This is a genomic window from Pseudoalteromonas fuliginea, assembly GCF_000690055.1.
In the GTDB taxonomy this organism is placed as follows: domain Bacteria; phylum Pseudomonadota; class Gammaproteobacteria; order Enterobacterales; family Alteromonadaceae; genus Pseudoalteromonas; species Pseudoalteromonas fuliginea.
Genome location: NZ_JJNZ01000008.1, coordinates 1 through 57,671, shown reverse-complemented (window position 1 = coordinate 57,671; position 57,671 = coordinate 1). Strand labels below are relative to the sequence as shown.

54 protein-coding genes, 1 tRNA gene and 1 pseudogene (1 of these 56 running past the window's edge) are annotated in these 57,671 nt (G+C 39.0%); 35 read left to right on the top strand and 21 right to left on the bottom strand.

Annotated elements, in window-relative coordinates; genetic code table 11:
* On the top strand, positions 1–1,596 hold the 3' portion of the coding sequence (locus tag DC53_RS17595) for a P-loop NTPase family protein (protein ID WP_033028538.1). The gene continues 795 nt to the left of window position 1, outside the view; only the last 1,596 of its 2,391 coding nucleotides appear in the window; its start codon lies off the left edge, out of view; the stop codon is at positions 1,594–1,596.
* Positions 1,597–2,246: 650 nt separating this feature from the next.
* Here DC53_RS17595 and DC53_RS17600 read toward each other — a convergent pair.
* Positions 2,247–2,708: a carboxymuconolactone decarboxylase family protein gene (locus DC53_RS17600; RefSeq protein ID WP_045984446.1), complete on the bottom strand. Its 462-nt coding sequence runs from the start codon at positions 2,706–2,708 to the stop codon at positions 2,247–2,249.
* 111 nt (positions 2,709–2,819) lie between these two features.
* Between DC53_RS17600 and DC53_RS17605 the strand changes: the two genes are divergently transcribed.
* The 5 genes and pseudogenes from DC53_RS17605 (at position 2,820) to DC53_RS17625 (ending at position 6,681) form a co-directional block, all read left to right on the top strand.
* On the top strand, positions 2,820–3,734 hold the full coding sequence (locus DC53_RS17605) for a LysR family transcriptional regulator (RefSeq protein WP_033028537.1): 915 nt from the start codon (positions 2,820–2,822) through the stop codon (positions 3,732–3,734).
* Between the two features lie 167 nt (positions 3,735–3,901).
* Positions 3,902–4,099, top strand: a pseudogene (locus DC53_RS22935) (transposase); the annotation flags it as partial.
* Positions 4,100–4,522: 423 nt separating this feature from the next.
* On the top strand, positions 4,523–4,876 hold the full coding sequence (locus tag DC53_RS17610) for a hypothetical protein (RefSeq protein WP_033028536.1): 354 nt from the start codon (positions 4,523–4,525) through the stop codon (positions 4,874–4,876).
* Between the two features lie 599 nt (positions 4,877–5,475).
* Positions 5,476–6,003: a redoxin domain-containing protein gene (locus DC53_RS17620; RefSeq protein ID WP_033028534.1), complete on the top strand. Its 528-nt coding sequence runs from the start codon at positions 5,476–5,478 to the stop codon at positions 6,001–6,003.
* A gap of 231 nt (positions 6,004–6,234) precedes the next feature.
* On the top strand, positions 6,235–6,681 hold the full coding sequence (locus tag DC53_RS17625) for an Hsp20 family protein (protein ID WP_007378511.1): 447 nt from the start codon (positions 6,235–6,237) through the stop codon (positions 6,679–6,681).
* 295 nt (positions 6,682–6,976) lie between these two features.
* Here DC53_RS17625 and DC53_RS17630 read toward each other — a convergent pair whose 3' ends face one another.
* The 5 genes from DC53_RS17630 to DC53_RS17655 form a co-directional block, all read right to left on the bottom strand.
* Positions 6,977–7,291 (bottom strand): hypothetical protein, encoded by a 315-nt coding sequence (locus DC53_RS17630; protein WP_239462854.1) that lies wholly within the window; start codon positions 7,289–7,291, stop codon positions 6,977–6,979.
* 192 nt (positions 7,292–7,483) lie between these two features.
* Positions 7,484–8,647 (bottom strand): peptidylprolyl isomerase, encoded by a 1,164-nt coding sequence (locus tag DC53_RS17640; protein WP_007378509.1) that lies wholly within the window; start codon positions 8,645–8,647, stop codon positions 7,484–7,486.
* Positions 8,648–8,676: 29 nt separating this feature from the next.
* A complete protein-coding gene (locus DC53_RS17645) occupies positions 8,677–9,690 on the bottom strand; it encodes a phospholipase C/P1 nuclease family protein (RefSeq protein WP_007378508.1) in 1,014 nt (337 codons plus the stop codon).
* Between the two features lie 110 nt (positions 9,691–9,800).
* Entirely contained in the window at positions 9,801–11,354 is a 1,554-nt protein-coding gene (locus DC53_RS17650; RefSeq protein ID WP_033028532.1) for a cryptochrome/photolyase family protein, read from the bottom strand.
* 300 nt (positions 11,355–11,654) lie between these two features.
* Positions 11,655–12,116 carry a globin gene (locus DC53_RS17655; RefSeq protein ID WP_007378506.1) on the bottom strand — a complete coding sequence of 154 codons (462 nt, stop codon included), beginning with the start codon at positions 12,114–12,116 and terminating at the stop codon, positions 11,655–11,657.
* A 568-nt stretch (positions 12,117–12,684) separates the two neighbouring features.
* On the opposite strand from DC53_RS17655, the gene DC53_RS17660 reads away from it, so the two are divergent.
* The 25 genes from DC53_RS17660 (at position 12,685) to DC53_RS17780 (ending at position 37,437) form a co-directional block, all read left to right on the top strand.
* Positions 12,685–12,761: transfer RNA gene (locus DC53_RS17660), tRNA-Met, on the top strand.
* A gap of 280 nt (positions 12,762–13,041) precedes the next feature.
* Positions 13,042–13,497: a ribosome maturation factor RimP gene (gene rimP / locus DC53_RS17665; RefSeq protein ID WP_007378505.1), complete on the top strand. Its 456-nt coding sequence runs from the start codon at positions 13,042–13,044 to the stop codon at positions 13,495–13,497.
* Positions 13,498–13,536: 39 nt separating this feature from the next.
* Positions 13,537–15,036, top strand: a complete 1,500-nt coding sequence (gene nusA / locus DC53_RS17670) for a transcription termination factor NusA (RefSeq protein ID WP_007378504.1) — start codon at positions 13,537–13,539, stop codon at positions 15,034–15,036.
* Positions 15,037–15,061: 25 nt separating this feature from the next.
* Positions 15,062–17,722, top strand: coding sequence for a translation initiation factor IF-2 (gene infB / locus DC53_RS17675; RefSeq protein WP_007378503.1), 2,661 nt, complete (start codon positions 15,062–15,064; stop codon positions 17,720–17,722).
* 158 nt (positions 17,723–17,880) lie between these two features.
* On the top strand, positions 17,881–18,366 hold the full coding sequence (rbfA, locus tag DC53_RS17680; RefSeq protein WP_007378502.1) for a 30S ribosome-binding factor RbfA: 486 nt from the start codon (positions 17,881–17,883) through the stop codon (positions 18,364–18,366).
* Positions 18,350–19,309, top strand: coding sequence for a tRNA pseudouridine(55) synthase TruB (gene truB / locus DC53_RS17685; protein WP_033028531.1), 960 nt, complete (start codon positions 18,350–18,352; stop codon positions 19,307–19,309). The genes rbfA and truB overlap by 17 nt, the downstream gene beginning before the upstream one ends.
* 153 nt (positions 19,310–19,462) lie before the next feature.
* Positions 19,463–19,732, top strand: a complete 270-nt coding sequence (gene rpsO / locus DC53_RS17690; RefSeq protein WP_002958490.1) for a 30S ribosomal protein S15 — start codon at positions 19,463–19,465, stop codon at positions 19,730–19,732.
* A 396-nt stretch (positions 19,733–20,128) separates the two neighbouring features.
* On the top strand, positions 20,129–22,255 hold the full coding sequence (gene pnp, locus DC53_RS17695) for a polyribonucleotide nucleotidyltransferase (protein WP_008134625.1): 2,127 nt from the start codon (positions 20,129–20,131) through the stop codon (positions 22,253–22,255).
* A gap of 281 nt (positions 22,256–22,536) precedes the next feature.
* Positions 22,537–23,415, top strand: coding sequence for a lipoprotein NlpI (nlpI, locus tag DC53_RS17700; protein WP_007378499.1), 879 nt, complete (start codon positions 22,537–22,539; stop codon positions 23,413–23,415).
* Positions 23,416–23,425: 10 nt separating this feature from the next.
* A complete protein-coding gene (locus tag DC53_RS17705; RefSeq protein WP_033028588.1) occupies positions 23,426–24,577 on the top strand; it encodes a hypothetical protein in 1,152 nt (383 codons plus the stop codon).
* Between the two features lie 216 nt (positions 24,578–24,793).
* Positions 24,794–27,586, top strand: coding sequence for a monovalent cation/H+ antiporter subunit A (locus DC53_RS17710; protein ID WP_033028530.1), 2,793 nt, complete (start codon positions 24,794–24,796; stop codon positions 27,584–27,586).
* The gene (locus tag DC53_RS17715) at positions 27,586–27,939 is read left to right on the top strand and encodes a Na+/H+ antiporter subunit C (protein WP_010554685.1); all 354 of its coding nucleotides are present in this window, start codon (positions 27,586–27,588) and stop codon (positions 27,937–27,939) included. The genes DC53_RS17710 and DC53_RS17715 overlap by 1 nt, the downstream gene beginning before the upstream one ends.
* The gene (locus DC53_RS17720) at positions 27,936–29,453 is read left to right on the top strand and encodes a monovalent cation/H+ antiporter subunit D (protein ID WP_033028529.1); all 1,518 of its coding nucleotides are present in this window, start codon (positions 27,936–27,938) and stop codon (positions 29,451–29,453) included. The genes DC53_RS17715 and DC53_RS17720 overlap by 4 nt, the downstream gene beginning before the upstream one ends.
* Positions 29,453–29,989: a Na+/H+ antiporter subunit E gene (locus DC53_RS17725; RefSeq protein WP_033028528.1), complete on the top strand. Its 537-nt coding sequence runs from the start codon at positions 29,453–29,455 to the stop codon at positions 29,987–29,989. Before DC53_RS17720 ends, DC53_RS17725 begins: the two co-directional genes overlap by 1 nt.
* Complete coding sequence (locus tag DC53_RS17730; protein WP_007378493.1) at positions 29,983–30,252, top strand: K+/H+ antiporter subunit F; 270 nt, start codon at positions 29,983–29,985, stop codon at positions 30,250–30,252. Before DC53_RS17725 ends, DC53_RS17730 begins: the two co-directional genes overlap by 7 nt.
* Before the next feature lie 9 nt (positions 30,253–30,261).
* The gene (locus tag DC53_RS17735; RefSeq protein ID WP_007378492.1) at positions 30,262–30,594 is read left to right on the top strand and encodes a Na+/H+ antiporter subunit G; all 333 of its coding nucleotides are present in this window, start codon (positions 30,262–30,264) and stop codon (positions 30,592–30,594) included.
* 130 nt (positions 30,595–30,724) lie between these two features.
* The gene (locus DC53_RS17740) at positions 30,725–31,222 is read left to right on the top strand and encodes a DUF2059 domain-containing protein (RefSeq protein ID WP_007378491.1); all 498 of its coding nucleotides are present in this window, start codon (positions 30,725–30,727) and stop codon (positions 31,220–31,222) included.
* 215 nt (positions 31,223–31,437) lie between these two features.
* Positions 31,438–31,881, top strand: a complete 444-nt coding sequence (locus DC53_RS17745; protein ID WP_007378490.1) for a MerR family transcriptional regulator — start codon at positions 31,438–31,440, stop codon at positions 31,879–31,881.
* Positions 31,871–34,117: a heavy metal translocating P-type ATPase gene (locus DC53_RS17750; protein ID WP_033028527.1), complete on the top strand. Its 2,247-nt coding sequence runs from the start codon at positions 31,871–31,873 to the stop codon at positions 34,115–34,117. The genes DC53_RS17745 and DC53_RS17750 overlap by 11 nt, the downstream gene beginning before the upstream one ends.
* A gap of 20 nt (positions 34,118–34,137) precedes the next feature.
* On the top strand, positions 34,138–34,491 hold the full coding sequence (locus DC53_RS17755; protein ID WP_033028526.1) for a cupredoxin domain-containing protein: 354 nt from the start codon (positions 34,138–34,140) through the stop codon (positions 34,489–34,491).
* An 80-nt stretch (positions 34,492–34,571) separates the two neighbouring features.
* On the top strand, positions 34,572–34,787 hold the full coding sequence (locus DC53_RS17760; RefSeq protein ID WP_002958506.1) for a TIGR02450 family Trp-rich protein: 216 nt from the start codon (positions 34,572–34,574) through the stop codon (positions 34,785–34,787).
* Between the two features lie 597 nt (positions 34,788–35,384).
* Positions 35,385–35,597 (top strand): EF-hand domain-containing protein, encoded by a 213-nt coding sequence (locus DC53_RS17765; RefSeq protein WP_002958507.1) that lies wholly within the window; start codon positions 35,385–35,387, stop codon positions 35,595–35,597.
* Positions 35,598–35,766: 169 nt separating this feature from the next.
* Complete coding sequence (locus DC53_RS17770; RefSeq protein ID WP_033028525.1) at positions 35,767–35,973, top strand: hypothetical protein; 207 nt, start codon at positions 35,767–35,769, stop codon at positions 35,971–35,973.
* An 80-nt stretch (positions 35,974–36,053) separates the two neighbouring features.
* Positions 36,054–36,269: an EF-hand domain-containing protein gene (locus DC53_RS17775; protein WP_033028524.1), complete on the top strand. Its 216-nt coding sequence runs from the start codon at positions 36,054–36,056 to the stop codon at positions 36,267–36,269.
* A gap of 220 nt (positions 36,270–36,489) precedes the next feature.
* The gene (locus tag DC53_RS17780) at positions 36,490–37,437 is read left to right on the top strand and encodes a PDC sensor domain-containing protein (protein WP_033015247.1); all 948 of its coding nucleotides are present in this window, start codon (positions 36,490–36,492) and stop codon (positions 37,435–37,437) included.
* 38 nt (positions 37,438–37,475) lie between these two features.
* Here DC53_RS17780 and DC53_RS17785 read toward each other — a convergent pair whose 3' ends face one another.
* Complete coding sequence (locus DC53_RS17785) at positions 37,476–39,095, bottom strand: M28 family metallopeptidase (RefSeq protein ID WP_007378247.1); 1,620 nt, start codon at positions 39,093–39,095, stop codon at positions 37,476–37,478.
* A 163-nt stretch (positions 39,096–39,258) separates the two neighbouring features.
* Positions 39,259–39,498: an RNA recognition motif domain-containing protein gene (locus DC53_RS17790; protein ID WP_002958513.1), complete on the bottom strand. Its 240-nt coding sequence runs from the start codon at positions 39,496–39,498 to the stop codon at positions 39,259–39,261.
* Positions 39,499–39,753: 255 nt separating this feature from the next.
* On the opposite strand from DC53_RS17790, the gene DC53_RS17795 reads away from it, so the two are divergent.
* Positions 39,754–41,040, top strand: coding sequence for a VCBS domain-containing protein (locus DC53_RS17795; protein WP_033028523.1), 1,287 nt, complete (start codon positions 39,754–39,756; stop codon positions 41,038–41,040).
* A 79-nt stretch (positions 41,041–41,119) separates the two neighbouring features.
* Here DC53_RS17795 and lipA read toward each other — a convergent pair whose 3' ends face one another.
* The 13 genes from lipA to leuS all read right to left on the bottom strand — a co-directional run bounded on the left by lipA (position 41,120) and on the right by leuS (position 53,938).
* Positions 41,120–42,085, bottom strand: coding sequence for a lipoyl synthase (gene lipA, locus DC53_RS17800; protein ID WP_002958515.1), 966 nt, complete (start codon positions 42,083–42,085; stop codon positions 41,120–41,122).
* Positions 42,082–42,735, bottom strand: coding sequence for a lipoyl(octanoyl) transferase LipB (gene lipB, locus DC53_RS17805; protein WP_033028522.1), 654 nt, complete (start codon positions 42,733–42,735; stop codon positions 42,082–42,084). The genes lipA and lipB overlap by 4 nt, the downstream gene beginning before the upstream one ends.
* Before the next feature lie 19 nt (positions 42,736–42,754).
* A complete protein-coding gene (gene ybeD, locus DC53_RS17810; RefSeq protein WP_002958517.1) occupies positions 42,755–43,033 on the bottom strand; it encodes a DUF493 family protein YbeD in 279 nt (92 codons plus the stop codon).
* Positions 43,034–43,267: 234 nt separating this feature from the next.
* Positions 43,268–44,428: a serine hydrolase gene (locus DC53_RS17815; protein WP_007378250.1), complete on the bottom strand. Its 1,161-nt coding sequence runs from the start codon at positions 44,426–44,428 to the stop codon at positions 43,268–43,270.
* A gap of 99 nt (positions 44,429–44,527) precedes the next feature.
* Positions 44,528–45,289 carry a septal ring lytic transglycosylase RlpA family protein gene (locus tag DC53_RS17820; protein WP_033028521.1) on the bottom strand — a complete coding sequence of 254 codons (762 nt, stop codon included), beginning with the start codon at positions 45,287–45,289 and terminating at the stop codon, positions 44,528–44,530.
* Positions 45,289–46,395, bottom strand: a complete 1,107-nt coding sequence (gene rodA / locus DC53_RS17825; RefSeq protein WP_033015254.1) for a rod shape-determining protein RodA — start codon at positions 46,393–46,395, stop codon at positions 45,289–45,291. The genes DC53_RS17820 and rodA overlap by 1 nt, the downstream gene beginning before the upstream one ends.
* Complete coding sequence (gene mrdA / locus DC53_RS17830) at positions 46,395–48,272, bottom strand: penicillin-binding protein 2 (RefSeq protein WP_033028520.1); 1,878 nt, start codon at positions 48,270–48,272, stop codon at positions 46,395–46,397. The genes rodA and mrdA overlap by 1 nt, the downstream gene beginning before the upstream one ends.
* 9 nt (positions 48,273–48,281) lie before the next feature.
* Positions 48,282–48,752 (bottom strand): 23S rRNA (pseudouridine(1915)-N(3))-methyltransferase RlmH, encoded by a 471-nt coding sequence (gene rlmH, locus DC53_RS17835; RefSeq protein WP_002958522.1) that lies wholly within the window; start codon positions 48,750–48,752, stop codon positions 48,282–48,284.
* Positions 48,753–48,789: 37 nt separating this feature from the next.
* Positions 48,790–49,107: a ribosome silencing factor gene (gene rsfS, locus DC53_RS17840; RefSeq protein WP_007378254.1), complete on the bottom strand. Its 318-nt coding sequence runs from the start codon at positions 49,105–49,107 to the stop codon at positions 48,790–48,792.
* 55 nt (positions 49,108–49,162) lie between these two features.
* Positions 49,163–49,798 carry a nicotinate-nucleotide adenylyltransferase gene (nadD, locus tag DC53_RS17845; protein ID WP_033028519.1) on the bottom strand — a complete coding sequence of 212 codons (636 nt, stop codon included), beginning with the start codon at positions 49,796–49,798 and terminating at the stop codon, positions 49,163–49,165.
* Positions 49,799–49,819: 21 nt separating this feature from the next.
* The gene (holA, locus tag DC53_RS17850) at positions 49,820–50,857 is read right to left on the bottom strand and encodes a DNA polymerase III subunit delta (RefSeq protein WP_033028518.1); all 1,038 of its coding nucleotides are present in this window, start codon (positions 50,855–50,857) and stop codon (positions 49,820–49,822) included.
* Positions 50,857–51,348 carry an LPS-assembly lipoprotein LptE gene (locus DC53_RS17855; RefSeq protein WP_033028517.1) on the bottom strand — a complete coding sequence of 164 codons (492 nt, stop codon included), beginning with the start codon at positions 51,346–51,348 and terminating at the stop codon, positions 50,857–50,859. The genes holA and DC53_RS17855 overlap by 1 nt, the downstream gene beginning before the upstream one ends.
* Before the next feature lies 1 nt (position 51,349).
* Entirely contained in the window at positions 51,350–53,938 is a 2,589-nt protein-coding gene (gene leuS, locus DC53_RS17860; protein WP_033028516.1) for a leucine--tRNA ligase, read from the bottom strand.
* 196 nt (positions 53,939–54,134) lie between these two features.
* On the opposite strand from leuS, the gene DC53_RS17865 reads away from it, so the two are divergent.
* From DC53_RS17865 to bamJ, 3 genes are all read left to right on the top strand, one after another.
* Positions 54,135–54,593: a zinc ribbon-containing protein gene (locus tag DC53_RS17865; RefSeq protein ID WP_007378259.1), complete on the top strand. Its 459-nt coding sequence runs from the start codon at positions 54,135–54,137 to the stop codon at positions 54,591–54,593.
* Positions 54,594–54,670: 77 nt separating this feature from the next.
* Positions 54,671–57,094 (top strand): Lon protease family protein, encoded by a 2,424-nt coding sequence (locus tag DC53_RS17870; RefSeq protein WP_239462855.1) that lies wholly within the window; start codon positions 54,671–54,673, stop codon positions 57,092–57,094.
* 2 nt (positions 57,095–57,096) lie between these two features.
* Positions 57,097–57,573, top strand: a complete 477-nt coding sequence (gene bamJ, locus DC53_RS17875; protein WP_033028514.1) for a BamJ family beta-barrel-assembly machinery protein — start codon at positions 57,097–57,099, stop codon at positions 57,571–57,573.
* The last annotated feature ends 98 nt before the right edge of the window (positions 57,574–57,671 follow it).

Here is a 57,671-nt window from a genome sequence, read left to right as displayed (position 1 = left end):
CAACTTGATTTTTACCCGCCTGCATTAATAGGCGTAATGGCCGAAAACGCCGATCTTTTAGCTTCTTTTAATGAAGTGAATGATATATTTAAACTCTTAGTTCATTACATTTTTGACAGACTCAACCTGAATTCCGCTGACCGTGGAAAAATACTATCTTCCATAAAACAGTTAGAATTTTTCAGCGAAGAGCGTGAGGGTTTTCATTTAACCCTTGATTTTTTAGGAAGTTTAAACGCAGAAAAAGCTGCACGTGAAACTTCGATTAACCAGCTAATTAACACTAGGCTCATATTAGTTTCTGAATCTAATGCGGCACCGGTTTACAAAATAAATATTCCTTTACTATGGGCTTATTTTTTCGCGGTGAGAGCAATAGAAGAAAGTTTTGATATCGAGAAATTCAGTGAGCACTTTGGCACAAACAGCTCACTAGAAAGCCATTTTAAGATCATATATCAATACTATTCCTTTAGAAGTGGCACACCTTTGCATATTGAGCAGTTGTGCAAGGGTTATGGTAGTTTGGAAGGAGCTATTTTTCTTCTAAATTATAGTGGAAGAGACTATGGTTTAGAGTTTTTGAATGCAACCTACAAAGTATTAAGTAATGGGTTGTCTAAAGGCTCTCGGCTTTTGAATGAAGGCGTTTATCATGAAAATTTGTTAACATATGCATTATATAGATGTTTGGCGTCTACAGCTAACAGCGGCTACGATAGCAACTTAATTGAACAAATTACTCTTTATATTGGTGCCATTTTTAAGCTCTTGACTAAAAATGAAAGCAAAAAGTTTCTGTTATCTACAGTAGAAGTGTTTCTTGATGATTTGCATGAATCTGAAGCAAAGCAATTAATACCGTATTCGATACTCAAGCTAACTGAATACCTTCGCGTTAGCGAATCAGAATATTTTGAGGTTCATGACTCTTTTCTATTCTTGTTAAGCAAATACTTATTCAAACGATATCCTTTCGGTTATCAGACTTTTTTTGATTTTATATTTGACAAAGAATACAAAAAAAGTGCATACAGCGGCTTTTATAGGTTTTCAACTAAGTTTTTAGATGCAGGATTTACTCACTTTCTTGCCAGCTCGGGCGTTGTGTATAAGTCTGTTGAAGACTCTGACAGCGAGATTATATTTGAATTTTTGGCAATACTAATTAGAAAAAAAGCGTATAGAAATGGAACTGACCAAAGCAACTTTGATAAATTAGAAAAAATTAGGTTTTTGGCGAGAAGCTCCTTTCACAAAGCAATAGGAAATCGCATTCGAAAAACTTTCACAATGCACGTTCCTGATGCAAAATTACTTATAGAAAGAATTGCGAAAGAGTACTCTAGCTATAAATTGAGCGTTCAATCTGCTTCGGAAAGAAAAAACTTAACCGAGGGATTACTACGTATTTTTAAACATATAGACATAGCAAATAAAAGTCGAAAATCAAATTTACCGACTTCTCTTCAACCCATAATTGTTAAATACATCAATAAAAACGACATAACAAGATACTTTAATTTTGTTGAAGACGTTGATTTTATCGAGTCTGTATACTCATTAGGGGGGAAATTATATGAAACGTTTAGATGACTGGTTTCTCTATAATAAAGCCAGTTAGTGGTGGCTAAGCAATATATTCTACCTGAGTTATACCGGAAGTCTCAAGGTTCGCAATATGTACATAGCAGCTAACAAAAAACTAGTAAGTATTCTTATGAGTTCGGCTTTTTAAAGCCTGTATTTGGTAACTTTATGCCATTATAAGCTTCAATTTTATGCCAACTTACACTTCACTTGTCCCGTTGTAGCTTAATGAAATCGAATGTGGTTATGTCAACTTATACTTCGAACAACATTGGGTGTTAAACCTCCAATATAATTTAACCTAAAGCACATTAATAAAAATTTATTTTTTATTTCATTACCCATGCCATCACACACTTTAAAATAAACTCAGCAAGTTCTACTTAAATAACATACTGTAAAAGCAATTAAGCGTAGCAAGTTAGCATTCAATACAATCAGTGTCTTTGTATAGTAATTAATGGTCGATTTAGAGCGATTACCCCTGTCATTCAAGAGAGTTGTGAACTAAGCCGCTACGCGGAGATCCTACTCTGACACACCGAGCAGGTAGCGCCTCAGCCCAACAAGCGATTATGCAACACAAACTGCGTGTTGCATAAATACTAAAGTGTTATTTGTCCGGCAGCGATTAATGACGCCGAATAGTGAATCTACTAATGTTGTCCAACTTGATAATTTCCGGCCTCAAAGCCAAAAGGTTTTGCCAAACGATTCCAAGAATTAATTTGTACGATTGATAAGGTTAAATTTGAAATATCATCTTGGCTGAAATATTTTTTCAAGTTAGTAAACGATTGTTGCCTTTGGTCTGTAGAGTCATTGAGCTTTGTGACAGACTCAGTCCATTCCAGTAATGCTTGCTCTGATTCGTTATAAAAGTTCGTTTCTTTCCATGCCGACGATGAGTAAATACGCAATTCACTTTCACCCGCAGCAATAGCTTCTTTAAAGTGCATTTCAATGCAGTAAGCGCACTGGTTTATCACTGAGACCCTGTATCTCAACACCTCCATAAAAGACTCATCAATAATGTTTAAGCTCTTGATGTATTTCTCTGTTTGCATCATGCAGTTCATTAAATTCTCGGGTATATTTTCAAAAGGTACTCTCGGCATATTTTTTCTCGCTTGTGTAAATGAGTGACGCGATACATTGTATGCCTATCAAATAATGATTAGAATATATGCTACAAGCCAAACAATCTTGCATAAAACGCAAAGGTTATTATGTTAAAGTCTGTTCGTATATTTTTAAAGGTCGTTGAGTTGGGTAGCTTTTCTAAAGCTGCCAAAGTATTAAATATGGCTCCGTCATCAGTTACTCGTGCCATTGATAATCTTGAATATGAGCTGAAATCCGAGCTATTTAAACGTAGCACACGCCAATTATTACTGACAGATAAGGGCTATATTTTTTTAGAGGGAGCCTCTAATCTGGTCTCTAATTGTGATTCTATACTTATGTCTATGACTGACAGTCATAAAGAGCCTGAAGGAAATTTGAGAGTTTCAGTGTTTGAGAGTTTTGGTCGGTTAAGTGTTTGTCCCATAATCCCTGAATTCTTGAAAAAATACCCAAAGATAGCAATTGAAATTGAGCTAGAGAATAAGGTGGTTGATCTAGCAGGGGAAAATATTGATTTGGCAATTCGTATAGGAACACCGAAAGATTCGAGTTTAAAATTTTGTAACATTATCCCAAATCACACCTTTGTTTGTGCGTCACCAGATTACTTGTCAAAAAATGACAATATTGAAAAACCTGAAGATTTGTCATTACATAATTGCTTATTACTTAATCAAGAGAGGCAAAGAACTTACTGGCATTTTAAAAAAAATCGTCGTAATACTAAGGTCTTAGTTAGTGGTAATCTTAGATCAAAAGGCGGCACACCATTATTAGAGGCAGCCTTGTGTGGTCTTGGTGTCGTTCAGCTTTCAAACTGGGTACTATCTGACTATGTGAAAAGTGGGCAGCTTGTGGTTTGCTTACGAGATTGGGAGCCGCTTCTTAATGAGCAGTCTAGTGGTAGCGTTTATGCTGTATATAAACAAGGTATATATAAAAATCCAATTATAAGGCTATTTCTTGACTATCTAGTTGAAAAAACACATAACAAGTTACTGCATCGGACGTGGTAGAGTTACTCTTTTGAGGAACGTATACCACTATTTTTAATTGAATGTTTTTTAACCTTTAATCCCTCTGTTCGCTGTGATCTAATAGGCATTATTCACCCATGGTAAACTGTTGTGGCACTTTTTTTAGGTTATAAGTCAAGCCTGACTTATCCTGTCAAAACAAATTCATTCCTATCAATTTCGCTGAGCAAATTTTGCCTGGCACATTTGAATATGCCCTTTGTTATATCGTCGAGAATAAACTCGATTTATCGGGATTTGACGCGTTGTATAACAATGACAAAACGGGCGCTGCTGCGTATCCGCCCACGGTAATGCTAAAGATTATTTTACTGGGCTATGCACATGCTTTTATCAGTAGTCGCTGAATTGCCAAAGCGTGTGAGACGAACATTTTATTTATAAATGTGTCGGGGGAATTAACCCTGTACAAAAAGAAACAGACTCTGAACCTAAAAATAAATTTAGTGGCATATTTTTGTTAGTTTGTTTGTTAAATTAAAGTGGCTGTTTAGTTTGTTCGTCGCATAAATACTAAAATGTTAGGGTACTAGGAGAGTTCAGTTGAAATATTCATTATTATTTGTTGCTATTTTATCATTTGACGCTTTTGCCGATCTCAATGTCGAATTAGAAACAAATCCGAAAAAGAGCAACTTAAATATTCTCAATTAAAAAGAGTAGAAAAGACTTATGACCTTGGAAAATGGCAATTTACAGACAGTGTTGTAATAGATGAGTTTGCTAAAAGACCGCATAGTCACCCTAAGCTTACCTTGACAGTTAGTATGCCTAAAAACGATGGTGCATTCTTATCACAATATTTGCACGAGCAGATACATTGGTTTGAAGATTCTCGAAAAACAGAAGTCCAAAATGTCATAAATGACCTAAAAATAAAATACCCTGATGCACCAAAAAAAGGGCCTGAAGGTGCAAGAAGTGAACTTTCAACGTACTTACATTTAGCTGTTTGTTTATTAGAGTATGATGCTCTTACAGAAATTTTAGGTGAAGAAGAAGCACATAAAATCATTTCTACAAATTCAAAGTATTTTTATAAATGGATATATCAAAAAACACTCACAGAGCCTGATTCAATTAGAGATATTTTGGTCAAGCATAATTTATATATAAAGTAAATTTACTCTAACAAGCAATTAACATTGCCAACGTCCTCTCATGGTGCATAGCGCAGTCCGTACCAGTCGATTGTGCTTTCAGGAATCTAACTTTATAAAGCTTTGTTTGTAACTTTATGCCGGCATATACTTCACTTGATTAGCTGTAGCCCAATTAATCCGAATAAGCTGACATAAAGTTACAGTTTACCCAAATTTCAATCGTTAATTTTAGCGTACAAAATAAAATGACATATTGCGCATTAAAAATCGTCATAAATTTGTTACCAAAAATAAATCTGCTTACCAATAAAACGACCTTTGGGTCTAATACCAACCTTTCTTTTAGCTTTACCATTAATGGCTATATTTGAAGCTTTATAAAGCGTGCCATAAGCATAATTAATTACACGATGCAGAAAATGTTTTGAATTAGCTGCAAAGCTTCAGAGGTATTTTTATAATGCGTTTAGCTAAGTTTATTTAAATAGATTATGTATGTATTGATGTTATTAGAGTCGATAATTCAATCTTGGTTACAATTTATCCTCTTGAAAATTAGTTATCTGCCCTAAGCTCTATTTGGTAAATGGTTTATAACATTTCTTAAGGAGAACATTATGAGTAATAACACAGTAAAACCCGCATCAAAACTCTCTGAGCTGATTGTAAGTAATACAGAGCGAGAACAGGTTGATATTACGCAGCGTATAACAGATGCTCCATGGAAAATGATAGTTGTTTATCGAGGTCAGCATTGCCCTATGTGTACGAAGCAATTAAATGCTTTGGCTAAAATGACTCAAGATTTTAAAGATATTGGTGTTGAAGTTGTTGCTGTAAGTGGTGATAGCCATGCTCAGTTGGAAGCGCACTTTGAAAAGCTAGACGTTAATTTTCCTCTTTATTATAATTTAACGCTTGAGCAAATGACTGAATTAGGTTTGTATATCAGTGAGCCAAGAAGTAACACTGAGACAGATCATCCGTTTGCAGAGCCTGCAATTATTGTCCTAAACGAGCAAAATCAAGTGCAAGTTTTAGATAAATCAAACAGCCCGTTTTCACGCCCTGATATGCAGCAGTTACTTTCAGGTATTCAATATACACGCGAAAATGATTACCCTATTAGAGGAACATTTTCTTAAGTTGTTATGCATAAATTTAGGCGTGTTTAATAGCGCGCTTAAATTTATATTTTATTTTTTAATAAATTTACTTGAAAACAATTTTACCGTCCATATATAGTTAAGTAGGACGCCTGATGGGTCCTAAATTAAACTTAAACAATTGAAATTTATATTATTAATTATACTTTGCTTGAGCTTGTTCAATAGAAAAGCACATGCAAAATATCGCTTAAATATGAGGATATTATTATGCGTACAGTAGATTTATCACCACTTTATCGTTCATTTATCGGCTTCGAACATTTAGCATCACTTATGGATGCGGCAGCAAGTACAGACAAGCAGCCAAGTTTTCCTCCTTATAACATTGAAGCGCTCGATAAAGACAAATACAGAATTACTATGGCCGTTGCTGGTTTTAGTGATAACGAGTTGACCATTGAGTCAGAAAACAACACGTTGAAAGTCGCCGGTACTAAGGCTAATAAAGATGAGAATAATGAACGTAAGTTTATTCATCAAGGTATAGCGGAGCGTAACTTTGAGCGTAAATTTCAGCTTGGCGACCATGTAAAAGTACTTGGTGCAGATTTAGCTAACGGCTTATTGAGCATAGAGCTTCAGCGTGAAATCCCAGAAGCACTTAAACCTCGTAAAATCCAGATAGGGCAAGGTCATTTAATCGAAGACAAATAAACCCTGTTTAACCTTAGTTTCCCCTGATTGTTTAGCCGTCTCGCTTGAGGCGGCTTTTTTATGCAATAGAGTTTTAAATGGTCTTGAATCTAGAACGTTCTCTTAATCTTGGCTAATTAACCTGAACTCTGGTCAGGATATTTACTAACGTATTGAATAATCGTGATATTTAAATTTATTTTCTCTAGCCAACGATTTTCAGTGAAAACAAGGCGAATTTACGCGTCAATAGCTAGCCTATTGCCAGTAAATTCAACGTAGTTAGCGCTGAAAATAGCTGCTTGAGATAGATTTATTATCCAGAGTTCAGGCTAATTAAGTGCTTTTGTGTTTTTTTCAGCAGAGCAATTTTATCAATCGCTTCTTGAAGCTGCTCTTGCTTCATTCCTTGTTTACGCCCTTTAGCAAGTAAGTTTTCTAGCGTTGCTACTTTGCTATTAACAGCACTTACAAAGCTACTTTCTAGTGCGCGCCGCTTCTCTTGTTGAAATTGTTCGTAGGCTTTATGGTCGTCTAAATCCCCTTTGTATTGAACACTGCTTAGTTTACTTTTATTTAGTGGGGGTAAGTAATTCGGTTCGGTAATTGCCAGTTGAGCATACTCATTCAAGGTACTTTTTTTAATATTTGAAGAATGTACATCTTCAATTTTTTTACGGTGTGTACTGTTTGCTTTATTGTAGGACGCTCATCTGTTGGTTGTTTAGTCGCTAGTGCCATTTTTTCTGCTCGGTGGAGCCAGATAAGTAGTATATGAGGGTGATGCCTAAAGACATTATAATGAGTGCCGAGAGCTTTATTTTCATAACTTAATCTCATTTTGTGTGTGCCACGCAGCCCACTTTTGCTGGTATTGCTGATGCGCATTTTGTAACGCCACAGACTTAATCGCTTGATAGCGAACTGTTTGGCCCGTTGCTGCAAAATATTTATATTCATAGTCACTAGTTAACACCACAACCCATAATCCCGTTGGCGAACGAATGACTTCAGAAAGCTCATTCTCATTTTGAGTAAATGCAAGTTGTACTACCCACTCCTTTTTATGCTCTCGATTGATATTATTATTAAATTTACTATAAATATCATTCATATTAGCCGCTTTTAAAGCAACTTTGAAAGTACTCTTTGCTACCTCATTTTTAAATTTAACCGCGTCATTTCTGTTTTTAAATTCAGCACCTTGGGCTGTTATTTGGTATAAATATTTGAAGCGACTTTTATTCTTTTGGTAATACTGATTTATTTGTTGTTCGGAAACTTGTTTTTCTAATTGTTCGAGTATCGGGCTTTGTCCATGCATCATGTCTTTTACGCCAAGCCAGCTTTGAATCGAAGGGCGTAAGATGTCACCTTGAGCAATGCTTATTAAATTATCAATGTTGATATCTTTTGCTTTAAACGCGTTGGTCGCTTTTTCTAAATTTATAAAATATTGATGCTTTTTAGCTATTTCTGTATGAAATAACTGGTTATCGCCTTGATGCAATCTAAACCGTATTTGCATAGAAAGTGGTTTAATGAAGTCATAAACAGACATTGCAGGAAACGCAAAATTTTCAAGTTTTACTAAATTTAATGTGTTTTTTTGCGTTTCAGAATATTGTCCATTCGCAGGATATTCACCTAATGTGTTCGTAAGCCAGCTGGCCGTAAAATGTTTAACATTATTAGAAGCTTCGATGCTCGGTGGCAAATGTAGTTGATTTATAAAAAGGTTATTTAGGTAGCGCTCTACATGGTAACCGGTGGTAAAACCGACATCAGACAAACGCGCTACCTTGTTGGGCATTAGGCGTTTTGCTTCACTTAGTAAAAATTGGTTCTCGTATAAACGATAGCGTGTTTGCGAAAGACTAATGTCACTATTTTGCTGTTGATATATTTGATGCATCAACTGTATTTCAGCGGGTGTGTACTTTTCAACACTCGTAAATGCTTGGCTGCTGTAAAGCAGCCCAAACATTACTACACATAGGTAGACTAAATACCTCATTAGCGGGCAACCATGGCATGATTTAATAAATGTACAACCATTGCAATAGCATGAGGGATAACTTGTTTTGCGGTATCAACACGGTCGTAATGATCTTCCGAATTAAGCACAATACCTCCTTGAGCGTACGAAAAAGAGCCGCCTTGGGTTAGCAATGGACGTACATCCGTTGAGGCTTTATCTAACGGTGAAAAGGTATTTATTGCTTGACGTATTAAGCTAGGATCATTGAGTTGTTCTTGATCATAATAATCCTTTATCCAGCCTTCCCAGCTAGAGTGATTTAAATCTGAAGTTGTCCATGTGTGATGCGGCTGAAGTAAATCAGTTGTATGAAATACAAAGCCCAGTACCTGTGGATTACCACTGTCTAAATAGCTTTGAAACCAGTATTGGCCTAAGTTATCGATTGGTTGAAAAGGGATTTTTTCAAAATCATTATACATACTATAGTTTGATTGACTATCAATTCGGTAATGAGCTTCGGTAATGTCATAACTATTATATTTTGAAGAGTCAGCATTAAACCAGCCCGTTTCTCTTCCCTTTCCATCATCTAAATAGTCTCCTTTTAACCAAGCCGCAGCTAAGCTATCAATGGTGCCCCATACAGTGAGTTTGTCGTAGTTATAGCCGCCAAAATCATTACCATGCTGATCAGCGCCTTGCGTATGGTTTTGAAAGTGCCAATAGCTAGTATATTTTACAATGCTTTCAGCCGCGCCCCAAAGAGGAGCTTGGACACAAGAGCCTGTAATGGCACCACATAAAAAAGTATCTTCAAAATCATCAACATCATAGGCTGCTTGCCCTAGTAGCTCAGCCAGTTGTGAGACTGACATTTTATTTTGTAAAGCATATTGCGACAGTGCTGCATATTGCGTTGATTGTGGGTTTTGCTCCATATAACTTACAGCGTCAATAACAATCCGCTTATGGGTTTCTTGGCTAAATGCGTGTGCTTGGTTGATACTTGTAAGTAATATAATTGCCGACGTTAATATTTTTTTCATTTTTATCTCATTGCTGTATTTAAAAATTAACGCTATTAAAAGATAGCGCTATTACATTACAATGACAGAAGAATTAAACATTTAATTAACAAGTTTACCTGTTTTATATATCACAAACTTTCTAAATCAATTAAATGCGCAGCAGCTTGTTTTAATAGCACCGTTTTTTGCTCTTCGGTTTGTCGGTCCCAGTTTTTATAAACCATGCCTATACGCGGGTTTTTCTCTAATTTACTGCGGTGGGTGTGCATAAAGTTCCAGTACAGACTATTAAGGGGGCATGCTTTTTCTCCCACTTTTTGTTTAACATCGTATTGGCAACGCTTGCAATAATCGCTCATTTTATTAATATAGTTTCCGCTTGCTGCGTAGGGTTTTGTAGCAATAATGCCATCATCGGAAAATTGGCTCATTCCTCGAGTATTAGGCATTTCTACCCACTCGATTGCATCTATATAGACACCTAAATACCAATTATCTACGTCATCAGGATTAATTCCCGTGAGCATACAAAAGTTTCCAATAACCATTAAGCGCTGAATATGATGCGCGTATGAGGTTTCTAAACTTTGTGTAAGTGCGTGGCTTAAACAATTCATTTTAGTAGAGCCAGTCCAAAAATAGGATGGCATCTTATTATTGGCTTGTAGTTGATTTTTAGTTGCGTAGTCGGGCATGTTAACCCAATAGATGGCGCGTACGTATTCTCTCCAACCCAGTATTTGCCTTATAAAACCTTCGACTTGTGAAATGGATATTTCGCTGGGTCTTTGTTTATATTCAGTAATTACGCGTTTAATTACATAAAGCGGGTGTAGTATTTTTGTATTTAAAGCAAATGATAAACGGCTATGGTAAAGGCTAGTATTATGCTTACTCTGGTCAGTCATAGCATCTTGAAATTTGCCAAAATTAACGAGCAAATATTCACAAAAGTAATCAAGGCTACTAATTGCTTGCTTTCGCGTTGTTGGCCAAGTGAGTTGATTATCTATACTGCCAAAATAAGCGACTTTATGTTTGTTTAAGCGAGATATAATTGACTTTACATCATTAGTAAATAGCTTTGGAGAGGGGATGTCGTGTATGTCGTTCTTAGAAAATTTATTTCTGTTGTTACTATCAAAATTCCATTTACCTCCTTCAGGCTTACCGGAGTCCATTAAAATATCAAACTGCTTGCGCATATCGCGATAAAAATGCTCCATCGTTACATGTTTATTTTTTACAAAGCGTTTTTTAATTTGTGAAAAGGGGAACAAAAAATGTTCGCTATCCACAGCCCTCACACTTAGCATATGCGTTTTTTTAAATTGTTCTAATTGCGAGTGAAGTCTAAATTCATCAGGGTATTGATACTCTATTGCCGAGCACTGATATTGTTTTGCAATACGGTTAAGCAAATCGGGTAAATTGTTGTCGTTACAAGTCTCATCTAAGGTTAAATGCAATACATTAAAACCAGCATGGCTTAACGCTGAAGCAAAGTTTTCCATAGCATGGAAAAAAGCACATAATTTTTGGATATGGTGTTTAACATAATGAGTTTCTTGTGCAAGTTCAGCAATAATATAAAGGGTTTCATTATCTTTTTGTTTAAACCAAGAATGCGATGGGTTTAGTTGGTCGCCCAAAATAAGCCTGAGTGTTTTATAGTGTTTCATACTTAGAACCAAATATGTTTAGTACGCCAAAGTGTCGTAAAACGATCTTTTAAAGGTGTTGTAGTACCGCTTAATTATGCGTGGAGTTTTACAATAGCTGGTGTTTTTAATGCTCGATGAGCTAATTCTAAAAAGGTATTGAGCTTTGCTAGTTTTATAAGGGGCTGTTTTTTACTACTTAATGAAGCTTAACCGGCTCATTATAAACTTGAGTGTTGTTATGCTTAGCTTATATGTATTTCAATACCTACTTATATATAAGCGCATTTGTTATAAAAGAATGGGCAATAAATACAGGTTCTAATTGGTATTATTTTTTGTTTTGCTTATTCGTTGTTGAAGTGAAATAACGTTACTTATATTGAAAAGTGAACTGTTAGTGCAGTTTTCAAAAAAGGTTAGAAATTCTTGCCATGCGGTTTGGCTTTGTAAGCAAAAATGCTGACCAAGATGAGCTTCTAAAGTAGCGTAAAAAATATCACACAATATTTTAATATCAGTTTGCTGAATATTACGTTTATTTAGGTGTTCTAAATAATGTGTTAAAAAAGGAGTGACAGAAGATGGATTATCTAAATGTTTAATTATGCGCTCTAGCACGCAGTAAAACGTATAACTTTTTTCGTTGAATTGATTTGCAGTTGGGTAATTCATTACAATACCTGATTCTGCTAATTTACGATGAAAGCGTGCTGTAAAAGCATGGAAATTCGGCTTAACAATCTGTAGGCTTTTTAATAATACTGATTGGTTTGTGTTCATTAAATGCCTCTTTGCATTAAGTGTGATTGTGATTGTTATTGCTTTCGTTGCTTTTATTATAGCTAGAGAAGTTGAAACCGCACGGGTTTATTGGCTTAAATAGAGGGTTTAATTAATAAGTTACTGATTTTATTTATTTTGTTTTTGTTAATGAGATTGATTATCTATTCATTGGGATGGCTGTTTAATATTTACTTCAATGCTACGATTGGGGTTGTTGATCTTTGAGGATTAAATCTGTTTTACCTAAGGACAGCGTATGTTTGGCATTTATGCTGTGCTATCGCTTATTTGTGAGGAATAACCACACATGATCGACACAGCCTTGCGTAGAAGCTAAACGGGTGCTTTAAATTTAGGCTCGCAAGATAATGAGGCCCTAAAGGTTATTACAACAAATGTTAATTTGTAATACATTAAATTAACAACTTGACGAATTGCAAATTTTATAAACTTATTAGTTATTATGGTTGCTAATTATCCCGCACATCCTTATAATAGCCGCCATTGTTTAGTGTGTTGTATAACCGCTAACAGCGATATTAAATTAAGGTTTAATATCTATTGGCGCGGGATGGAGCAGTCTGGTAGCTCGTCGGGCTCATAACCCGAAGGTCGTCGGTTCAAATCCGGCTCCCGCAACCAATTCTACTAATAAGTGTAAGCTTATTAATTTATATCGCGCATTCTAAGTAATGCGCGTTTTGCGTTTAGGCTAATGTAGTTTAATTTGGTCAGTTACTGACTCGCAACCAAGCTCGGCCCTCGGCCACACAGTTTTATGCTTTATTGGTGTGACGCCCCGCTTGGTTCGGGGCGTTGTTGTATCTGCACCTTTCGATTTATGGCTTTTGTCATCAAATCAAAACTTAAACTCAGTATTTTAGGGCTATAAGCCCTTTTTTTGTTTGTATGGAGGATTTTCGTGACAAAACTTGAACAAGATTTAGTAACCATGTTATCGCCAGCGGTAGAAATGTTAGGCTTTGAATTACATGGTCTTGAGTTTGTACAAGCGGGTCGCCATTCTACCTTAAGAGTGTATATTGCTCATGAGGATGGGATCTCAGTTGATAACTGTGCGGATGCAAGTCGCCAAATTAGTGCGATTTTAGACGTCGAAGACCCAATTACAAATGAATATGATTTGGAAGTATCGTCTCCTGGTGTTGATCGTCTATTATTCAAACAAGATCATTACGAGCAGGCGCAAGGAGAGGAAGTACGCGTGCGTACCAAACTTCCACAGGATGGTCGCCGTAATTTTAAGGGCGACTTAGTAGCAGTTAGCAGCGATATGATCACACTATCTAGTGATGGTGCAGAGCATCTAATCATGCTTAGTAACATCGAACGTGCGAATTTAATCGCTAAGTTTTAAATTCGAGTGCGAAGGAATAGGGCAAGCGAGGCATTACCCATGGCAAAAGAGATATTATTGGTTGCTGAAGCCGTTTCCAATGAGAAAGCGGTTCCAAAAGAAAAGATTTTTGAAGCTTTAGAGTTCGCATTAGCGACAGCGACAAAGAAAAAGCATGATGGCGAAATTGAAGTACGTGTAGCAATTGACCGTAAGACCGGCGATTACGATACGTTCCGTCGTTGGCAGATTGCAGCAGTATTAGAAGATGGTTCTTTAGAGAACCCATACAGCGAAATTACGTTAGAAGCTGCGCAGGTTGAAGAACCTGATTTGCAGATGGGCGATTACGTTGAAGAGCAAATAGATTCAATTAAATTTGACCGTATAACTACGCAAATGGCTAAGCAAGTAATCGTACAAAAAGTACGTGAAGCTGAGCGTGCTTTAGTAGTCGATGCATACAAAGATCAAGTTGGTGAGTTAGTAACCGGTGTTGTTAAAAAAGCAACACGTGATTCTATCGTTCTTGATTTAGGCAATAACGCTGAAGCTGTTATCTACCGTGATGATATGCTTCCACGTGAAAACTTCCGCCCGGGTGACCGTATCCGTGGCCTTTTATACGAAGTTAAGCCTGAAGCTCGCGGCGCACAATTATTTGTAACGCGTTCTAAGCCTGAAATGCTAATGGAGCTATTCCGCATTGAGGTGCCAGAAATTGGCGAAGAAATGATTGAGTTACGTGCAGCTGCGCGTGATCCAGGTTCTCGCGCTAAAATTGCAGTTAAATCTAACGACAAACGCATTGACCCAATTGGTGCATGTGTCGGTATGCGTGGCGCACGTGTTCAGGCTGTATCGTCAGAACTTGGCGGCGAGCGTGTTGATATCGTTCTTTATGACGATAATCCAGCGCAGTTTGTTATTAATGCAATGTCACCTGCAGAAGTTGCTTCAATCGTAATGGATGAAGACACTCACTCAATGGATATTGCAGTTGATGCAGATAACCTAGCACAAGCGATTGGTCGTAATGGTCAAAATGTTCGTTTAGCAAGCCAACTAACAGGTTGGGAACTAAACGTAATGACTGTTGAAGACATGCGTACTAAAAATGAAGCTGAATCAGATAAGTTGCTTAACTTATTCACTGAAAATTTAGAAATTGATGATGAGTTTGCATCATTACTTATAAATGAAGGTTTCTCGACACTTGAAGAAGTAGCGTACGTACCAGCATCTGAATTTTTAGAAATTGATGGCTTAGACGAAGAAACAGTTGATCTGCTGCGCTCACGTGCAAAAGATGCATTAACAACTAAAGCACTTAAAACGGAAGAAAGCTTAGAAGGCGCAGAGCCGGCTGAAGACTTACTTGCGCTTGAAGGCTTAGAGCGTCACTTAGCATTTGTTATGGCAAGCAAGGGTGTTGTTACACTTGAAGACTTGGCAGAGCAAGGTATTGACGAATTAGTTGATATTACAGAACTTTCATCTGAAAAAGCGGGTGAACTAATTATGGCTGCACGAAACATTTGTTGGTTTGCAGACGAGTAATTTATTAACGGAGGTATTACACACTATGGCAGAAGTAAATGTTGAAAAACTAGCCGGCGATATAGGTACAACTGTTGATAAATTGCTACAGCAGTTTTCACAAGCAGGTATCACTAAGCAAGCAACTGATAATGTAACAGAAGCTGAAAAAGCAACGTTACTTGATCATTTAAGCAAGCATCATGGCGGTACAGGTTCAGATGGTCCAGCGCGTATGACTTTACAACGTAAGAGCAAAAGCACATTAAGTGTGACTGGCTCTACGGGTAAAGCTAAAGCTGTTCAAGTTGAAGTTCGCAAAACACGTACGTACGTGAAAAAAAGCGCAATGGAACAAGAGCAAGAGCAAGCACGCCTAGCCGCTGAAGAAAAAGTACGTCTTGAAGAGCAGCAAAAAGCTGAGCAAGAAGCCGCAGAATTAAAAGCGAAACAAGAGGCAGAGCGCAAAGCGAAAGAAGACGCTGACCGTAAAGCCAAAGAAGAAGCTAAACGCAAAGCAGATGCAGAGCGTAAAGCGAAACAAAAGCAGATGACCCCAGAGCAAAGTGCTAAGTCTGAGAAAGATCGCATAGAAGCTGAGCGTCTGCAAAAAGAAGCAGAAGAGGCCGCATTGAAGAAAGCTGAAGAAGAAGCGAAACGTCAAGCAGAAGAAGCAAGAAAGCTAGCTGAAGAAAACTCGGCACGCTGGAAGAAAGAAGAAGAAGAGCGTAAGAAACGCGAAGAAACAGCGGATCACCATCTTACGACTTCTACTTACGCACGTGAAGCAGAAGATGTTGCCGATGCTCGTGATGAGCAAGGTACACGCCGTGCTAAGAAAAAGAAAAAAGCGCCAGCAAAAGATAAATTTGCAGCGTCAAGAGGCCGTAACAAGTCTAAGTTAAAAGCACCAGCATCGCTGCAGCATGGTTTCCAAAAACCAACTGTTGATGTTAAAAATGAAGTGCGTATTAGCGAAACAATTACAGTAGCTGAGCTTGCATCACGCATGGCTGTTAAAGGCGCTGAAGTTGTAAAAACAATGATGAAAATGGGTGACATGGTTACCATTAACCAAGTGATTGACCAAGAAGCTGCACAATTAGTTGCAGAAGAAATGGGTCACAAGGTTATCATTGTTAAAGAAAACGAATTAGAGCAAACAGTACTTAATGACCGCCATGAAGATGGTAAGTCAGAGCCACGTGCTCCAGTAGTAACTGTTATGGGTCACGTTGACCACGGTAAAACATCGACTCTTGATTATATTCGCTCTGCAAAAGTTGCTTCAGGCGAAGCCGGTGGTATTACACAGCATATTGGTGCATACCATGTTGATGTAAACGGCAATATGATCACGTTCCTAGATACACCAGGACATGCGGCATTTACATCAATGCGTGCTCGTGGTGCTAAAGCGACAGATATCGTAATCCTAGTGGTTGCAGCAGATGATGGCGTTATGCCACAGACTAAAGAAGCGGTACAGCACGCACGTGCAGCTGGCGTTCCTTTAATCATTGCTGTAAACAAAATGGATAAAGAAGGCGCAGATCCAGATCGCGTTAAAAACGAACTAGCTGTACTTGACGTTATTCCAGAAGAGTGGGGCGGCGATACGCAGTATGTTCATATCTCAGCTAAAACTGGTTTAGGTATTGACGACCTTCTTGAAGCTGTGCTTATGCAATCTGAGCTTTTAGAATTAACTGCACCTACTGAAGGTATGGCTGCAGGTGTTGTTATTGAATCTCGTCTTGATAAAGGCCGTGGTCCAGTAGCATCAGTACTTGTTCAATCTGGTACGCTTAACCAAGGTGACATTGTATTATGTGGTCTTGAGTATGGCCGTGTTCGTGCAATGCGCGATGAAAACGGTAAAGACATTAAATCTGCTGGTCCATCTATTCCAGTTGAGATTTTAGGTCTTTCTGGTATTCCAGCTGCGGGCGACGAAGCGACTGTTGTTAAAGATGAGCGTAAAGCGCGTGAAGTTGCTTTATACCGTCAAGGTAAGTTCCGCGATGTTAAGCTAGCACGTCAGCAAAAAGCTAAGCTTGAAAACATGTTTACTAACATGACTGAAGGCGATGTTTCTGAAGTTAACGTGGTACTTAAAGCAGACGTTCAAGGTTCTATCGAAGCAATCTCTGATTCACTAACTAAGCTTTCTACTGATGAAGTAAAAGTGAAGATTGTTGGTTCAGGTGTTGGTGGTATTACTGAGACTGATGCAACCCTAGCTGCAGCGTCTAACGCAATTGTAGTTGGCTTTAACGTTCGTGCTGATGCTTCTGCTCGTAAAGTGATTGATACTGAAAACTTAGACCTTCGTTATTACAGCGTAATTTATGCCTTAATCGAAGAAGTTAAGCAAGCCATGTCAGGTATGCTAGCGCCAGAGTTTAAACAAGAAATCATTGGTCTTGCTCAAGTTCGTGACGTATTTAAGTCTCCAAAAATTGGCGCAATTGCTGGTTGTATGGTTACTGAAGGTGTTATCAAACGTAGCGCTCCAATCCGTGTACTACGTGAAAACGTGGTTATCTATGAAGGTGAGCTTGAGTCACTTCGTCGCTTTAAAGACGATGTTGCTGATGTTCGTAACGGCATGGAATGTGGTATCGGCGTTAAGAACTACAATGACGTACGTGTTGGTGACCAAATCGAAGTATTTGAAACAGTTGAAGTACAACGTACTCTATAATTGTTACTAGGGTGTATTGAACGCTTAAGGTTAACGCCCGGGCGTTCTACACGCTCTACGCTAAGATTTTAAATGGGGGCTTAGCCCCCATTTGCATATCCATTATTTAGTTAACTTATTATTTAATTTCAATAAGTTATTATTTTAGGACAAGTATAATGAGAGAATTTTCTCGCACTGATCGTGTTGCACAGCAAATCCAAAAAGAAATTGCTGTAATTTTACAACGCGAAATTAAAGATCCACGCTTAGGTATGGTGACAGTGTCAGCGGTAGAAGTATCGCGCGATTTATCTTATGCCAAAATTTTCATTACTGTGTTTAACACACAAGATGAAGATGCAGCAAAGCAAAGCGCAAAAGTACTAAATGAAGCAACGGGTTATATTCGCTCGTTACTTGGTAAGCGTATTCGTGCACGTATAATGCCTGAGTTAAAGTTTGTTGTTGATAACTCATTAATGGAAGGTATGCGTATTTCTAATTTAGTGGATTCTATTATCCGCGAAGATAACGCAAAGCATGTTGATGAAGACGTAGAAAGTGTTGATGCTGATGAAGTTTTAGATAGCGAAGAAAGTACTGAGCACGTAGACGATACAGATAGCGAAGAAGGCACTGATACAGATGGCAAAGCGCAGTAAAGGCCGTGCAGTTGACGGTATTTTGTTGTTAAACAAACCGCAAGGCATTTCATCAAATAAAGCTCTGCAGCAAGCAAAAGGTGTTTATTTTGCGCAAAAAGCTGGGCACACAGGTGCTTTAGATCCACTTGCTACAGGTATGCTGCCAATTTGTTTTGGTGAAGCGACTAAGTTTACGCAGTTTTTACTCGATACAGATAAAACCTATATCGTTCGTGCACAACTGGGTGAGCGTACAACAACATCAGATTCTGATGGCGAAATTGTTAGCACTAAAGATGTGAACGTAACGCGTGAACAGCTAACAAAAGAAATTGCTGCTTTTGTTGGTGAGTCTGATCAATATCCGTCAATGTACTCGGCACTTAAGTATCAAGGTAGACCGTTATATAAGTACGCTCGCGAAGGTATTGAAGTACCTCGCAAATGCAGAAAAATAAACGTGTTTAGCTTATCGTTTGACGAATTTGATGAACAAAGCAACGTATTACAAATGACGGCTCATGTATCTAAAGGGACGTACATTCGTACAATCGTTGACGATTTAGGCGAAAACCTAGGCTGCGGTGCACACGTTATTATGCTCCACAGAACCGCTGTTGGTCAGTATCCGGCAGATAAAATGGTATCGCTTGATGAAATTGAAGCATTACTTGCTAAAGCGAAAGAAGAAGAGCTTGCGCCTTCGACTTATTTAGACTCGTTGTTATTACCTATAGACACTGCTTTAACTGATTTACCCGTTGTTGAAATCACAAAAGAACAAGGGGGAATTTTTAGTCACGGGCAAGCTGTAGAATTACCAATCGCTTTACCTGATGGTGCAATTAAAGTTGTTGCGGATAATATATTTATTGGTACTGGTGAGCGCAACTCAAATGGACATTTAAAGGTTAAACGTGGTCTTGCTAGCCAGCAAGATGATTACGTAAAGCCGGAATAAGCAACTAATGTGCCCAGTAGTGGCTTATTAGTTGTAGATGGGGATAATTAACTTGTAGTTATTCCCACAGTTGGTAGAATACGCCCGCTTAATCGTTTTGGCTGAATTAGTGATCGGCTAAGACACCTTTTAAATTTAATTTTTGGAGTTACTATGTCACTAAGCAATCAAGAAAAAATCGATATCATTGCTAAATTTGCACGTGCAGAAGGCGATACAGGTTCATCAGAAGTACAAGTAGCATTACTTACTTATGATATCAACAAGCTTCAAGGTCACTTTGCTGATCACAAGCATGACTTCCACTCACGTCGTGGTCTGCTTCGTAAAGTAAGCACTCGCCGTAAACTACTTGATTACCTTAAAGGTAAAGATATCACTAGTTATACTGCACTAATCAAAGAACTTGGCCTACGTCGCTAAGAACTAGATTATAGAAAAAGGAGCTTTTTAGCTCCTTTTTTTGTGCCTGAAATTTGTGTTTTTAAATTAAGAAAATTCTTAAACCTATTGAATTGCAATATAAAACCCCCATTTCATAGCTTACCAAGAGCTATTGTATTTAACCGCTAAAATAAGCCCAGCTGAAATCGAGTAGTTAGATTGAACAAATTTCAATCCGCAAAGAACAACACACCCTAGACTCGCATTTTGAAGTAGCTTTGGTATATACTATGCGCGTAGATAAAAAGGTTTATCTACGCTTATCCACATCATTGCCAATTGTAGTACTTAATTGATTTCCAACTGAATACAATTATGTACTGTAATTGGTACTTTGATGACAACTTATTAGAATACATTTAAGGAATATTTTAAGTGCAAGCAATTATTAAAGAATTTCAACTAGGTCAACACACAGTTACACTAGAAACTGGTGCAATCGCTCGTCAAGCAGACGGCGCAGTACTAGTAAGCATTGGCGATACTTCAGTTTTAGTAACTGTTGTAGGTAAGCGTGAAGCACAACCAGGTCAAGACTTTTTCCCATTAACGGTAAACTACCAAGAGCGTATGTACGCTGCTGGTCGTATCCCAGGTGGTTTCTTAAAGCGTGAAGGTCGTCCTAACGATGGCGAAACACTTATTGCACGTCTTATTGACCGTCCAATTCGTCCACTTTTCCCAAGCGGTTTTGTAAACGAAGTACAAGTTATTGCAACTGTTGTTTCTGTTAACCCTGAAATCCAACCAGATATGGTTGCGATGATTGGTACTTCAGCAGCACTTGCTATCTCTGGTATCCCGTTCAGTGGCCCAATTGGTGCAGCTCGCGTTGGTTACATCAACGGCGAATATGTACTTAACCCTACATTAAAAGAGCTTGAAGAAAGCCAACTTGATTTAGTGGTAGCCGGTACTGATAAAGCGGTACTTATGGTTGAGTCAGAAGCTAACGTACTTGCTGAAGACGTAATGCTTGGTGCTGTTGTATATGGTCATGAGCAATCTCAAGCGATCATCACTGCAATCGAAGAATTTAAAGCGCAAGCAGGCAAGCCTACTTGGGATTGGACTGCACCTGAGAAAAATGTTGCACTTGAAGATAAAGTAGCAACTATCGCTGCTGATAAGGTAGGCGCAGCTTACTTAATCACTGATAAAGTAGCGCGTAAAGAAGCACTTGGCGAAGCGAAGGATGAAGTTGTTGCAGTATTAACAGCTGAACTTGCTGAAGGCGAGTCTTTAGACAAGCAAGAAATTGGCAAAATCTTCGGTTCACTTGAGAAGAAAATCGTTCGTGGCCGTATCGCTGCTGGCGAAAAACGTATCGATGGTCGTGAACCAGATATGATTCGTGCACTAGACGTAATGACAGGCGTATTACCGCGTACTCACGGTTCTGCTATCTTTACTCGTGGCGAAACTCAGGCGTTAGTAACAGCGACACTTGGTACAGAACGTGATTCACAGTTAATCGACGATTTAACGGGTACTCATAAAAACCACTTTATGCTTAACTATAACTTCCCTCCATTTTGTGTAGGTGAAACTGGTTTTGTTGGTTCTCCTAAGCGTCGTGAAATCGGCCATGGTAACCTTGCTAAGCGTGGTATTTCAGCTGTAATGCCTACACTTACTGAGTTCCCTTACTCAATCCGTGTAGTATCTGAAATCACTGAATCAAACGGTTCTTCTTCAATGGCGTCTGTTTGTGGTACTTCTCTAGCACTTATGAACGCGGGTGTACCAATTAAAGCATCTGTTGCCGGTATTGCGATGGGTCTAGTTAAAGAAGACGATAAATTCGTTGTTCTTTCTGACATTTTAGGTGATGAAGATCACTTAGGTGACATGGACTTTAAAGTTGCCGGTACTGCTGCGGGTATTACTGCACTTCAAATGGATATCAAAATCGAAGGTATCACTCAAGAAATCATGCAAATTGCGCTTAAACAAGCAAAAGCTGCACGTTTACATATCTTAGAAGTGATGGATGAAGCGATTTCTGCTCCTTCTGAAGAGCTATCAATGTTTGCTCCTCGCATATACACAATGAAAATCCCACAGAAGAAAATCGCTGAAGTTATTGGTAAAGGTGGCGCAACTATTCGTCAGCTTACTGAAGAAACTGGCACAACGATTGAAATCGGTGACGACGGTACAATTAAAATTGCCGCTACAGATGGCGAAAGTGCAGCTAATGCGATTAGCCGTATTGAGCAATTAACAGCTGAACTTGAAGTAGGTACTATCTACGAAGGTAAAGTTGTACGTATCGTAGACTTCGGTGCGTTTGTAAACATTCTTCCTGGTAAAGATGGTCTAGTACATATTTCTCAAATTAGTACTGAGCGCGTTAATAACGTGGCTGATCACCTTTCTGAAGGTCAAGAAGTTAAAGTTAAAGTACTAGAAGTAGATCGCCAAGGCCGTGTACGTCTAAGTATTAAAGAAGCAATGGAATCAGCAGCACCTGCAGCTGACGCGCCAACTGACGCGTAATTGCTAATACTTCATCCAGATATTTACTGGATAATATAAAAGAGGGGCTGTTTAGCCCCTTTTTTTATGCTTTAATGAGGCTAATTAAATTTAAACAAAGATTATTCAAGGAAGCTAAATTACTCATAAATAGTGTTCAAATTTAAAAGTGACAAACTCACAACATAATTTTACCTAATTACTGAGCAGTTTACCTAGAGCAATAATAGTTCATCAATTGCTATGAACCTATTGAGACATCGTCTGTCATATTGCTACCTATCTTGGTATTAAGGATTTTAATGATACTCAAACATTTAGCTTTGGCATCTTTCGCTATTTTGTCTTTAAGCGCTTGCCAAACTACAACAGAATCAGAACCAACCCCGATTGTTAATGTGCCATTTACTGCACCTTTGGCCTCTGACTTTAGAAGTGAAATTGCTATTGCACGCTACTCAGAGTTATTGAATAGAGCAGATTTAAGCCCTGATCAACAAGCGAAGTTATATTATGACCGTGGTGTGTTATTTGATAGCTTAGGCATGACTACGCTGTCGCGTATTGATTTTAACCGCGCTGTAAAACTTAAGCCTGATTTAGCTGAAGTATATAATTTTTTGGGTATTCAACATACGCTAATGCAACAATATGAAAAAGCCTATGAATTTTTCGATTCGGCCCTTGAGCTTGATGAAGATCATGAATATGCTTATTTAAATCGAGGTATTGCACTTTATTATGGTGATAGGTCTGGTATTGCTAAAACCGATTTTAGTGCATTTTTAGCTCGCTCTCCAAATGACCCTTATCGTGTATTATGGGTTTATTTAGCAGATGCTAAGGTAAATAAGGAGCAAGCTCTTGTTGAACTTAAAACGAATGCAACAGCACTTGACGATTCACAATGGGCGTTTCAACTAATTTCGCTTTTTGCAGGTGATATGAGCGAGCATGCTTTTTTATCTGGCATTAGTGAGGGTGTTAAGTCGGAACAAGAATATGCTCAGCGTTTATGTGAAGCTTATTTTTACTTAGCTAAATTGCATCAGGCTGCTGGTGATAAATACTTAGCCGCTGATTATTTTAGATTAGCTCTAGCAACTAATGTACATGAGTTTATTGAGTATAAATATGCACGTTTAGAACTTGAGTTAATGGCTGGTGACGACGCAAGTTAATACATTAAAGTTGGCAGGTGTATTACTGTGTAGCCTTTTAATAACAGGCTCTGGTAATCACCTTGACGCGATTGGCTTTTGGCATGTTTTGAACACAAAGGCCAGTGTGTTAAAAGTCTATAGACGCTTCCCTAATTATTTTGCGGTTCATTTACCGCAACTACCAGATACCTCCCTGGCTATATTGGCTAGAAATCACATTCCCTCTGCACAATATGCTTATTCAATAAGACTTTTAAATAATAACGACAGTGATACGGCTAAACAATTTTGGTTGGCAGGTATAAATAAATTAAATGCAATTGAGCGTAAAGAGTTAGCTGTTCAGTTATTAGCTCAATCACGTTGGGATGATTTAAAGCTGTTAGCCGATATAAAGCAGTTACCAGAAGGGGATGTTTTTAATCACCTCAGGTTGCATTTATCTATAGCGGAAAATAATATACCGCGTGAATTTATACAAAATTTGGGTTTTTCTTTTTTAGAGGATATTGATGAGCCTAAAAAGCACTGTATGTTTAATGTAATTGTAATGAGCGATCACCGAAATGGTTTATATAAATTAGGTGACTTTATAACTACATACAATCGGCAGCCAGAGCCACGCGAAAATATATTTTGTTTTTCAAAGCCCGTTTATGTTGCGACTGCGCTCAATTGTAAAAGTAATATCAATAATGCTGCGCAATGTGATTGGCAGGCCTCTAGATTTAAAAATGAGCTTCTTAGCAATTATGATTTTTTAGTAATGATGCCAAAGCATGGCACTGCAAATGTCAGTAAAGGCAAAATGCTTATTAACTCACAGGCAAACTACAGTATATTTTTACACGAACTTATGCACTTTAACCGTTTTGAGGATGAGTATACTTTGCCTATATCAAAACAAGCATGGTTGTGCGCACGAAGTGGGTTTGTAGCACCAAATTTATATATTACACATGGTGAACCTGCACCAGAAGGTTGGCATAAAAGTGAAAGTTGTCAACAAGGAGGTATTGCTTATAAACCAAGTGAAAAGTGGTCTATTATGCAGTATCAACAATTAGGGCTCTCAACGCAATACAGGGAACTTTGGTTGAAGTATTTAGATATGACTAAGGGGGACTTCTACCGTCACTCAGATGAGCTTACGTCTATAAATAAGGCTATATTAAATTAACAATCGTCAGCAATGCTATATTGATTTTTTAGCTTGAAAAAATTGTTAGTTTTTGTTTTGAAAACATTCATATAACCCCGCTTTATATAGACAAAATTAGTGTTTTTCAGTATAACTATAACTATTAATGTCGTTAAAAAACAGGCAGTAAAAGCATCACTTAATCCTAAAAGAGTGACGCCCTGATAAACTTATGATTATAAAAGGCCCTACATTATGACTTTGCTCTGGATACCCTTGTTATCCTTAATTGGCAGTGTTATTTCTGCATGCACAGGTAAGTTATCCCGCAATTTAAGCACTAGTTTAACGGCTCTCGCGCCTTTGACGGCTTTGGGGATTACTCTATACCATGCACCTGCAGTTTTAGCGGGCGAAACCATTCGTTATTCATTAGCTTGGATCCCGTCAATAGGACTCGATTTATCTCTGCGGTTAGATGGCCTCAGTTTATTGTTTATGTTTATGATTTTAGGCATAGGCTTGCTCGTTATCCTCTACACGCGTTACTACCTAAGCGCTAACGATTCAATGGCTAAGTTATATAGTTATTTAATGCTGTTTATGACCGCTATGCTTGGCATTGTTATGTCTAACAATGTTATTCAGCTGTGGTTGTTTTGGGAATTAACGAGCATCAGCTCATTTTTATTAATTAGTTTTTGGTGGCATAAGTCTGAAGCGCGAAAGGGTGCTCGTATGGCACTTGCTGTAACAGGCGCGGGCGGCTTAGCGTTACTTGCAGGCTTAATGCTATTAGGTGATATTGTTGGTAGTTATGACTTAGATGTTATTCTAGCGAGTAAAGCAATAATTCAATCTCACGATTTATACGAAGTAGCATTGGTATTGGTGCTATTGGGTGCATTTACTAAATCGGCACAATTTCCATTTCATTTTTGGCTTCCTCATGCAATGGCTGCACCTACGCCAGTGAGCGCGTATTTACATTCTGCAACCATGGTAAAAGCCGGTATATTTTTGTTAGCACGTTTTCACCCTGCTTTAGCCGGCACCGATACGTGGTTCTTGCTCGTTGGGTTAACGGGTTTAGCTACGCTGTTGTTTGGTGCTTATATAGCATTATTCAAACATGACTTAAAAGGCTTGTTAGCCTATTCAACAATAAGCCATTTGGGTTTAATAACGCTGTTACTCGGGCTTGATACTGAGCTTGCAACTGTTGCGGCAATATTCCACATCATTAACCATGCCACGTTTAAAGCGTCGTTATTTATGGCCGTTGGTATTATTGATCACGAAACAGGCACGCGCGATATGCGTAAATTAAATGGTATGTGGCGATACTTACCATACACTGCAACGCTTGCGATGGTCGCGGCGGCTGCAATGGCGGGTGTACCATTACTTAATGGGTTCTTATCTAAAGAAATGTTTTTTGCAGAAACGCTGCATCAGCAAGTACTTGGTTCTATGTCGTGGCTAATACCAGTACTGGCAACTGTTGCAGGCGCATTTGCGGTTGCGTATTCCGCACGCTTTATTCACGATGTGTTTTTTAACGGTGATCCAATTAATTTACCACGAATACCTCATGAACCACCACGTTATATGCGTGTACCAATAGAGATACTCGTTGTCATTTGTTTATTAGTAGGGATGTTTCCGCACTTTGCAATTGATGGCATCTTATCTGCGGCATCCTTAGCTGTATTAGGGCAAAAGATGCCACATTACGAATTAGCTATTTGGCATGGATTTAACTTACCTTTACTTATGAGTGCAATGGCTGTTGTTGGCGGCTTATTTATTTATGTTAATCGTAAATATCTATTTCAATTTCAAGCATCGTTACCACCTCTAAACGCTAAAAAAACGTTTGAACGTGTAATATTAAGCGTTATTGCTTGGTGTCAGTCAAAGGTAAGCAGTACAGAAAATGGATCGCTGCAGCGCTACCTTGTAATTATGTTAGCGGTAGTATTACTGTGTGCAGGTTGGCCATTATTTGAAATGCAACAACTTGCCGGTAGCATGCCACTTACGCCTGTTGATGTGCACAATGCAATTGGTGCAGGCTTATTGATTATTGGTGCTCTTGCCACCGTTATTTGGCATCGCTCTCGAATGGTATCGTTGTTAATGCTCTCAATTGTGGGGTTAATGGTGTCGGTTGTATTTACACGTTTTTCTGCTCCAGATTTAGCGCTTACGCAGCTAACCGTTGAAGTGGTTACTATTATTTTACTTATGCTGGCATTGTTTTTCTTGCCCCAACATACGCCAAAAGAATCAAGTTCATTACGTGTACTTCGAGATTTAGCAATAGCCTCTACGTTAGGTGTAGTTATAGCAAGTATTTGTTACGCGTTACTCACACGCCCATTAGATTCAATCTCAGACTTCTTTATTGCTAACGCTAAAATTGGTGGCGGTGGTACTAACGTAGTTAACGTTATTTTGGTCGACTTTAGGGGCTTTGATACGCTTGGAGAAATTACCGTATTAGGCATTGCCGCATTAGGTATATTTAAAGTACTTTCTCGAATTCCATTATTTATGCCTGCAAGTGACAGCGAAGGCCGCCCATGGGCTAAAGAACGTCATCCAATATTATTGGCGAGTATTTCACAAAGTTTATTACCGCTTGCGTTGTTGGTGTCGGCGTATATTTTCTTACGAGGGCATAACTTACCTGGTGGTGGCTTTATTGCAGGACTGGTAACGTCAATCGCGTTTATTTTACAATATATGGCGCATGGTACGGCATGGATAAACGAACGTTTTGATGTTAATTATCGTAAAATCATAGCTTCAGGCATTGGTATTTCACTGTTTACAGGTGTGGGTAGCTGGTTCTTTGATAAGCCATTTTTAACAACCTGGTTTGACTACTTTGATATTCCGTTTGTCGGTAAAACAGAGCTTGCCAGCGCGATTGCATTTGACCTAGGTGTCTACTTAACGGTTGTAGGCGCTACGTTAATGATTTTAGCAAGCTTAGGTAATATGACGGCAGATACCCAGAAAAAAGAGGTAAATATTTAATGGAATTATTGTACGCATCTTGCGTTGGAGTATTGGTCAGTTGCGGTGTGTTTTTACTGCTAAGAGCTCGTACGTTCCCTGTAGTACTTGGGCTTACTATGATTTCATATGCTGTTAACTTATTTTTGTTTTCAGCAGGTCGTCTTACTATTAATAAAGCAGTAGTGCTTGGTACTGGCACAGAATACGCCGATCCTCTACCTCAAGCTTTAGTGCTTACAGCTATTGTTATTGGTTTTGCGATGACCGCATTCGTGGTTATTTTGGCAATACGTGGACGCGCCGATTTAGGTAGCGACCATGTTGATGGTTATGTGCCTAATACCTCAGCAGATAACAAGGAGCAAAAATGATCCAACATTTAGCTTCGCTCCCTATTTTATTACCTATGCTTACGGCCGTTATTTTATTACTGCCACCATGTGGTAAAAGCGTTAAAATACGCCGCTTAGTTTCAATTGTAATGGCAATAGCTACTTTTGCCATTAGTGTATTTTTACTTGTACATATTAATAATACGGGTATTAACGTTTACGCTATTGGTAATTGGTCTGCACCATTTGGGATAGTCTTAGTAGCCGATATGTTGTCTACCTTATTGGTTACGTTAACTTCACTTTTAGGTTTGGGCGCTATTTTATATGGTAGTGCTGGCGATGATGAAAAAGGCAGTTTTTATCACCCACTTGTTCACTTTTTAATATTGGGTGTAAATGGCGCGTTTTTAACTGGCGATTTATTTAACCTATTTGTATTTTTTGAAGTATTACTGATTGCATCATATGCATTGTTAATGCACGCAGGTGATAAACAAAACACCCGTGCTGCGCTGCAATATGTAATATTAAATTTAGTTGGCTCAAGCGTATTTTTAATCGGTTTGGGTATTTTGTACGGTGTACTTGGTACGCTCAATATTGCAGATATGGCGCAAAAGGTATCGGAGCTTTCGGGCGATGATGTATACCTAGCAAAAGCAGGTGGTTTATTATTACTCATTGTATTTGCTTTAAAGGGCGCACTATTACCTCTGCATTTATGGCTTCCAAATACGTATGCAAGTGCTAAACCTGTGGTTGCTGCATTGTTTGCGATTATGACCAAAGTAGGCGTTTACGCCATGCTTAGAGTTTACACTGTGATTTTTGGCGAACAAGCAGGAGCGCTTGAACATATGGCGCAGCCTTGGCTTTGGGGCTTAGCAATTGCCACCATTATAGTGGGTGCCATTGGTGTTATGGCAGCGCAAGATTTACGTAAACTAACGGCTAACTTAGTATTAGTATCGGTAGGTACGTTGGTTGCGCTAATTGCATTGCAAAATGTAAATGCCACTGCTGCACTTTTATATTATTTAGTGCATTCAACACTTGTTAGTGCCGCTCTATTTTTACTAGCAGACTTAGTTTCAATCCAGCGGGGTAAAGTTGGCGATAGGCTTGTGGCGGGTCGCTCTGTTAAACAGCCATTTTTATTAGGTGTGTGCTTTATTATTGCGGCTTTAACGGTAGTTGGTATGCCACCACTGTCAGGCTTTGTAGGTAAAATTTGGATACTTAAAGCGACATTAAACAGTGAGCAAGCTTTACTATTTTGGCCAGTATATTTAGTAACAAGTTTTGCGTTGTTAGTAGCGCTTTCGCGCGCTGGCACAACCTTGTTCTGGGAGCATAAAAGTAAAAATAGCGAAAATGCTGAGTGTGTAAATGCGAACCCATTGCAAGTAATTGTAATTATAGGTTTACTTGCGTGTTCACCATTATTAGTAATTTTTGGCGGGCCCATTAGTGAATATATGCTGGGTGCTGCTGTGCAGTTACATGACATAAGCGGCGGCATTAATGCTGTACTTAAAGGAGGCATGTGATGAGATTACAAGCCCGTTTTCGTTGGTTACCAACGCCATTTCGTAGCTTATTTTTGTTTATGGTTTGGCTATTGTTAAATAATAGCGTGTCGGTAGGGCACTTAGTATTAGCGACTATTTTTGCAATACTTATCCCGATATTAAGTTTTTCGCTTCGCGAGCCTCAGCCGCTAATTTTAAAGCCGGGCTTGGCTCTCAAGCAGTTGCTTATTGTGCTGTACGATATTGTTGTAGCAAATTTACAAGTGGCTTTACTTATACTTGGGCCATCTAAAAATTTGCGTCCGGCCTTTATAAAAGTACCGATAGATTTAACCCATGATATGCCAATTACTATATTGGCCAGTTGTGTATCGCTTACACCTGGTACTGTGAGTGCAGAGGTTTACCCAATTGCTGAATCGTTACCTGAGAGTAAAGAGCCAACGCAACGCTACTTATTAATACATGTGCTTGATCTTAAAGATGAACAAGCACTTATCAAACAAATAAAACAACGCTACGAAGCTCCACTAAAGGAGATATTTCAATGTTAGATACTGTATTACTCATTGTTTTTTCGATGATTGGCTTATCATTATTACTTAATTTATGGCGATTGATCATCGGTCCGTCAGTGCCTGACCGTGTTTTAGCGCTCGATACTATGTACATTAACGTCATCGCACTGATTATTTTATACAGTATTAGTATGGATACAGGGCTTTATTTTGAAGCTGCACTGCTTATTGCTATGCTCGGTTTTATAAGTACAGTTGCAGTGTGTAAGTATTTACTACGTGGCGATATAATTGAATAAGGTGAAAACATGATCAGCGAATGGGTTGTATCAATATTATTGTTATTTGGTGGTACGTTTATTTTAATTGGCTCAATAGGCTTAATTAAACTACCTGACTTTTTTATGCGTTTGCATGGACCAACTAAAGCAACCACGTTGGGCATGGCGAGTATGTTAATTGCTGCTATGGTTTATTTTGCAAATTCAGGGCATGGCCTAAGTGTTAAAGAAATACTCATTACTATATTTTTACTAATTACGGCACCGATTAGTGGCTACATGTTAATAAAGTCTGCTATCCATCATAAGCTAAAAGCCAAAGAAGGCACTAAAGGCCTAGATAATGTAGAAGACGATTAGCATAAAAATATATTTATAAAAGGCCGAATAAATTTATTTTACTCGGCCTTTTTAATGATTGCTTGTACCCTTTACAATACAAATTATTCATGTGACCATAAGTCCATTATTTATATGAAAGGATATTATTATGGGTAAGGTACTACTTTTATCATTACTGATTTTTTCTAGTAGTTTGTATGCTGAACAAAATTCTAAGCAGCAAAAAATAGATGAACTCATTAATGTAATGAACATGGATGCAATGGTTGATTCTATGTACGGCCAGGTTGAAGGTATGATGAAAGGCATGTCAGACCAAATGGGCGTTAAGCCTTCTGAACAGGCTATTTTTGATAAATACTACGGCGACATGACAACGGTATTAAAAACCGAAATGAGCTGGGCTAAAATGCAGCCAATGATGATTAGCGTGTACGACAAACATTTTAGTGAGCAAGAAATTGCTGATATGTTAGCGTTTTATAAAACAGATACAGGGCAAAAAATACTTGAAAAAATGCCTGTTGTAATGCAAGAGTCTATGCAAATGTCACAAAGCTTAATGAAAGATGCTATACCAAAAATTCAAGATATAGCAGGCAAGCTAAGCGAAGAGCTAAAAGCCTCACGCGAGCATGCTAACTAGAGACTGCTGATATTTGCTGGTTAAATTTAACCTTTAAAGAACAATAGATTCAATACTTTTATCTCTCTTATTTAAGCGCTCTAGCCAGAGCGCTTTCACTTTTTCGCTAAATCAGTTTCAGTAAATTTAAATTATGCTTTAATGCTCCTCTCTATTGACCTGTGTGTTGCACATAGGTTTATTATTGATCTATTGAAATTCCACGGGGCTAAATTATGTATGTTAAACAACTTGCCAAATTAATGGGCGTGACTGCCGATACTGTTCGTCATTACACACGTATTGGGTTACTTAACCCAATACGCAGTGAAGAAAATGGCTATCAAGAATATACAAAGCAAGACCAGCAACGTTTAAAGTTTATTATTAGTGCGCGTCAACTTGGTTTTTCACTCAAAGATATTCAACACATTATAGGCGAGTCAGAGCAAGGGAATTGTCCTTGTCCGTTAACGCGAAAACTCATTACTAAACGCCTAGAAGAAACCGAAGCACTATTTCAAGAAACATTAAAACTACGAAACAGGATGCATGCAGCTCTGGATCAATGGGATACATCAGCCGATGGTGCAAATGCCAGTGACGTGTGTAGTTTAATAGAATCTTTTGTTGATCCAATAAACGATTCTGCAAATAAGGAGCAGCGTAATGACGACTAATACAAAAGACACCGCGCAAAACTTTATTATTGAAGGCGCTAATTGCGGCAGTTGTGTGGCTAAAATTGAAAAAGCCCTTAATAGCGTGCAAGGCGCGCAAAACGTGGAAATGAACTTTGCACAGCGTACAGTACGTGTAGAAGGTAAAGCCCGCGAAAGCACGCTTATTAAAGCAGTCGAAAACATTGGTTATTCAGCTAAGCCAATGAGTAATGAGTCTGATCAAGATGCACTTGATGAAAAAGCAAAGTCGGATGAGGCACATTATAAAAAGCTGATGCGTAATATGATATTAGCGTTAGGGGTCGGTGCGCCGTTAATGATATACGGGCTTATTTTTGACATGAGTGTGACCACCGACACACAACGAATAGCCTGGTTTTTAGTGGGTATAGTCACGCTTGTGGTTATGGCTATATCAGGTAAACAATTTTACAACGGTGCATGGCAGGCATTCAAAAACCATGCTGCTAATATGGATACATTAATAGCGCTTGGTACAGGTACTGCGTGGTTGTATTCAATGTTTGTGGTAATAGCACCAAACTTATTACCACAAGTCGCAAGACACGTATATTTTGAAGCATCATCGATGATCATCGGTTTAATTAGTTTAGGGCTCGCTTTTGAAGTAAAAGCACGTGGGCGCACCTCACAAGCAATTAAACGCTTAATTGGCCTGCAACCAAAAACTGCACGCGTAATTCGCGATGGGCAAGAGCAAGACATCGACATTAGTGATGTTGTAAAAAATGATGAAGTACGCGTACGCCCGGGTGAAAAAATCCCTGTGGATGGCGATGTTATTGAAGGCAGCAGTACGGTTGATGAGTCAATGCTTACTGGTGAGCCAATGGCCGTCCGCAAAAAAACGGGCGATAAAGTCGTTGCCGGAAGTATTAATAAAAGTGGCACTTTATTATTTAAAGCCACGCACATTGGTAGCGAAACCACACTTGCCAATATTATCAATATGGTTAAGCGTGCACAAAACTCAAAGCCATCAATAGGGCGCTTAGCTGATGTTATATCTGGAATATTTGTACCAACAGTCATGATTATTGCAGTACTTGCAGGCCTTGCATGGTTAAACTTCGGACCTGAGCCATCAATTGCTTATGCCGTTGTTGCGGTTACCACCGTACTTATTATTGCTTGTCCTTGTGCGCTAGGACTCGCAACCCCTATGTCGGTTATGGTGGGTATTGGTAAAGCTGCAGAGTCAGGAATATTAATTCGAAATGGTGAGTCGCTGCAAACAACATCTAAAATCACCACCATGATTTTAGATAAAACAGGCACTATTACTCAAGGCACACCGCAAGTTACCGATGTAGTTACCTTTAATAACAGTGATGAAAATACAGTAATGCAACTTGTTGCAAGCCTTGAAAGTAGCTCAGAGCACCCACTGGCCCAAGCAATTACGGCATATGCTCAAAAGCAGGGCTTAGCTTTAAGCAAAGTAGCTGACTTTAACGCAATTACAGGTAAAGGTGTCACTGGCAGTGTTGACGGGCAAACATTGTTGTTTGGTAATAAAGCGCTAATGGATAAATACAACGTGGCCGTTGATGATGCAACCGAGCAAGCTCAAGCACTTGCCAGTGATGCTAAAACGCCCATGTATTTTGCAAGCAATAATAAGCTCCACGCTATTATTGCAGTAGCGGATCCTATCAAAGAGGATTCAGTTGAAGCTATTAAACGCCTGCAAGATAAAGGTATCCACCTAGTTATGCTAACAGGTGACAACAAAGCCACTGCACAAGCCGTTGCTAAGCAAGTCGGTATTGATGACTTTATTGCAGAAGTAATGCCCGATGACAAAGTAAACGAAGTAACAAAACGCCAAGCAAACGGTGAAATAGTGGGTATGACAGGTGACGGTATTAACGATGCCCCCGCACTTGCGCAAGCGGATGTAGGGTTTGCAATTGGTACAGGTACCGATGTTGCAATAGAAAGTGCAGACATTACCTTAATGCGTGGTTCGTTACATGGCCTTGCTGATGCAATTGCAGTGAGTAATGCAACTATTTCAAATATTAAACAAAACCTATTTGGTGCCTTTATTTATAACGTGGCGGGTATTCCGATTGCAGCCGGCGTGTTGTATCCATTTTTTGGCATATTACTTAACTCTGTTGTTGCAGGTGCAGCTATGGCACTTTCATCGCTTACAGTGGTAAGTAACGCTAATCGCTTACGTTTTTTCAAACCAAATAAATCGTAATTTAAGCTAAGGAGTACGTTATGTTGATGATTAATATAGGTGGTGCACTGTTAATAGCCGCAATTATTTATTGGTTTTGGCTATACAAACCAGAGCAAACACAAAGTGATGACAACAAAGTAACGATAGTCGTTGATAACGGTGTTTATAAGCCAGGACACATTAAAGTGGCAGCTAACAAAGAAGTTGTACTTACCTTTGATAGAAAAGACAGCGCGCCGTGCGCCGAAACAGTGGTATTTCCACAGCTTGATATAAGTAAAGCGCTGGCAATGGGTGATGGCAATACAGTTAAACTACCTGCGCTTGAAGCCGGTGAATATGACTTTCATTGCCAAATGCAAATGTATAAGGGCAAGCTAGTTGCAGAGTAATCTGAACTAAGTAGGTGTTGGGGTCGTATAGTTGCCTTAGATAAGCTGTATAAATAGATGAGTAGGAGTCGTTATACTCAATGAATAAACTAAACCCTAAAAAATTATTGAATAGTAAATGGACCGCAACACCTGCTATAAATAAAGAAAAACACTTCATTATTGTTGAGGTGGAATTTGATGAAGATGGCAACGTAATTGAATGTATTACCGAGGCTGTTATGTCAAAAAATCAATATCCAATTAGTTGGCGAGATTTAAAAGATAACCAAAAGTGGCTACAAGGGTGGAAGTAGTTTAAATCTATATAATTTACCTCACTCCAATAGCGGCACACGATGTAGGTTTGCTTAATTTAAGCAAACCTATATTTTACGGCGCATTAAATTATGAGTTGAATGCTACAACTTAGCTTTAGCATTGAAACCTTCCTAAATAAATTCGCCATTTGGCAACAAAACAGTTAATTTCAAAATATCCTTCCAAAATTTTTATAATAAATCTCAAAAAATAATGTAACTTACTGATTAAAAATAAATTAATTATTTAGTAGCCGAAAATAAATCCTATGTCATTTCCATGTTCATATTCAGTTTATTTTGAAGGCTAACCTAAACGCCCCCTTATCGGCTTTTTAGCCAAAGTGTGTCTTTTTAATTAAACTTAACCAATTGATTTATAATGGTTTATTATTTTTAGTTAAATGACTGTTGCTAAATAGCAACAATAACACCTCCCCAAATTAAGCTTTTCTCGCTTTATATTATTTAACTTATTGTTTTTAAATAATAAATAAAAAGTGGCACCGAAGTTGTAATACCTAGAGTGTATTAAGCAAAACGTGATGAAAGCCAAAGGCTTTAATCGCAACAACCCAATGAAGGAATACTATTATGAAAACATTTCAATCAACATTAGTACTAATGGCGCTAGCTTCTTCATCAGCGGCTTTTGCAGCAACAGATTTTGATACGCTAGACGTAGATGGTAATGGCGCAATCAGCCAAGCCGAAGCTTCAGTAGATGCTGAGCTTTTAAGCAAGTTTAATGAACTCGATACAAACCAAGATGGTGAGCTATCTGAAGATGAGTTTTCTAAGGCCTAAAATTAAAGCCTTAAGCAGTTAATGCTCTGTGATGTTATCTAAATTCTGAGTTGCCAAAGACAACCTAAGTAGGCAAGGGAGCCTACTAAAAAGAATAACCAGGAAGTGACTAGAGAGCACTATAGAGCAAATTTATTTAGGACACCGCATACTTTTGAAGGATTAAATTATGAGAAAGCTACAATCAACATTTGTACTTATGGCTATTGTTTCTTCGTCAGTAGTATTTGCAAACACAGACTTTGAAACACGCGATGCAGACGACAACGCTTCAATTAGTCGCTCTGAAGAATCGGCGCAAGTGATAGAGCAATTTGACGAGCTGAATGTTCAAAGTAGCGGTGGCCCGACAGAAAATGATTTTTTTGAATATTAATTTATAGACACTTTACTCCTAAAGGATCTTGGAAAAGGACTTCTTACCCCTAATCAGGCTCAAAGCCTAAGGAAACGATTATGAAAACATTACACAAAACTTTAGCTCTTGTAGCCCTAGCTTCTTCTTCAGCGGCGTTTGCTGCGGTAGATTTTGATTCTTTTGATACAGATGGCGACGGCGTAATTAGTAAAACAGAAGCCCAAGTAAACTCGCAACTAGTACAGCTTTTTGATCAATTAGATGCAGATGGAAATGGCGAGTTATCTAAAGAAGAGTTTTCGAAGGCTCAGTAATAAGCTCTATGTAGAACCTTACCAGTCATACTCAAAAAGCAGCTAAGTAATTAATACTTAGCTGCTTTTTTGTGCATTTAATTTAATATATTACTATTTAGTCACCAAAGTAGTGCAAAACTCGAGTTTGAATATTATCAAGTTGCTGATTATTAAGTTATTTTATTGTTGGTTTTAAACTTGCAAATCAATTGATAACTTAGGCTAATGAGTATTTAAAATGGCGCGAATGAGTTATATCAGTAGTGTTGAGCGCTACCACGAATATGAGCATGTAATACACAGTTTACTTGAATCTATTTTAATGAGTATTGAGGACGGATTAACCAAAGAGCGTGATACCCGCTACCTGATTAAGCAGTACCCATTTTTAGAATTACAATATTGTTTAAATGCAGAAGGTTTGCAGCAGGGTAATAATGTCTGCTTTAAACGGGCATATAGCAAAAAATTAGGTGAAAGTGGTAATCAACAAGATTTAAGCGAGCGACCCTATTTTTTGAACGCTAAAGCAAGTGATAAAGTGTGCTTTACTGATCCCTACATTTCTATAGCGACTAACCATTTATGTATATCGGCGATTAAAGAGCTAAAAAAACCAATTAATAATCAGCATTACTTGGTCGTTGATGTGAGCTTAACGCAGCTTATTGAGTTTGTAATGGGTGATACTGCGCGCGCTAATATGTCGCCTTACTTCAAAGCGGGTTACGGTATTATTGTGGTGTGCTTATTTTGCTTAGTATTATTTTTACTAAATATCGTCTTTAGTGATATATACGCGCTATTAACTCATGTAGATACTTCATCAGACCCACTTGAGCCCTTTAGTATCATTATTTACATCACTTTGGCACTAGCAGTGTTTGATTTAGGTAAAACAATACTCGAAGAAGAAATCCTTATGCATAAGGATATTTTTAGGCACTCGTCTACGCGGCGCACTATTACACGGTTTATCTCTACTGTGTTGATTGCTATATCAATTGAGGCGCTGTTAACTATGTTTAAAGCGGCGTTGGGGCAATCGGAATATTTAATGCCTGCCATAGCGATGATGCTTGCAGTGGTAGGGCTTTTAATTGCACTGGCTATTTATGTTTATTTAGGGGCAAAGGCCGAAACGCTATTAATGCGCGCTCGTTTAAAACAAAAATCCTCCAAGTAGGAGGATTTTTATATTACATAACTCTATTTAATAGCTATTTATTGCTTATCTTGCGCGCGTTTGGCTTTAAAGTCAGACTCGCTCGTCCACTTTGGCCAATCGCCATTATTTGCAAGCTGTGTGGCTATATCAACAATAAGATCTATATCTTGCTTAACACCACCTAACGACCAATCAGCTGAGTAGTCGTCTGCTTCTTTATGGTATTTATGCGCAATGTACTCAGGATCGGTATCACCCAGACTCATAAATAATAAACTAGGCACGCCTTGCTTAGAAAGCGAGAAATGATCAGATCTAAAAAACAAGCCATTTTGCGGGCGAGGATCCATTTTAACAAAACGGCCTTGTGATTTTGCAGCTTTTGCTAAATAGTTTTCCATTGTCGATAAATCTTTACCGTATTGTAAAATGTAGTCAGTGCCATCAAGCACGTTCATGCCATCAATATTTAATAGACCGACCATTTGTTTTGTAGGTACAACCGCACCCGATGCAAATTCTTCAGAGCCAATTAACCCCGTTTCTTCTGCTGTAAAGTTAGCAAAAATAATTGAGCGTTTAAATGGCTTTTGCTTGTTCTTTTTACTCATTATACGTGCTATTTCAAGCGTGGCTGCAGTGCCTGAAGCGTTATCGACCGCGCCGTTATAAATCTTAGGGCCGGTGTCAGTTTGTTTAGTACCAAAGTGGTCCCAGTGAGCGCTAATAACAACGTATTCGTCAGGTGATTCGCTTCCTGTAATTTGTGCAACTACATTATGTGATTTGGCATGTGACACTTCGTTTTTAAAGGCAAGGTTTGCTTTTAAGTTAAGTGGCGTCGCTTTAAAGTCATCACTTAATGCTGCTTGTTTTAAATCTTGATAGTTAAGCTTTGCGGCGTTAAACATTTGCTCAGTCGCATCAAGTGTTAGCCAGCCCATAACCGGTAATTTTGATGCGTTTAAGTTGTTATCCATTAACGTGTATTTAGTACCTGTGTTTGAACTTTCAACTACGCCCCAAGGATATGCCGCAGGTGCGGTTTCATGAACAATAAATACAGCCTTTGCACCTTGGCGAGCGGCTTCTTCATATTTATAAGTCCAACGACCATAGTAGGTCATTGCATTACCAGTAAAAAGGGCGTCGTTTTGAGTAGCAAAACCTGGATCGTTAACGAGCACAACCACTGTTTTACCCGTTACATCAATATTTTTATAGTCATTCCAGTTATATTCTGGTGCATTAATACCATAGCCAACAAATACAATGTCAGAATTGCGTACATCAATTAATGGCTGAAGTTGCTCGGTACGTGCGGTAAAGTCTTTACCTGATTCAAAGCTCAAATCACCTACTTTTAACTGCATATCCTGATTAGCTGTCACCATTGCCATTTTTACAGGCTGTAAGTATTTACCTTTATAAGCACCGGTTAAACCCAGCGCTTTATATTGCTCGCTTAAGTAGCCTACTGTTTTCACTTCACCATGAGTTAGCGGGCCTCGGCCTTGAAAGTCATCAGAGGCTAGCGTTTTAATATGCTGTTTAATATTGCTAAGGCTTACACCTGCTGTATTTTCTAATGGAGTTTGTTCGCTTGCAGGCTCTGAGCAGCCAAAGAGTGCAACTAGCAGGCTTAGGCTAGCGCTTTTTAAAAGAGTAGATGCCATGGTCTTCATATTGTTATTTAATTAGGCTTTCAATATAAAGGAAGCACCGCAGCGATGTCGAATTTTTATAGAGAACTTTTCATTCAATTGCAGATTAACTATCAGTCATTAGTAAAAAACCAGCGCAAGCTGGTTCTTTTAACTTTAAGTAATAAATTATTACTTAAGCATCCGCTAATTTCACGCGGATCTTACTTTTATCAACAGTAGATTGGTTAAGTGCAGTAATTGCGCTTTTACTTTCTATGTCGTTTGGCATTTCTACAAAGGCAAAACCTTTAGATTGGCCAGTTTCTTTATCAAGTACCAAGTTACAGGTAGTCACTTTACCGTGCTCTGCAAATAAAGTACGAAGCTCATGCTCAGTGGTAGCACGAGACAAGTTACGAACTAATAGTTTCATAATGAACCTAAATAATTATGTCAGTACTAATTATCTCAAGTAACTCAGGTTTAACCTAATTTTATTTTAAAACAAATATAAATAAACACTCGATAGAAATAATTTTTTGTATCACTATGAAAATAATAGATTTTATAATTAAATTTGAAATATCATTAAATTGGTAATGTTAATTGGTAATTGAATTGTGGTTATTTGTACAATAAATTGGTAAATTCATATTTAATTAACTTGCTATTAACCACAGAACTAATCATGTCTAAATATACCCTTAAACCGTGCAATACAGTTACAGCTATACTTCTATCTTGTTTAGTTACTGGTTGTGGCAGCTCAGGCTCTGATCCTACGGTGCAAAATAATGAAGCGATTACTATACAAAATCCTGCAATAATCGGTGGTAACAGTCTAGGTGAAGTTATTAGCGATAGTAATGATGCAATAACAGGCTCGTTAACTATTACGGATCAACAATCATGTGAAGCTGCTTTTGCAGCACAAGAAAATAGCGCTACAAGCTATGGTTTTTTTAGCTTAAATGCTGGTGGAGATTGGTCATACACACTTGATGATTTAAACGCTTCAATAACATCTTTAAGTGAAGGTGAAACACTGCAAGATACAATAACAGTAAACTCTGTAGATGGTACTAGCGCACAAATTATCATAACAATTGTAGGTGCACCAATAGCTCAAGCTGATGGCTTTGAGAAAATATCACACGTTTTATTGCGATCAGATGGCGTTAATTCGGGGCTTGACGCATACACGCTTATTGAAAATGCCTTCGGCGAAGGGTCAATTGAATCTCCAGACTTATACGCTGGCAATCATGAAAGTGTTGTTCATATTATTGAAGATACCGATACGATAATTGGTAACCATTTTGTCTTTTTAGCTCACCGAGATGATGACCAAGATAAAGACAAAGGCGCAAGTGATAGACAACGTAACGAAATAAAAACCTACGATAAATCACCACAAGAAACACTGGCGTTTGAGGGCGAGACATTTCAATATAGCTGGAAATTTAAAGTAAGTAGCGAGCTTGAGCTTACGAGTAAATTTAGCCATTTTTTTCAAATAAAAGCCCGTAACGAGAGTAACGACAATACCAATGGTAATGACGATCAGCCTATTATCACGCTCTCAGGTGCGCAAAAAAATAGTATAGGTAATCAGCTACAGGTTCGATATAGCGCAGGGTTTGATGAAAACGGTAACAGTACGGGTCTTGATAAAAACTTAATTGAAACCGACTGGTCACTCATTACAGATGAATGGGTTGAGGTATTTGTACAAGCTACATTTAGTGAAAGTGGTAAGTTTGATATGACGTTAACGCGCTTAAGCGATAATGCAGATATATTTACTATAAGCGAGCAAAACATAGATATGTGGCGCGGCTTTAGTGATGATGATTTTGCTCGTCCTAAGTGGGGAATATACCGCTCAATTGTTGAAACCGACAGCCTTCGCGCCGATGAAGAACGTGTTAGGTTTGCTGATTTTTCTATTACAAAAGGTAAGTTAGCGCAGTAAGCTATTTTATCAATTGGCATGAAAAAGCCGTTAATGATTATGCATCATTAACGGCTTTTTTAATTTTTTGAGAAAGTGATTATTTCACTTCTTTACCCGCTGCTTGTTGATCAGCATGGTAGCTTGAGCGTACAAACGGGCCAGAAGCCGCGTGAGTAAAGCCAATTTCGTCTGCATACGCTTTTAAGCCGTCAAACTCTACTGGTGGCACGTAGCGCTTAACCGGTAAGTGATGCTTAGAAGGTTGTAGGTATTGGCCTACAGTTAGCATGTCAACGTTGTGTGCACGTAAATCGCGAAGTACTTCTTCAATTTCGCTAATTTCTTCACCTAAACCAACCATTAAGCCTGATTTAGTTTTTACTTCTGGGTGAGCTTCTTTAAAGCGACGAAGTAATTCTAAAGACCACTTATAGTCAGCACCAGGACGAGCTAGTTTGTATAAACGTGGCGCAGTTTCAAGATTGTGGTTAAACACATCTGGTGGCGTCTCGATTAGTATCTCTAGTGCGCGGTCCATACGGCCACGAAAATCAGGTACTAAAATTTCGATAGTGATAGTTGGATTATGTTTACGAATTTCGCGAATACAATCAGCAAAATGCTGTGCACCACCATCACGTAAATCATCACGGTCAACCGAAGTGATTACAACGTAGCTTAGCTTCATATCTTTAATAGTAAGTGCTAGCTTTTCAGGTTCAGTGGCATCAGGTTTTAATGGGCGACCATGAGCAACATCACAAAATGGGCAACGACGAGTACAAATAGCACCTAAAATCATAAAGGTAGCTGTACCGTGGTTAAAACATTCAGATAGGTTAGGGCACGAAGCCTCTTCACAGACTGAGTGTAAGCCATGCTTACGTAGCGCTTTTTTAATGCCGTCAATGCGATCGGTTGATTTAGGTAAGCGAATTTTTAACCATTCTGGCTTACGCAACATTTCAGTTTTTTCTGTAGGTAAAACTTTTACTGGGATCAACGCCATTTTTTCTGCGTCGCGTAGTTTTACACCTGGTTCCATTTTGACTGGTTTATTCATTCGTTTTCAAACCCTTCAGTATGCTTAACCTGTGTTGCATTAAGCTTCTTGATCATGTGTTTCACCAATCCTTCACCCGCACTTTCTAGGTTTTGAGGACCATTTAATTCTTTAGTTTGCACCATATTCATGCCCGCATAACCGCATGGGTTAATGCGTAAAAATGGACTTAGGTCCATGTTAACATTTAATGCTAAGCCATGAAACGAGCAGCCACGACGAACCCTTAACCCAAGGGATGCAATTTTGCTGTCGTTAACGTATACACCTGGTGCATCAGCTTTAGCATAAGCTTCAATGCCATACTCGGCGAGTGATTCAATAATGCACTCTTCAAGCCACGTAACCAGTTCACGTACACCAATCTTTAAACGACGTAGATTAAATAATACATACATCATTTGCTGGCCAGGGCCGTGGTAAGTTACTTGCCCGCCACGGTCAACTTTAATCACCTCAATGTCGCCAGGAGCTAGTAAGTGTTCGTCCTTACCAGCCTGACCTTGGGTGAATACACTCTCGTGCTCTACAAGCCAAATTTCATCTGGCGTATTTTCATCACGGGAGTCGGTAAAGTCCTGCATTTTTTGCCAAATAGGCATATAACGCTGACGACCCAGTTGGCGTACGATCAAAGTGTTTTCGTTCACAACAAATCTCAACTATGGATTAAAGCATGTGGCGTACGTCATCAATATTGCTGATCACGTTGTAAATTTCTTCAATGTGTTTGCCACTAGTAACTGTTGCTACAAGGCTTACTGACTCGTAATTACCTTTGCTGCTTGGTTTTACTTTAGGGGCGTAATCGCCAGGTGCTATTGGTTGTAACTTAGCTAAAATTTGATCAGTTAAGTTTACGTTAGCTAAACCCATTATTCTGAATGTAAATGGGCAAGGGTACTCTAAGTACTCATCAAATTTTGTATCTTTAACAGGTTGAACCACGACGGTGACTCCTCAAACAAATAAAGTATTGGCTCTGAGCAAAATGCTAGGCGCTAAACTGAAAGGGTTATGACAATCTTGAGCTAATGCTGCTTTTTTGGAGTGCCAAAAATAACAACTCAATATGATTGCTTTATATGGGGCGCATTCTAGCATTTTTCAAGCAAAAAAAAACGCCTCATAATAGAGGCGTCTCGTTTAACTTTCACAATAGCTGTGAGTTTATTTTTACGTCTACATTATTTGTAAACGTAAGTAGTCATAAATCTTACTAAAGAAGCTGCCTTCTTCCACTTCTTCAAGTGTTACTAGTGGGTATTGAGCAATGTCTTCACCCTCTAATTGTAAGAATAACGTACCTACTTTAGTGCCTTTAGCGAGTGGTGCTTCAAGCGTGTTATCTAGCTCAAAGTTAGCTTTAAGGTTTTTATGTTGACCACGTGGAATAGTAATTGGTGTATCTTCTAAAATACCTAAAGATACATTTTCTTTGTTACCCATCCAAATACGTTGCTCAGCAAAGCTATCGCCGGCCTTGTACGGGGTAATTGTTTCATAGAAACGAAAACCGTAGTTAAGTAGTTTTTTATTTTCCACTTTACGAGCACGTTCGCTTGAAGTGCCCATTACAACGGCAATTAAACGCATACCATTTTTAGTTGCTGAAGTGACTAAACTGTAGCCAGCTTCCGAGGTGTGGCCTGTTTTTATACCGTCTACGTCTAAGCTTTCATCCCATAATAGCGAGTTACGGTTATATTGCTTAATACCGTTATAAGTAAACGACTTTTGTTTATAAAGTGCATATTCATCCGGTACGTCACGAATAAGTGCTGCGCCTAAGGTTGCCATATCGCGTGGAGTAGTATAATGCTCATTCGTATCAAGGCCGTGGCTATTGATAAAATGGCTGTTACTCATACCTAATTTAGTAGCATGTGCATTCATTAAATCAGCAAATGCGCTTTCACTTCCAGCAATATGTTCAGCCATTGCAACACAGGCATCATTACCAGATTGAATAATAATGCCGTGATTAAGCTGATCAACACTAATTTGCTTACCTACTTCAATAAACATCTTAGACGATTCTGGGAAGTTTTTAGCCCATGCTTTTTCACTCACAGTTACCATATCTGTTGGTGCAATATTGCCGGCTTTAATTTCAGTACCAATTACATAACTGGTCATCATCTTAGTTAAGCTTGCTGGGGCGAGCTGCGTATCAGCTTCACCTTGGGCAATTACTTTACCTGTTGTAAAGTCTACTAAAAAATAACCTTTTGCATTAACTTGAGGTGGTGCCGGGATAATTTGGGCGCTGGCTGAAAATACGGCGGCTGTACAAACTAAGCCGCATACACCTTTGAGGATTTTATGTTTAATAGATTTCATCATACTCATTAATGGTTAAAGTTAAAGATTCGCGTTACGCCATTTTATACCCAAACCACCCCAAGATGCGAGCATCCTGGGGTAGTTTGGGTATTAGTCTTACTGAGTGTAAAGCAAGAACGCGTTTTGAAATTGATTTTGTTTTAATTTTTTTAATACTTCGTCTGCATGAGGGGTATCTTTTATTGGCCCTAAATGCAGTCTGTAAATATCGTCTTTTTGCACGATATTTGTTGGTAATTTGTATTGCTCTCGCAATGTACTGGCAAGTGCTTCAATATTAGCAAGTGTACTACCTGCAGCTACCTGAATATAGGTTTGACGGGCAGTTGCGCCCGCAAGCGTAACGGCTTCTAGCTTAACCCTTGCTGTACCATGGGTGTAATAGCCTAGCTTGTAAGCGGCAGCGTACGAAAGATCAATTATTCTATCGTCATGAAATGGGCCGCGGTCGTTCACGCGCACGATTACTGATTTACCGTTCGCTGTATTGGTTACTTTAACAAAGCTAGGTAACGGCAGTGTTTTGTGCGCAGCAGTCATGGCAAACATATCGTAGGTTTCACCATTAGAGGTGTGATAACCATGAAATTTACGACCATACCAAGAGGCAATGCCTTCCTCAGAGTAGCCTGACTCATCAAGCATTGGCGAATAACTTTTACCAAGCACTGTATATGGACGACTTGCACTGGCGCTTTTAGTAACATCAGTGATTATTGCGTCTTGCATTTCAAGTGCAGTTGGGGCTCTAAGTGGTGCTGAATCATGGCGCATATGGTAGCGGTTACTTGAACTACTACATGCACTTAAGGTGAGTATTAAAAAAACAGTTATTAGAACACGCAAAGTGAATTTCATTATTTTAAAAGCATCCTTTTATCTGTCGCTATTGACATAATAATGCCAAAGCCAGCCATGAGCGTCACCATCGATGTTCCTCCATAACTGATTAGAGGCAAAGGAACTCCTACAACAGGCAATAACCCTGATACCATACCTATGTTTACAAATACATAAACAAAAAATGTCAGAGTGAGTGCACCTGCCAGTAATTTACCAAATGCATCTTGCGCATTAACGGCAATGTACAAGCCTCGGCCAATAATAAATAAGTACAGGCTAAGTAAAACACATACGCCGAATAAGCCAAATTCTTCGCTTAAAACCGAAAATATAAAGTCGGTGTGACGCTCTGGTAAAAATTCTAATTGCGATTGTGTACCAAGCAGCCAGCCTTTGCCTTCAACACCACCAGAGCCTATTGCTATTTTTGACTGAATAATATGGTAACCGGAACCAAGCGGATCGCTTTCGGGGTCTAAAAAAGTAAGTACACGTTGTTTTTGGTAGTCGTGCATACCATAGTGCCAAAATGGCCATGCAGCAAGCGCAACAACAGAACTTAAAAAGCCGATTAAACGCCAGCTTAAACCGGATAAAAACAACACAAATATACCCGAGCTCGCAATAAGTATAGAAGTACCTAAATCGGGCTGTTCTTTAATTAATAATGTCGGAAGCATTACAATCATAAAGCCAATAATTAAATGCAGTGGGCGGGGTGGTAAGTGGTTTCTGCCTATGTACCAAGCCACCATCATTGGGACGGCTAGCTTCATTAGTTCTGATGGTTGAAAGCGAGTGATCCCCAAGTTTAACCAGCGTTGAGCGCCTTTTGAGCTGACCCCAAATAAAAGTACACCCACCAGCATGAGTAAGCCAACACAGTAAAGTGGGATAACTAAACGTTTAAGTGTTGCTGGAGAAAATTGGGCTAGAATAATCATGCCTATAACGGCTCCGCCCATGCGAGTCATATGGCGGATCATCATTGCTGTATCTTGCCCGCTTGCACTATATACAACGGTAATACTGCCAATCATCATGATAAGCAAAGCGATGAGTAATGGTAGGTCTAGATGCATTCGCATCCATATGGATCGTTTATCGTGTAAAATGGTCATTATTTTATATTCCCTGCAAGTTCAACAGGATTAGCTGCAAAATAGTAGTCCATTAATTGACGAGCAATTGGCGCACCTACCGAGCTTCCGCCCCCAGTGTTTTCTACAACGATAGAGAGCACAATTTGTGGGTTGTTATAAGGTGCAAAACCAACATAAATGGCGTTATCACGCTGACGCTCTTTTAATGATTTAGCGTCGTAACGTTCGCCTTGGGCAATGCTAACTACTTGCGCAGTACCTGTTTTACCCGCCGGATCGTAGCTTACACCTTTAAAAGCTTTGTGTGCGGTACCTGTTACTTTTTTTACCGTGTTATGCATTGCATCAATTGCAATGCGCCAGTTATCAGGGTTTTTAAGTATTACCGGCGGTTTTTCATCACCGTTAATTTGCGTTACTTGATCTTCTTTTTTTGCAACTTGGGCTAAATGCGGTGGATGATTAATCCCTTTATTAACAAGAATATTCGTTGCGTTAGCAATTTGAATCGGGGTTGCCGTCCAATAGCCTTGTCCAATACCTACAGAAATAGTATCACCTCGCCACCATGATTCTTTAAAGCGGCCTTCTTTCCATTCTTTTGAAGGTAAAATTGCAGTGGTTTCTTCATGAATATCAATACCGGATAAATCACCAAAGCCAAATCGCGCCATAAAATCGCTTATTTTAGTAATACCTAAGCGATAAGCTGCATCATAAAAATAAGTATCGCACGACTCTTCAATCGCTTTATATACATCAACATGGCCATGACCCCAGCGTTTCCAATCGCGCCATTTATGTTCCACATTTGGTATTTCAAAAAAGCCAGGATCCCAAATAGAAGTGCTTTCACTTACAATATTTTCTTCAAGGGCTAAAATTGCCATGTGAGGTTTAACAGTCGAAGCTGGCGCGTAACGACCTTGTGTTGCTCGGTTAATTAGCGGGCGATCTTGGTTAAGCAATGCTTTGTAGTTTTTGCTACTTATACCATGTACGAATAAATTTGGATCGTAGCTTGGATTTGAATAAAGTGCGAGTACGCCACCATCTTTTGCATCCATAACGACGATAGCGCCGCGCATATCCTTAAGCGCATGTTGTGCTATTTGCTGTAGCCCAATATCAAGCGTAAGTACAATATCACTACCAGGCTTAGGTTGGATCATACTGAGTGTGCGAATAACGCGGCCGCGATTATTTACTTCTACGCGCTGGGAGCCTACTTCACCGTGTAATAATTGTTCATAATATTTTTCTATGCCTAATTTTCCAATATCGTATGTGGCTCGATAATTGGTTGCTTGACCTTCTTGATCTAGTTTATTAAGTTCTTTTTTATTAAGCTTTGCCACATAACCGAGTGCATGGGTTAGGGTATCGCCAAAGGGGTAGTAGCGGGCTAGGCGTGCTTCAATACTAAAGCCTGGGAATTTATGTTGATTTACAGAAAACTTAGCGACTTCAGTTTCGTTTAAGCGTGCTTTAAGAATTTGCGATTTGAAACGCCGAGTGTGTTTAATATCTTTTAAAAAATCTTCTTTCTCTTGCTCACTAATAGTAATTATTTTACTGACTTGATCGAGCGATTCGGTTAAATCGTTTACATCTTCGGGAATGACTTCAAGATTGTAAACTGGTTTGTTTTCAGCAAGGAGTACACCGTTACGGTCGTAAATTAAACCACGGTTGGGTGCAATAGGAATAACTTTAATACGGTTGTCATTAGAGCGGGTTTGGTAATCTTGGTGGTTCTCTACTTGAATTTTATATAGGTTTGACAGCAAAATAGCCACCATAGCTAATACAAAAACAAAACCCACAAATGCTCGCCTAGCAAATAAATTTGCTTCTGCGGAGTGGTCACGAATAGTGGGTCTATGTTTTAGCATGGCAAGGCATTACTCGCGATGATAAGGATGGTTGTTATTTAAGCTCCAGCCTCTGTAAAGGCTCTCTGCAACAATAATACGCACCAAAGGGTGCGGCAATGTTAAATTAGATAACGACCATTTTTGCTCAGACGCTGCAATGCACTCTGGAGCAAGCCCTTCAGGTCCGCCAATAAGTAAACTTACATCACGACCATCGAGTTGCCATTTTTCCATATTTTTAGCAAGTTGGTGAGTATCCAGTGCTTTCCCTGTTACCTCTAACGTTACAATACGATTGCCTTTTGGAATAGCCGCTAATGTTTTTTCACCTTCAATGTGTAAAATGCGCTTTATGTCTGCGTTTTTGCCACGTTTACCGGCAGGGATTTCAATTAACTCAAGGGCCATATCTTTAGGGAAACGGCGCTGATATTCTGCAAATCCCGTTTCTACCCATGCTGGCATTTTTGTACCAACAGCAATCATTTGTATTTTCACGTATTACTTCCAAGCATTGTCTAAAATGAGTGCGTGTTTAGCCCCACAGTTTTTCTAGATCGTAATAGCTACGTGCTTCGTTTTGCATCACGTGTACAACTACATCACCTAAATCAACCAGTGCCCATTCGCCATCGCCTTCACCTTCATAACCTAATGGTTCTGAATCTGCGTGACGCGCTTCTTTTGCTAAGTGATCGGCAATTGACTGTACGTGACGTTTAGAAGTACCAGAACAAATTACCATGTAATCTGTAATATCTGATGTCTTTGTTACGTCAATATGAACGATGTCACGTGCTTTCATATCGTCAATTTTATCCATTGCAAAGGCGAGTAGTTGTTTTGAATCCAAGGTTTTGTCTCAATTTAAAAATTTAATGGCGCGCATTTTAACACGCTAGGCGTTTTTAAGCATCAATTTGATAGAGCTGATGCTGTTCTATGTAATGACTCACTGCAGCGGGTAATAGTTCATTCTTTTTATTGCTTTTTTTCAGTTGTTCGCGAATTGTACTCGAAGCAGCATCGAGCATTTTACCCGGTAAAAAATAAAGTTTACCAGCAAGTGAGTACTCAAGTAAGGTTGCTTCGTCTACATTCGCATCTTGCATATAGCCTTTTAGTTCACCACTTGCAGTACAATGTTGAGCAGGGCGCTGATATACCACAATATGACAAAGCTGCGTAATTGCCTTCCACTCAAACCATTTATCGAGATTGTTAAATGAGTCCATACCAATTAAAAATAAGATAGGTGTAGTAGGGTGCTCTTTACGAAGTTCTTGCAAGCTAAGTAACGAATACGATGGGCCGGCTCGGTTAAGTTCTCTTAAATCGAGTTTAAAATGAGGGTAGGGCGCAATAGCCGCGTTTAGCATATTAATACGGTGCTGCGTACTAATACCAGGCGCTGCTTTATGCGCCGGTAATGCACAAGGCATAAAATAAAGCGTGTTTAAATTAAACGCATTAATACATTGCTGCGCCATATTTATATGGCCTAAATGGACAGGGTCGAAAGTGCCACCAAAAATTGCGATCATTTAACACCTATTAGCTATTTATTAATTAACCGCGTGGCACGGCATAGAAATGTTGAGCGGCTGGCAAAATTTAATACAAATATGAGCAAGCGCTTGGTAAGGGGCAATTAAATTACCTTGCTTATAACTGGCATCAAACAAAGCTACATCACTATTTATTTGTTCAAGTGTGTGTATGTTTAAGCGGTTAATTGCGTTTTGAACTGGCCCTTGCTGGTTTTTCCAAATAGCATTTTGTTTAAATAAATTAGCGATTGGTTCGCCATTTAATAAACCAAGTTGCACATTTATTAGCGTATTAAGCTCTTTGGTTATAGCCCATAAAATACTCACCACTTCGGTGTTATCGCTGGCAAGTTTGTTTAATACTTTTATAGCTTGTTTAGCGTGGCCATTTAATAGTGCATCGCTTAAATCAAAAATATCAAACTTGGCTTGGTTTAACAGCCCTTGCATTACTAATTGCTGAGTAATTAATGCATTGCCGTGCAGTAGTGAGAGCTTTTCAAGCTCTTGGAAGCACGCTAATAAGTTACCTTCTGTGGCATTTATTAAACTCAGTTTGGCATCGTTTTGCATGTTGAGCGATAAGCGTTGGCACTGTTCATCAAGCCATCGTTTTACATGCGTGCCGGTAAGCGGGTAGCAAGGTACAAATACGCCTTGCTTATCAAGGGCTTTAAACCATGCACCGCGTTGTACTTCTTGGCTGGCTTTAGCGCCTTTAACAATTAAAATAGTATCTGGATTAACCAGCTCAATTACTTTTTTAAAGGTGTTACTGCCAATAACGCCTGGTTTTTGTTGGTTTAAATCAAGCTCAATAATAGTGCGCGCGCTAAATAGTGACATGCTTTGATATTGAGCTATGATTTCTTGCCAATCGAATCCTTGCATTAAAGTAAACTTAATTACTTCGTCAAAGCCTTGTGCTTTAGCACTGTCGCGAATTTGTTGTACGCACTGTGCTTCTTGAAAAGGCTCTTCCCCAAACACTAAATAAAAGGGCTTTAGCCCTTTATTTAATTCACTCGGTAGTTGATTAGCATAACAGCGCATTATAGTTGCGACAGCTCTCTAACAATACGACGACTGGCTTGCTCACGGATCTCGCTAATGAGTAGCTCAAGCTCTTTTGCTTTAGCTAGCGCATGATCTGGATCGTCTTGGTAATTACGGTAAAGCTCAAAGCGCTTTTCAATGGCTTTTTCGCCAGGGCGTTTAACTACATACGATACGCCATAAGCGAGTTCGTATTCAGCTACTTGACCATTTTGAAATAACGATAGTGTTTGACGTTCAATACTTTCTTTATACAAATATAATTGGGCTTTATCTTTAGCTGCTGATATTAGCTCTACATTACTCGCTCTTAGCTCGTTTTTAAGGCTTTCAAATAAGGCTGACTTTTCATCATCACCTACAAGAGTTAGCTGTTTTAGGTTATCAGGCATGCTAGAGGCTTTTTTTAGATGAAACCCGCAGCTAGTTATCAAAAAACAGACTAGCACTAAGGCTAGTCCGTTTTTAATGGCGTTAAATGCAGCCATATTAGTTAGCTACCACGTTAAGTAGCTTGCCTGGTACGTAAATGATTTTACGAATGGTTGAGCCATCAGTAAATTTAGTTACATTAGATTCTGCAAACGCAAGGGTTTCTACTTGCTCTTGCGTTGCATCAGCTGCAACGGTTAACTTAGCGCGGAGCTTGCCGTTTACTTGTACGATGATTAGTTTTTCATCTTCAACAAGTGCCGACTCATCAACTTTTGGCCATGCAGCATCCAAAATCTCACCTTCTTTACCTAACTCTTTCCAAAGCTCGTGCGATAAATGTGGCGTAATAGGTGCAAGCATTATAATAAGCGCTTCTAATGCTTCGTTTGCAATTGCTATATCTTGCGTATCTATTAAAGGTGCTTTTAATAATTTATTAGAAAGCTCCATAATAGCTGCAATGGCGGTATTAAAGGTTTGACGACGTTCAACATCATCAGTCACTTTAGCAATCGCTTTGTGTAAGTCGCGACGTAATACTTTTTGTGGGTTTGTTAGCGCTGATTTATCAAGTGCTTGGTAACCTACTGTTTTAACGTCTACCGCGTATTTCCATACACGTTTTAAGAAGCGATGCGCGCCTTCAACACCTGAGTCTGACCATTCAAGCGTTTGCTCTGGTGGTGCTGTAAACATCATGAATAAACGCACAGTATCTGCACCATATTGGGCAATTACATGTTGCGGGTCTATACCGTTGTTTTTAGACTTGGACATTTTGCTCATGCCTGATGAGAAAACTGGCTCACCGTCCTCTTTATGCCATGCTTTAGTCACGCGGCCTTTATCGTCGGTTTCAGTGTTTACATCACTTGGCGAGATCCAAATATCGCCGCCTTTTTCATCTTTACGATAAAATGTTTCAGCAAGCACCATACCTTGACAAAGTAAGCGGTCAAACGGCTCGTCTGAATTTACTAAACCAAAGTCACGTAATAATTTATGGAAAAAGCGCGAGTACAATAAATGTAAAATAGCGTGCTCAATACCACCAATGTATTGGTTTACTGGCAACCAGTAGTTAGCAGCCGCGGGATCTAGCATGCCTTCGTTGTAGCGTGGGCTACAGTAGCGTGCGTAGTACCAAGAAGACTCCATAAAGGTGTCAAACGTATCAGTTTCGTGAAACGCAGGTGCACCATTTACGGTAGTTTTAGCCCACTCTGGGTCTGCTTTAAGTGGTGAAGTTACACCGTTCATTACCACATCTTCAGGTAAGCGAACGGGTAGCATATCTTCTGTTGCTGCAAGCTCTTTACCATCTTCGTCGCTAAGCATTGGGATTGGTGAACCCCAATAACGTTGACGGCTCACACCCCAGTCACGCAGGCGGAAGTTTACTTTGCGCTCACCCACACCGAGAGCTTCTAATTTATCCGCAATGGCTTTAAAACCAGCGTCAAAATCAAGGCCGTTAAATTCACCTGAATTTACAAGTACGCCTTTATCAGTAAACGCTGATTCTTTAAGGTTTACTTCAAGGTCTGAACCTTCAACCGGTGCAATGACTTGTTTTATATCAAGACCGTAAGCGGTTGCAAACTCAAAGTCGCGTTGATCGTGTGCAGGTACTGCCATTACAGCGCCTGAGCCATAATGCATTAATACAAAGTTAGCGACCCAAATTGGTACTTGCTCGCCCGTTAATGGGTGAGTGGCGTAAAAGCCTGTTGCTATGCCTTTTTTCTCCATTGTTGCCATGTCTGCTTCGGCAACTTTGGTGTTTTTGCATTCTTCAACAAACATTGCAATAGCATCGCTATTTTTAGCCGCTTCTTGCGCAATAGGGTGACCACCGGCAACAGCAACATACGTAACACCCATAAAGGTATCTGGACGAGTTGTGTATACGCTAAATGTTTCGTCGTTATCGGTGCGTTTAAATTCAATATCACAGCCTTCAGAGCGGCCAATCCAGTTGCGCTGCATTGTTTTAACTTGCTCTGGCCAATCTTCCAACTGATCTAAGTCGTCTAGTAGCTCTTGTGCGTAATCAGTAATTTTAATAAACCACTGTGGAATTTCTTTTTGCTCAACCACAGCGCCTGAACGCCAACCGCGACCGTCAATAACTTGCTCGTTAGCTAATACTGTTTGATCCACTGGATCCCAGTTAACTGTCGACATTTTTTTATACACTAGGCCTTTTTCGTAAAGCTTAGTGAAAAACCACTGTTCCCACTTGTAGTACTCTGGGTGACACGTCGCAATTTCGCGATCCCAGTCATAACCAAAACCTAATTGCTTAAGCTGTGTACGCATGTAATCAATGTTTTCGTATGTCCACTTAGCTGGTGCTGTTTTGTTTTTAATAGCGGCGTTTTCTGCAGGTAAACCAAACGCATCCCAACCCATAGGTTGCATTACGTTTTTGCCTTGCAGGCGCTGGAAACGAGAAACAACATCACCGATGGTGTAGTTACGTACATGACCCATATGCAGTCGACCACTCGGATAAGGAAACATAGAAAGGCAGTAATACTTTTCTTTACTCTCATCTTCAGTGACTTTAAATACCTGGTTTTCTTCCCAGTAGCTTTGTACTTTTGACTCTATATCTTGCGGGTTATATTGCTCTTGCATCTATGGTTCCAGACTTCTTGCAAACTAATAAAAAATTGCCGTTAGGATACCCCAAATAAAACACTATTCACAGCGTCAAAAACATGCTTTTATTAAATTGTAACTTTCAGTGCAGGTTAACCTGCTTTTTTATAATGTAGTTAGCTAAATACATAAGTTACAGACTGATTTAACAGCAATTTTGAAGGAGTAAAAAATGACTGATTACAAAGCATGGCTTAGCAGTTTTACTAGTTGGTTAAAAGATGTAAAAGATCATGGTGTAAAAGATGTAGTTACTGGGTTTGTTGAATCTGAGCAAGCAATCAAAGATTTAAGTCAAGAAAGGTATGAACTTTATAAAAGTTACTTAAAGCATGATATTGAACACATTATTGAGCACGAAGCTTATTACAATTCGCTTGCATGGCAAGAACTTAAAGAATCTTTATGGTTTGAACTCTCGCACATAGAAGATAAAACACAACTAGAGTGGCAATCTTTAAGCCAAGATTTTAAGCACAATGGGGTGTATCACGCAGGCGAATGGATAGCCATGGGCACATTAGTATGCAAGAATTGCAACCATAGCCACGACATTTATCACGCAACGCAAATAATACCTTGCACGCAATGTGATGGAATCTACTTTAGTCGTAAGGCGCTGAACCCTTAAATATTGGTATTAGGTGGCTGCGTGCCACTTAATACGCCCAAAAGCCAGTGAATATGCTGGTAAACAAAGAAGTTAGAATGACGAAAAAATTGCTGCCACTATCTGTTTCAAAGCTCGCACCGAGTATTTCTAGTAATCATGTACATACATGCATGAGTAACCCGTACCCAGAGCAACTTACTTTTATAGGCCAACAACGTGCCCAAAGTGCGCTCGACTTTTCATTAGGTATGGATTTACCTGGCTATAATGTTTATGTAATGGGCGAAGCGGCTCATGGACGTTATACGCTAGTCAAAGATAAACTTAAGCAACACGCAAAAGACAGAGCAACGCCTAATGAATGGTTGTACGTAAATAATTACGCCGATCACCGTGAGCCTATCGCACTTTTTATGCAAGCAGGGCAAAGTAAGCAACTTAGCGACGACATAGACTCATTCTTAGATGAAGTGCTCGACACTTTTCCAGCGGCATTTGATAATCCAGCGTACCAACGCAAGAAAAAATCAATCGATCGCGAGTTTAACGACGCTTACGACAGCGCAATTACCGCAGTTGAAATCGCAGCACTTGAGCAAAGTGTTGCTCTAGTAGAAGAAAAAAGCTCAGTGGGTTTTGCACCACTTGTTGATGGAAAACAATTGAGCGACAGTGAATTTGGTGAGCTTGAAGAAACATTGCGCAAAGAGTTTTTTGAAAAAATCGAAAAGCTAGAAGATGCATTAATAGAAGCGTTAATAGAGCTACCACGGTGGAAACGCGAATCAAAAGAAAAACTTCGTAATCTTAAAAAATCGACCGCAGAGCAAGCCACTAAACCACTTTTAAAAGACTTAGAGCATAAGTACGCTACACACATTGGCGTACTGCGTTATTTAAAAGATATTCGCGTTGAAATTATCGACGCGGTACTTGAATGGCTAGATGACGAAGACGAAAGCGAAGAAAGCAAAGAAGACTTTGACCGCAAAGGTATGCTTACCGACTTTTTTGCACCTAACATTTTAGTTGAATTTAAAGAAGACGACGCAGCGCCAGTCGTTTATGAGCCAAACCCAACCTTTGGTAATATATTTGGTAAAATTGAATACGCTACATCCCAAGGTACATTGATTACGAGTTATCGCTCAATTCAGCCCGGTGCATTGCATCGTGCCAATGGTGGTTACTTAATAATGGATGCCGAAAAAATAATGGCTAATCCACAAGTGTGGGATGGTTTAAAGCTGTGTTTAAAAACACATCAAATAAAAAATGATTTACCCTATCAAGACAGCACAGTCGGGACAAGTTTTACGCTTCGCCCGCAACTTATTCCACTTGATGTGAAGATTATTTTATTGGGATCGCGCGAGTTGTACTACACCATAGGTGAATACGACGAAGAATTTGCTGAGCTATTTAGAGTACTTGCCGATTTTGATTACTACTTACCAAGTAGCGATAAATTACAGTACCAGTTTATTACCAAAGTGACTGAGTATTGCGAGCAAACATTAAAATGCACTGCTACAGAGGCTGCTATGGTACGGTTACTTAAATTTAGTTACCGCCAAGCTGAGCATCATAATAAACTCTCGGCGCGCTTTGCTGATGTGCTTGAATTAGTTGCTGAAGCGAGTTATTACGCGAAACAAGATAACTTAACGGTTATTGATGCATACCATATTGACGAAGCCATTGAAGGCAAACAATATCGTACCGGTCAGATCAGCGAAAACATGCTTAGCGATATAAAAGAAGGCCATACACTTATTGCAACCGATGGCCAAGCTATAGGTAAAGTAAATGGTTTAACAGTACTACACATTGGCGATACCTCGTTCGGTACCCCTGCGCGTATTACGGCAACTGTTTATGCAGGCGCCGATGGCGTAATAGACGTTGAACGCGAAGCCGAACTAGGTAAAGCTATCCACTCAAAAGGCGTGATGTTGCTTACCGGCTATTTAGGCAATAAGTACGCACAGCAGTTTAGCTTAACGCTTAGTGCTAATATTGCCATAGAGCAAAGTTATGGTTACATAGATGGCGATAGTGCATCTTTAGCAGAGCTTTGTGCGCTTATTTCATCTATTACAAGCCTCCCTATTAGCCAATCTATCGCGCTGACAGGCTCTATTAACCAACATGGTGATGTACAAGCTATTGGTGGTGTAAACGAAAAAATAGAAGGCTTTTTTAAACTGTGTAAAATGCGTGGTTTAACCGGTTCGCAAGGCGTTATTATTCCTAAATCAAACCAAGTTAACTTAGTACTTGATGACGAGATCCTCAATGCGGTAGAGGCGGGTAAATTTAATATTTACGCAGTTGAAACCGTAGATCAAGCGCTTAACTTATTAATGGATATAGAAGCAGGCGATATTATTGATGACCAGTATCCAGAAAACTCAGTAAACGGTATTGCGCTTGCGCGTCTAAAAGAGATTGCCGACATTGTAAATGGCGATAATGACGACGAAAAAGACGAAGAACTAGATAACGAAAAAGGTTAATAATGATCAATATAATTTTGGCGGTGGTTATCGCCATTTTTTGTTTTTTAATATTTCAAAATAGTAAAAAAGCAAAACAACAAGCAGGCATAAATGCGCAAATAGGGGCAGATTACTTAGCCGCTAATTCAAAAGTAGAAGGTATAGTAGAAACAGCTTCTGGCTTACAGTACAAAGTAATGCATAAAGGTGAGAGTGAAAACACACCAAGCTCAACAAGTATGGTTAACGTGCATTATCATGGCACGCTAATCGACGGCACTGTGTTTGACAGCTCAGTAGAGCGTAAAACACCGATTAGTTTTGGTTTGCACCAAGTGATTAAAGGTTGGACCGAAGGCCTACAATTGATGAGCCCAGGCGATAAATACACGTTTTATGTACCGCATCAATTAGCGTATGGCGAAAAACGTGTAGGCAGTATTCCACCTGCCTCAGTACTTATTTTTGAAGTAGAGTTACTGGCAATTGAGCCGTAATACCAACCTGCATAAATACTTGAACAATTTAACGAATTAAATTGCACTATAACGTTGTTAAAAATTTTCTATTTAGAACAACTAGATACAAAAATTTT

Excerpts from the sequence above, each read along its gene's own strand:
- DC53_RS17640 (WP_007378509.1), bottom strand. The coding sequence starts at position 8,647 with ATGTTTGGGCTGCTTTACAGCAGCCAAGCATTTACGAGTGTTGAAAAG.
- DC53_RS17620 (WP_033028534.1), top strand. The coding sequence starts at position 5,476 with ATGAGTAATAACACAGTAAAACCCGCATCAAAACTCTCTGAGCTGATT.
- DC53_RS17710 (WP_033028530.1), top strand. The coding sequence starts at position 24,794 with ATGACTTTGCTCTGGATACCCTTGTTATCCTTAATTGGCAGTGTTATT.
- DC53_RS17715 (WP_010554685.1), top strand. The coding sequence starts at position 27,586 with ATGGAATTATTGTACGCATCTTGCGTTGGAGTATTGGTCAGTTGCGGT.
- rodA (WP_033015254.1), bottom strand. The coding sequence starts at position 46,395 with ATGACCATTTTACACGATAAACGATCCATATGGATGCGAATGCATCTA.
- DC53_RS17795 (WP_033028523.1), top strand. The coding sequence starts at position 39,754 with ATGTCTAAATATACCCTTAAACCGTGCAATACAGTTACAGCTATACTT.
- nusA (WP_007378504.1), top strand. The coding sequence starts at position 13,537 with ATGGCAAAAGAGATATTATTGGTTGCTGAAGCCGTTTCCAATGAGAAA.
- DC53_RS17725 (WP_033028528.1), top strand. The coding sequence starts at position 29,453 with ATGAGATTACAAGCCCGTTTTCGTTGGTTACCAACGCCATTTCGTAGC.
- DC53_RS17760 (WP_002958506.1), top strand. The coding sequence starts at position 34,572 with ATGAATAAACTAAACCCTAAAAAATTATTGAATAGTAAATGGACCGCA.
- DC53_RS17790 (WP_002958513.1), bottom strand. The coding sequence starts at position 39,498 with ATGAAACTATTAGTTCGTAACTTGTCTCGTGCTACCACTGAGCATGAG.
- DC53_RS17815 (WP_007378250.1), bottom strand. The coding sequence starts at position 44,428 with ATGAAATCTATTAAACATAAAATCCTCAAAGGTGTATGCGGCTTAGTT.
- DC53_RS17750 (WP_033028527.1), top strand. The coding sequence starts at position 31,871 with ATGACGACTAATACAAAAGACACCGCGCAAAACTTTATTATTGAAGGC.
- DC53_RS17770 (WP_033028525.1), top strand. The coding sequence starts at position 35,767 with ATGAGAAAGCTACAATCAACATTTGTACTTATGGCTATTGTTTCTTCG.
- nadD (WP_033028519.1), bottom strand. The coding sequence starts at position 49,798 with ATGATCGCAATTTTTGGTGGCACTTTCGACCCTGTCCATTTAGGCCAT.
- DC53_RS17740 (WP_007378491.1), top strand. The coding sequence starts at position 30,725 with ATGGGTAAGGTACTACTTTTATCATTACTGATTTTTTCTAGTAGTTTG.
- truB (WP_033028531.1), top strand. The coding sequence starts at position 18,350 with ATGGCAAAGCGCAGTAAAGGCCGTGCAGTTGACGGTATTTTGTTGTTA.
- DC53_RS17775 (WP_033028524.1), top strand. The coding sequence starts at position 36,054 with ATGAAAACATTACACAAAACTTTAGCTCTTGTAGCCCTAGCTTCTTCT.
- holA (WP_033028518.1), bottom strand. The coding sequence starts at position 50,857 with ATGCGCTGTTATGCTAATCAACTACCGAGTGAATTAAATAAAGGGCTA.
- DC53_RS17765 (WP_002958507.1), top strand. The coding sequence starts at position 35,385 with ATGAAAACATTTCAATCAACATTAGTACTAATGGCGCTAGCTTCTTCA.
- DC53_RS17755 (WP_033028526.1), top strand. The coding sequence starts at position 34,138 with ATGTTGATGATTAATATAGGTGGTGCACTGTTAATAGCCGCAATTATT.
- DC53_RS17870 (WP_239462855.1), top strand. The coding sequence starts at position 54,671 with ATGACGAAAAAATTGCTGCCACTATCTGTTTCAAAGCTCGCACCGAGT.
- DC53_RS17855 (WP_033028517.1), bottom strand. The coding sequence starts at position 51,348 with ATGGCTGCATTTAACGCCATTAAAAACGGACTAGCCTTAGTGCTAGTC.
- DC53_RS17780 (WP_033015247.1), top strand. The coding sequence starts at position 36,490 with ATGGCGCGAATGAGTTATATCAGTAGTGTTGAGCGCTACCACGAATAT.
- DC53_RS17645 (WP_007378508.1), bottom strand. The coding sequence starts at position 9,690 with ATGAAAAAAATATTAACGTCGGCAATTATATTACTTACAAGTATCAAC.
- lipA (WP_002958515.1), bottom strand. The coding sequence starts at position 42,085 with ATGAATAAACCAGTCAAAATGGAACCAGGTGTAAAACTACGCGACGCA.
- DC53_RS17605 (WP_033028537.1), top strand. The coding sequence starts at position 2,820 with ATGTTAAAGTCTGTTCGTATATTTTTAAAGGTCGTTGAGTTGGGTAGC.
- DC53_RS17785 (WP_007378247.1), bottom strand. The coding sequence starts at position 39,095 with ATGGCATCTACTCTTTTAAAAAGCGCTAGCCTAAGCCTGCTAGTTGCA.
- rbfA (WP_007378502.1), top strand. The coding sequence starts at position 17,881 with ATGAGAGAATTTTCTCGCACTGATCGTGTTGCACAGCAAATCCAAAAA.
- mrdA (WP_033028520.1), bottom strand. The coding sequence starts at position 48,272 with ATGCTAAAACATAGACCCACTATTCGTGACCACTCCGCAGAAGCAAAT.
- rpsO (WP_002958490.1), top strand. The coding sequence starts at position 19,463 with ATGTCACTAAGCAATCAAGAAAAAATCGATATCATTGCTAAATTTGCA.
- DC53_RS17820 (WP_033028521.1), bottom strand. The coding sequence starts at position 45,289 with ATGAAATTCACTTTGCGTGTTCTAATAACTGTTTTTTTAATACTCACC.
- DC53_RS17720 (WP_033028529.1), top strand. The coding sequence starts at position 27,936 with ATGATCCAACATTTAGCTTCGCTCCCTATTTTATTACCTATGCTTACG.
- DC53_RS17735 (WP_007378492.1), top strand. The coding sequence starts at position 30,262 with ATGATCAGCGAATGGGTTGTATCAATATTATTGTTATTTGGTGGTACG.
- infB (WP_007378503.1), top strand. The coding sequence starts at position 15,062 with ATGGCAGAAGTAAATGTTGAAAAACTAGCCGGCGATATAGGTACAACT.
- bamJ (WP_033028514.1), top strand. The coding sequence starts at position 57,097 with ATGATCAATATAATTTTGGCGGTGGTTATCGCCATTTTTTGTTTTTTA.
- DC53_RS17655 (WP_007378506.1), bottom strand. The coding sequence starts at position 12,116 with ATGAACACAAACCAATCAGTATTATTAAAAAGCCTACAGATTGTTAAG.
- DC53_RS17610 (WP_033028536.1), top strand. The coding sequence starts at position 4,523 with ATGCCTAAAAACGATGGTGCATTCTTATCACAATATTTGCACGAGCAG.
- DC53_RS17650 (WP_033028532.1), bottom strand. The coding sequence starts at position 11,354 with ATGAAACACTATAAAACACTCAGGCTTATTTTGGGCGACCAACTAAAC.
- leuS (WP_033028516.1), bottom strand. The coding sequence starts at position 53,938 with ATGCAAGAGCAATATAACCCGCAAGATATAGAGTCAAAAGTACAAAGC.
- DC53_RS17625 (WP_007378511.1), top strand. The coding sequence starts at position 6,235 with ATGCGTACAGTAGATTTATCACCACTTTATCGTTCATTTATCGGCTTC.
- DC53_RS17730 (WP_007378493.1), top strand. The coding sequence starts at position 29,983 with ATGTTAGATACTGTATTACTCATTGTTTTTTCGATGATTGGCTTATCA.
- DC53_RS17600 (WP_045984446.1), bottom strand. The coding sequence starts at position 2,708 with ATGCCGAGAGTACCTTTTGAAAATATACCCGAGAATTTAATGAACTGC.
- nlpI (WP_007378499.1), top strand. The coding sequence starts at position 22,537 with ATGATACTCAAACATTTAGCTTTGGCATCTTTCGCTATTTTGTCTTTA.
- DC53_RS17865 (WP_007378259.1), top strand. The coding sequence starts at position 54,135 with ATGACTGATTACAAAGCATGGCTTAGCAGTTTTACTAGTTGGTTAAAA.
- DC53_RS17745 (WP_007378490.1), top strand. The coding sequence starts at position 31,438 with ATGTATGTTAAACAACTTGCCAAATTAATGGGCGTGACTGCCGATACT.